Annotated in this window: 49 protein-coding genes (1 of these 49 running past the window's edge); 25 read left to right on the forward strand and 24 right to left on the reverse strand. The window is 66.7% G+C overall.

From position 1 onward, the window contains the following. Positions 1-170: 170 nt before the first annotated feature. On the forward strand, positions 171-1,034 hold the full coding sequence (locus tag A5784_RS35755; RefSeq protein ID WP_064949594.1) for a LysR family transcriptional regulator ArgP: 864 nt from the start codon (positions 171-173) through the stop codon (positions 1,032-1,034). Here the strand turns inward: A5784_RS35755 and A5784_RS35760 are convergent. Further along, positions 1,017-1,961: a bile acid:sodium symporter family protein gene (locus A5784_RS35760; protein WP_064949666.1), complete on the reverse strand. Its 945-nt coding sequence runs from the start codon at positions 1,959-1,961 to the stop codon at positions 1,017-1,019. The genes A5784_RS35755 and A5784_RS35760 overlap by 18 nt on opposite strands. Positions 1,962-2,083: 122 nt before the next feature. Between A5784_RS35760 and A5784_RS35765 the strand changes: the two genes are divergently transcribed. Next, positions 2,084-2,938, forward strand: a complete 855-nt coding sequence (locus A5784_RS35765; RefSeq protein ID WP_064949595.1) for a LysR substrate-binding domain-containing protein — start codon at positions 2,084-2,086, stop codon at positions 2,936-2,938. A 5-nt stretch (positions 2,939-2,943) separates the two neighbouring features. Here A5784_RS35765 and A5784_RS35770 read toward each other — a convergent pair whose 3' ends face one another. Together A5784_RS35770 and A5784_RS35775 are read right to left on the reverse strand one after the other, a co-directional pair. Then, positions 2,944-3,384 carry a TIGR03618 family F420-dependent PPOX class oxidoreductase gene (locus tag A5784_RS35770; RefSeq protein WP_064949596.1) on the reverse strand — a complete coding sequence of 147 codons (441 nt, stop codon included), beginning with the start codon at positions 3,382-3,384 and terminating at the stop codon, positions 2,944-2,946. Positions 3,385-3,401: 17 nt separating this feature from the next. Then, positions 3,402-4,460: an NAD(P)H-dependent amine dehydrogenase family protein gene (locus A5784_RS35775; protein WP_156750957.1), complete on the reverse strand. Its 1,059-nt coding sequence runs from the start codon at positions 4,458-4,460 to the stop codon at positions 3,402-3,404. 101 nt (positions 4,461-4,561) lie between these two features. Here A5784_RS35775 and A5784_RS35780 point away from each other — a divergent pair, with 101 nt between their 5' ends. After that, on the forward strand, positions 4,562-5,254 hold the full coding sequence (locus A5784_RS35780) for a TetR/AcrR family transcriptional regulator (RefSeq protein WP_064949598.1): 693 nt from the start codon (positions 4,562-4,564) through the stop codon (positions 5,252-5,254). Between the two features lie 6 nt (positions 5,255-5,260). Here the strand turns inward: A5784_RS35780 and crp are convergent, their stop codons facing one another. From crp to A5784_RS35810, 6 genes are all read right to left on the reverse strand, one after another. Beyond that, positions 5,261-5,935: a cAMP-activated global transcriptional regulator CRP gene (crp, locus tag A5784_RS35785; RefSeq protein ID WP_064949599.1), complete on the reverse strand. Its 675-nt coding sequence runs from the start codon at positions 5,933-5,935 to the stop codon at positions 5,261-5,263. Between the two features lie 118 nt (positions 5,936-6,053). Next, on the reverse strand, positions 6,054-6,716 hold the full coding sequence (locus tag A5784_RS35790) for a response regulator transcription factor (protein ID WP_064949600.1): 663 nt from the start codon (positions 6,714-6,716) through the stop codon (positions 6,054-6,056). Then, entirely contained in the window at positions 6,713-7,912 is a 1,200-nt protein-coding gene (locus A5784_RS35795; RefSeq protein ID WP_064949667.1) for a sensor histidine kinase, read from the reverse strand. Before A5784_RS35795 ends, A5784_RS35790 begins: the two co-directional genes overlap by 4 nt. A gap of 78 nt (positions 7,913-7,990) precedes the next feature. Continuing rightward, positions 7,991-8,245 carry a hypothetical protein gene (locus tag A5784_RS35800; protein WP_156750958.1) on the reverse strand — a complete coding sequence of 85 codons (255 nt, stop codon included), beginning with the start codon at positions 8,243-8,245 and terminating at the stop codon, positions 7,991-7,993. Between the two features lie 102 nt (positions 8,246-8,347). Continuing rightward, complete coding sequence (locus A5784_RS35805; RefSeq protein WP_064949602.1) at positions 8,348-9,307, reverse strand: DUF808 domain-containing protein; 960 nt, start codon at positions 9,305-9,307, stop codon at positions 8,348-8,350. Positions 9,308-9,369: 62 nt separating this feature from the next. Continuing rightward, positions 9,370-10,785, reverse strand: coding sequence for an NCS2 family permease (locus tag A5784_RS35810; protein WP_064949603.1), 1,416 nt, complete (start codon positions 10,783-10,785; stop codon positions 9,370-9,372). A 273-nt stretch (positions 10,786-11,058) separates the two neighbouring features. Between A5784_RS35810 and A5784_RS35815 the strand changes: the two genes are divergently transcribed. From A5784_RS35815 to A5784_RS35845, 7 genes are all read left to right on the forward strand, one after another. After that, positions 11,059-11,658 (forward strand): sigma-70 family RNA polymerase sigma factor, encoded by a 600-nt coding sequence (locus A5784_RS35815; RefSeq protein ID WP_082945285.1) that lies wholly within the window; start codon positions 11,059-11,061, stop codon positions 11,656-11,658. Positions 11,659-11,863: 205 nt separating this feature from the next. Continuing rightward, entirely contained in the window at positions 11,864-12,301 is a 438-nt protein-coding gene (locus A5784_RS35820; protein ID WP_082945289.1) for an MmpS family transport accessory protein, read from the forward strand. Then, positions 12,298-15,231 carry an MMPL family transporter gene (locus tag A5784_RS35825; protein ID WP_082945286.1) on the forward strand — a complete coding sequence of 978 codons (2,934 nt, stop codon included), beginning with the start codon at positions 12,298-12,300 and terminating at the stop codon, positions 15,229-15,231. Before A5784_RS35820 ends, A5784_RS35825 begins: the two co-directional genes overlap by 4 nt. An 89-nt stretch (positions 15,232-15,320) precedes the next feature. Then, positions 15,321-17,051 (forward strand): L-aspartate oxidase, encoded by a 1,731-nt coding sequence (locus tag A5784_RS35830; RefSeq protein ID WP_064949605.1) that lies wholly within the window; start codon positions 15,321-15,323, stop codon positions 17,049-17,051. Positions 17,052-17,207: 156 nt separating this feature from the next. Further along, positions 17,208-19,997, forward strand: coding sequence for a helix-turn-helix transcriptional regulator (locus A5784_RS35835; protein WP_064949670.1), 2,790 nt, complete (start codon positions 17,208-17,210; stop codon positions 19,995-19,997). 132 nt (positions 19,998-20,129) lie between these two features. Beyond that, entirely contained in the window at positions 20,130-22,913 is a 2,784-nt protein-coding gene (locus tag A5784_RS35840; RefSeq protein WP_064949606.1) for an aminotransferase class I/II-fold pyridoxal phosphate-dependent enzyme, read from the forward strand. A gap of 101 nt (positions 22,914-23,014) precedes the next feature. Continuing rightward, a complete protein-coding gene (locus A5784_RS35845; protein ID WP_064949607.1) occupies positions 23,015-23,287 on the forward strand; it encodes a hypothetical protein in 273 nt (90 codons plus the stop codon). Positions 23,288-23,299: 12 nt separating this feature from the next. Here A5784_RS35845 and A5784_RS35850 read toward each other — a convergent pair whose 3' ends face one another. Further along, positions 23,300-24,769: a PucR family transcriptional regulator gene (locus A5784_RS35850; protein WP_064949608.1), complete on the reverse strand. Its 1,470-nt coding sequence runs from the start codon at positions 24,767-24,769 to the stop codon at positions 23,300-23,302. Between the two features lie 116 nt (positions 24,770-24,885). On the opposite strand from A5784_RS35850, the gene gabT reads away from it, so the two are divergent. From gabT to A5784_RS35865, 3 genes are read left to right on the forward strand one after another with little or no spacing between them, the layout of a single operon-like run. Beyond that, on the forward strand, positions 24,886-26,226 hold the full coding sequence (gabT, locus tag A5784_RS35855; RefSeq protein ID WP_064949609.1) for a 4-aminobutyrate--2-oxoglutarate transaminase: 1,341 nt from the start codon (positions 24,886-24,888) through the stop codon (positions 26,224-26,226). Beyond that, positions 26,223-27,491, forward strand: coding sequence for a Glu/Leu/Phe/Val family dehydrogenase (locus tag A5784_RS35860; protein WP_064949610.1), 1,269 nt, complete (start codon positions 26,223-26,225; stop codon positions 27,489-27,491). The genes gabT and A5784_RS35860 overlap by 4 nt, the downstream gene beginning before the upstream one ends. Before the next feature lie 10 nt (positions 27,492-27,501). Continuing rightward, the gene (locus A5784_RS35865; protein WP_064949611.1) at positions 27,502-28,956 is read left to right on the forward strand and encodes an NAD-dependent succinate-semialdehyde dehydrogenase; all 1,455 of its coding nucleotides are present in this window, start codon (positions 27,502-27,504) and stop codon (positions 28,954-28,956) included. On the opposite strand, the gene A5784_RS35870 is transcribed toward A5784_RS35865, so the two are convergent. Then, positions 28,937-30,070 carry a zinc-dependent alcohol dehydrogenase gene (locus tag A5784_RS35870; RefSeq protein WP_064949612.1) on the reverse strand — a complete coding sequence of 378 codons (1,134 nt, stop codon included), beginning with the start codon at positions 30,068-30,070 and terminating at the stop codon, positions 28,937-28,939. The two genes, A5784_RS35865 and A5784_RS35870, sit on opposite strands and share 20 nt — an antisense overlap. Before the next feature lie 74 nt (positions 30,071-30,144). Here A5784_RS35870 and A5784_RS35875 point away from each other — a divergent pair, with 74 nt between their 5' ends. After that, positions 30,145-30,717 carry a TetR/AcrR family transcriptional regulator gene (locus A5784_RS35875; protein ID WP_064949613.1) on the forward strand — a complete coding sequence of 191 codons (573 nt, stop codon included), beginning with the start codon at positions 30,145-30,147 and terminating at the stop codon, positions 30,715-30,717. On the opposite strand, the gene A5784_RS35880 is transcribed toward A5784_RS35875, so the two are convergent. Next, a complete protein-coding gene (locus A5784_RS35880; protein WP_064949614.1) occupies positions 30,714-31,319 on the reverse strand; it encodes a TetR/AcrR family transcriptional regulator in 606 nt (201 codons plus the stop codon). The genes A5784_RS35875 and A5784_RS35880 overlap by 4 nt on opposite strands. A gap of 57 nt (positions 31,320-31,376) precedes the next feature. Between A5784_RS35880 and A5784_RS35885 the strand changes: the two genes are divergently transcribed. Then, positions 31,377-32,363 (forward strand): Rieske 2Fe-2S domain-containing protein, encoded by a 987-nt coding sequence (locus tag A5784_RS35885; RefSeq protein WP_064949615.1) that lies wholly within the window; start codon positions 31,377-31,379, stop codon positions 32,361-32,363. Between the two features lie 73 nt (positions 32,364-32,436). Continuing rightward, a complete protein-coding gene (locus A5784_RS35890; protein WP_064949616.1) occupies positions 32,437-33,507 on the forward strand; it encodes an NAD(P)H-dependent amine dehydrogenase family protein in 1,071 nt (356 codons plus the stop codon). Here A5784_RS35890 and A5784_RS35895 read toward each other — a convergent pair. The 3 genes from A5784_RS35895 to A5784_RS35905 form a co-directional block, all read right to left on the reverse strand. Continuing rightward, the gene (locus A5784_RS35895; protein WP_232006385.1) at positions 33,472-33,918 is read right to left on the reverse strand and encodes a hypothetical protein; all 447 of its coding nucleotides are present in this window, start codon (positions 33,916-33,918) and stop codon (positions 33,472-33,474) included. The two genes, A5784_RS35890 and A5784_RS35895, sit on opposite strands and share 36 nt — an antisense overlap. Positions 33,919-33,962: 44 nt before the next feature. Next, positions 33,963-35,855: an acyl-CoA dehydrogenase family protein gene (locus A5784_RS35900; protein ID WP_064949617.1), complete on the reverse strand. Its 1,893-nt coding sequence runs from the start codon at positions 35,853-35,855 to the stop codon at positions 33,963-33,965. 366 nt (positions 35,856-36,221) lie between these two features. Further along, positions 36,222-36,665 (reverse strand): STAS domain-containing protein, encoded by a 444-nt coding sequence (locus tag A5784_RS35905; protein ID WP_064949618.1) that lies wholly within the window; start codon positions 36,663-36,665, stop codon positions 36,222-36,224. Between the two features lie 262 nt (positions 36,666-36,927). On the opposite strand from A5784_RS35905, the gene A5784_RS35910 reads away from it, so the two are divergent. The 5 genes from A5784_RS35910 to A5784_RS35930 are packed head-to-tail and all read left to right on the forward strand — an operon-like array spanning position 36,928 to position 43,948. Then, positions 36,928-38,238 carry an MFS transporter gene (locus A5784_RS35910; protein WP_064949619.1) on the forward strand — a complete coding sequence of 437 codons (1,311 nt, stop codon included), beginning with the start codon at positions 36,928-36,930 and terminating at the stop codon, positions 38,236-38,238. Further along, a complete protein-coding gene (gene rhaI / locus A5784_RS35915) occupies positions 38,235-39,428 on the forward strand; it encodes an L-rhamnose isomerase (RefSeq protein ID WP_064949620.1) in 1,194 nt (397 codons plus the stop codon). The genes A5784_RS35910 and rhaI overlap by 4 nt, the downstream gene beginning before the upstream one ends. A 3-nt stretch (positions 39,429-39,431) precedes the next feature. Next, on the forward strand, positions 39,432-41,468 hold the full coding sequence (locus A5784_RS35920) for a bifunctional rhamnulose-1-phosphate aldolase/short-chain dehydrogenase (protein ID WP_064949621.1): 2,037 nt from the start codon (positions 39,432-39,434) through the stop codon (positions 41,466-41,468). A 28-nt stretch (positions 41,469-41,496) separates the two neighbouring features. Beyond that, a complete protein-coding gene (locus A5784_RS35925; RefSeq protein ID WP_064949672.1) occupies positions 41,497-42,939 on the forward strand; it encodes a rhamnulokinase in 1,443 nt (480 codons plus the stop codon). A gap of 16 nt (positions 42,940-42,955) precedes the next feature. Further along, positions 42,956-43,948: a LacI family DNA-binding transcriptional regulator gene (locus A5784_RS35930; protein ID WP_064949673.1), complete on the forward strand. Its 993-nt coding sequence runs from the start codon at positions 42,956-42,958 to the stop codon at positions 43,946-43,948. On the opposite strand, the gene A5784_RS35935 is transcribed toward A5784_RS35930, so the two are convergent. From A5784_RS35935 to ligD, 4 genes are all read right to left on the reverse strand, one after another. Further along, positions 43,945-44,562, reverse strand: a complete 618-nt coding sequence (locus tag A5784_RS35935; RefSeq protein WP_064949674.1) for a LutC/YkgG family protein — start codon at positions 44,560-44,562, stop codon at positions 43,945-43,947. The two genes, A5784_RS35930 and A5784_RS35935, sit on opposite strands and share 4 nt — an antisense overlap. Next, entirely contained in the window at positions 44,559-46,022 is a 1,464-nt protein-coding gene (locus tag A5784_RS35940; protein ID WP_064949622.1) for a LutB/LldF family L-lactate oxidation iron-sulfur protein, read from the reverse strand. The genes A5784_RS35935 and A5784_RS35940 overlap by 4 nt, the downstream gene beginning before the upstream one ends. Continuing rightward, positions 46,019-46,774, reverse strand: coding sequence for a (Fe-S)-binding protein (locus A5784_RS35945; protein ID WP_064949623.1), 756 nt, complete (start codon positions 46,772-46,774; stop codon positions 46,019-46,021). Before A5784_RS35945 ends, A5784_RS35940 begins: the two co-directional genes overlap by 4 nt. A 198-nt stretch (positions 46,775-46,972) precedes the next feature. Further along, complete coding sequence (gene ligD / locus A5784_RS35950) at positions 46,973-48,202, reverse strand: non-homologous end-joining DNA ligase (protein WP_064949624.1); 1,230 nt, start codon at positions 48,200-48,202, stop codon at positions 46,973-46,975. 56 nt (positions 48,203-48,258) lie between these two features. On the opposite strand from ligD, the gene fadD2 reads away from it, so the two are divergent. Further along, on the forward strand, positions 48,259-49,998 hold the full coding sequence (gene fadD2 / locus A5784_RS35955; protein ID WP_064949625.1) for a long-chain-fatty-acid--CoA ligase FadD2: 1,740 nt from the start codon (positions 48,259-48,261) through the stop codon (positions 49,996-49,998). A 29-nt stretch (positions 49,999-50,027) separates the two neighbouring features. After that, positions 50,028-50,810, forward strand: coding sequence for an SDR family NAD(P)-dependent oxidoreductase (locus tag A5784_RS35960; RefSeq protein WP_064949626.1), 783 nt, complete (start codon positions 50,028-50,030; stop codon positions 50,808-50,810). Positions 50,811-50,877: 67 nt separating this feature from the next. Here the strand turns inward: A5784_RS35960 and A5784_RS35965 are convergent, their stop codons facing one another. The 5 genes from A5784_RS35965 to A5784_RS35990 form a co-directional block, all read right to left on the reverse strand. Then, complete coding sequence (locus A5784_RS35965; RefSeq protein ID WP_064949675.1) at positions 50,878-51,189, reverse strand: hypothetical protein; 312 nt, start codon at positions 51,187-51,189, stop codon at positions 50,878-50,880. Positions 51,190-51,548: 359 nt separating this feature from the next. Next, positions 51,549-53,765: an acyl-CoA dehydrogenase family protein gene (locus A5784_RS35975; protein WP_064949628.1), complete on the reverse strand. Its 2,217-nt coding sequence runs from the start codon at positions 53,763-53,765 to the stop codon at positions 51,549-51,551. A gap of 86 nt (positions 53,766-53,851) precedes the next feature. Further along, positions 53,852-54,817 (reverse strand): 2-hydroxyacid dehydrogenase, encoded by a 966-nt coding sequence (locus A5784_RS35980; protein WP_064949629.1) that lies wholly within the window; start codon positions 54,815-54,817, stop codon positions 53,852-53,854. Beyond that, the gene (locus A5784_RS35985; RefSeq protein WP_064949630.1) at positions 54,808-55,950 is read right to left on the reverse strand and encodes an alpha/beta hydrolase; all 1,143 of its coding nucleotides are present in this window, start codon (positions 55,948-55,950) and stop codon (positions 54,808-54,810) included. The genes A5784_RS35980 and A5784_RS35985 overlap by 10 nt, the downstream gene beginning before the upstream one ends. Further along, positions 55,947-56,576, reverse strand: coding sequence for a TetR/AcrR family transcriptional regulator (locus A5784_RS35990; RefSeq protein ID WP_064949631.1), 630 nt, complete (start codon positions 56,574-56,576; stop codon positions 55,947-55,949). Before A5784_RS35990 ends, A5784_RS35985 begins: the two co-directional genes overlap by 4 nt. A gap of 101 nt (positions 56,577-56,677) precedes the next feature. Between A5784_RS35990 and A5784_RS35995 the strand changes: the two genes are divergently transcribed. Continuing rightward, complete coding sequence (locus tag A5784_RS35995; RefSeq protein WP_064949632.1) at positions 56,678-57,259, forward strand: VOC family protein; 582 nt, start codon at positions 56,678-56,680, stop codon at positions 57,257-57,259. 8 nt (positions 57,260-57,267) lie between these two features. Next, positions 57,268-57,671: the 5' portion of a hypothetical protein gene (locus A5784_RS36000; RefSeq protein WP_064949633.1), read on the forward strand. 145 nt of this gene lie beyond the right edge of the window; only the first 404 of its 549 coding nucleotides appear in the window; it begins with the start codon at positions 57,268-57,270; its stop codon lies off the right edge, out of view.

Genomic DNA, 57,671 nt, shown 5'->3' on the forward strand with positions numbered 1-57,671 from the left:
GAGGACGAGACCGCCCATGAGGTGTCGCGCTACCAGTTGGCCACCATGACCGATTACGTCGCCAAATACCGCTGAGTCTCCCCGGCGAGCAGTCACGGCGGTACCGCAAACCCGGCGTGTCGCGTACCGCAGCGTCTGCTCGCCAGGAGAACTGGTGGTTAGCTTCGAGCATGCGTATCGACGGCCAGCAGCTTGCCGCGCTGGCCGCCGTGATCGAGTCGGGCAGTTTCGACGCGGCCGCGGCGCGGCTGCACGTCACGCCGTCGGCGGTGAGTCAACGCATCAAGGCCCTGGAGCAACGGGTGGGCCAGGTCCTCGTCGTCCGCGAAAAGCCGTGTGTGGCAACCCCGGCCGGGGTTCCGCTGCTGAGACTTGCGGCGCAGACCGCACTGCTGGAGTCTGAAGCGCTGGCTGAGATGGGTGGCGATGCGGCCCCCTGGACCCGGATTGCACTGGCCGTCAACGCCGATTCGATGGCGACCTGGTTCACCACGGTGCTGACACGGCTGCCCGGTGTGCTGTTCGACATCCGCATCGAGGACCAGGACCACTCGGCGCAGCTGTTGCGCGAGGGCGTCGTGATGGGCGCGGTGACCACCGAGCGCAGGCCCGTGCCGGGCTGCCGCGTCTACCCCCTGGGCGCCATGCGGTACGTGCCCGTGGCCACCGTCGAGTTCGCCGAGCGATATTTGCCGCACGGGTTCACCGCGGCAGCCGCCACGCAGGCGCCGTCACTTGCGTGGAATCGCGCTGACGCGTTGCAGGACAGCTTGGTACGCAAGGTGTTCCGGAAGGACATCGCCCGCCCGACGCAATTCGTGCCGACCGCAGAGGGTTTCGCCGCAGCCCTGCGGGCCGGACTGGGCTGGGGCATGTTCCCCGAGGAGCTCGTCGAGGAGTCCTGGATCCCGATCGCCCCGCAGCATCTCGACGTCCCGTTGTACTGGCAGTGCTGGAAATTGGACAGCGAGATGGTCTCGACTGTCACCGATGTCATCCGCTCGGCCGCGGCGGGCCTACGCGCGCGCCGGTAGTGGCGGCGCCGTTGGGTGATCCGCTGCCGCCCGGCCCCACCGTCCGGCCAAGGCGGCGCAGGTGATGAGCTGAATTTGGTGAAAGATCATCAGCGGCAAGACGATCAGCCCGACGGGATGACCGGCGAACAGTACGGTGGCCATCGGCAGGCCGGTCGCCAGGCTCTTCTTCGAGCCGCAGAAGATCACCACGATCCGATCGGCACGGCCGAAGTGCAGCAGCCGTGCCACGCCCGCGGTGATGCCCAACACCACGGCCAGCAGCACCACGCTGACGGCGATGACGGCCAGGATGCTGGAGACTTTCATCCCGGTCCAGATGTGCTCGGCCATACCGGCACTGAACGCCGCGTACACCACCAGATACACCGAGCCGCGGTCGACGACCTTGGTGAGTGTTGTGTGCGACAGCAGCCGGTGCAATTTCGACCGGAGCACCTGCCCGGCGACGAACGGCACCAGCAGCTGCAACACGATCTCCAGGATGGAGGTTGCCGAGACGGTCGCCCCGCCGGTGGTTTGCATGAGCAGCGTCACCAGCAGCGGAGTGATGAAGATTCCCAGCATGTTCGACGTCGACGCGCTGACGACGGCCGCCGCGACATTGCCGCGGGCGATGGAGGTGAAGGCGATCGAGGACTGCACCGTGGACGGCAGCAGGCACAGGTAGAGCATGCCGATGTAGAGCTCATCGGTCAGTACTGACGGGACCAGCACGCGCATCGCCAGGCCCAACAGCGGGAACAGCACATAGGTCGCGGCCAGGACGGTGGTGTGCAGGCGCCAGTGCTTCAGCCCCTCGAGTGCCTCCCGGGGTTCCAGGCGGGTGCCATATAAGAAGAACAGCACGGCGATGGCCACCTTCGTCGCCGACTCCAGGAGGTTCGCGGCGTCGCCACGCGCAGGTACCAGCAGACCGATGGCCATCGAAGCGACCAGACCGAGCAGGAACCCATCGATGCGGAGGTTGGCGAGCACCGGTTCACCGTACGGCGACCGGCACTCATAGCAGAAGTCGATGGAGTCGATATATCTAAACGGGTATCGTGATGAAGGTGTTCGACCCGGAGTTGCTGCGGACGTTCCTCGCAGTCGAGCGGGCGGGCGGTTTCACGGCAGCCGGACGCGTGCTCGGACTACGGCAATCGACGGTCAGCGGCCACATCGCGCGATTGGAACAGGCCGTCGGCCGGGAATTGATCCGTCGGGACACCCGCAACCTGGCATTGACCGCCGACGGCGCCGCCATGGTCGGTTTCGCCCGTCACATCCTGGACGCGCAGGCTCAGGCCGACCGGTATTTCTCGGAATCCCGGCTCACCGGCTTCATCCGGCTCGGCGCGTCCGATGACCTGGTGGCGCGCGAATTGCCCGACGTGCTGGTCGAATTCCAGCGGTCGTATCCGGGCGTGGATCTCGAGCTGGTGGTGGGTCTGAGTGAGAACCTCAAAATGCGCATGGCCGCAGGTGAACTGGACATGATGGTGGCCAAGCGGCTGCCCGGTGACCGGCACGGCCACCTGTTGTGGCGCGACCGGTTGGTGTGGGCGGGACGGCCCGGCCTGAGCGATATCGCCGATCCGGTTCCCGTGGTGACCTATCCGACGCCGAGCCTGACGCGTCGGGTCGCACTGCGGGCGCTGGAACGTGAGCACCGCGCGTGGCGGATCGCCTGCGTCAGCGACAGTCAACTGGGCCTGCAGGCTGCGGCACTGGCCGGGCTCGGTATCGTGCCGCATGCCGAAACCCTGTTGCCGGCAGGACTTTTCCCGGTCGACGACGGTCGATTGCCGGATCTCGGTGAACTCGAATTCGTGTTGCTGCGTAGACGTACCGAGCCGTCGGAGCCGGAGCGGGCGCTGTACGACGCGATCGTCGACGGCGCGAACCGCATGCACCGGTGAGGACGTCAGCCATTGCTGTAGACCCTTGTGGGCGCGATGAGTACGGCGGCGCGACCCTGTTCGGCCATCACCCGGTCGTAGGTGTCCCAATCGTCGTGCGTGCCGCCGGCGGCGGTGAAGATCTCGCGCAGCAACACGCGGAGCCGTTCCCGGTCCAGCCAGGGCTGAGGATCGTCGGGACCTGCCAGCTCGGCGCGTCCCTCGACGGTGGCCCATTGCCACCCATTGCGGAACGTAACCGAAATCTGCGGCCTGGCACGTAGATTCGCGAGTTTGACCCGTCCGTACGTGACGAACCCGAGGACCGGCACCGACGTCGCGGGGTGCGCCAACACGCCGGCATTGACCAGCGTGGACTGGATGGTCGCGTCGGCGCGCAGCGTGGACACCACGGCCAGGCCGTGGTCGTCGTGGGCCAGAGCGGCGGCCTCTTCCAATGTCGGCATGCCGGCTCCTCCTCGTCTCAGCCCGCCGGCACCACACCTCGCGGCAAGATGAGCGGCAGGTCGTTGTACGTGACGATACCCGGCGCTGCCGACACGACAGCCGGGATCGCGTTGAGCGGTGGTGTGGCGGTCATGATGTGGCCGAGCACCATGAACTCCTCTAGCGTGGTGGCCTCGAAGTCGGGTGGTGGCAGGAAGCCGACCTTCATGGTGACCGTCGGACGTCCGGCCACCTCGATTACCCAGCCGTCTTGATCGATCTGCCAATCCGGTTGCAGCGTTTGGCCTTTGCGCCACCGTACGTTGATCTCGACGCGTGTCGCATCCCCAACGATCCCTTTCCAGCTGGCATATACCCCCGCCACACACCCCGCCGGAATGGTCCATGAGCCGAGATCGAGATCCTCGGTGGTCTGGGCGTACTCGGCATCGCATCGGACTTCGTCGAGCTCGATGCCGAGGGCGTCGGCGACCATGCGCACGGCCTCACCGAATACGCCGGTGCCGTGTGCGGTCATGGCCTGTAGGTCGGGTTGGTCGATGGGCCGGCCGAAACCGACCGGTTTCTCTGTGGCGGGGGAGTCGTAGAACGTCGTGTCGGCCGCTTCGTTGACGGTGATCTTGTCCACCCGGTCGCAGATGCCCGCGGCCACCACCGACAGCTGGTTGACGTAGCCCGGGCTGATGCCGGATCCGAACATCGTCGCGCCTCCGCGCCGGCAGGCGTCGGCAATGCGCTCCCGTCCGTCGCCCTGGTTGTGCCCGGTGATGAACGACGCGGTGGCGACGACGTTGATGCCGGACTCGAGGATGCGCACCAGCTCGTCGACGTCGATCCACATCGGGTTGTAGACCACCACATCGGGTTTCAGCGCGAGTAGGGCATCGATGTCGTTGGTCGCGCTGACACCGAGCGGCTCGATCCCGCAGAGTTCGCCGACGTCGCGGCCCGCCTTGTCGGGCGACCACGCGTAGCAGCCGACGAGTTCGAGCATGGGGTTCCGGGCGATGGCGGCCACCGAGCTCTTGCCGACATTGCCCGTCGTCCACTGGACCACCCGATAGCTACCTGACACCTCGTCGGCCCCTTCCGTCGGCTTCAGCGGAAGTTTTCCACGGCCGTGAGAAAAAGGGAAGAGCTGGGTACGCGGCGGTCGGAGCCGCTACTGTTGCCGCCATGACCGCCCGCGCAGGCGCCCGTACCGGCGGCGCCGACGACACCCGGCGGCGCCGCGGGCGGCCGCGTCGAATCGATCACGAGCAGATCGTCGCTGCGGCACGCGGTATCGCTCCCGAGGACCTCACCATGCAAGCCGTCGCCGATGCGCTCGGCGTGGACCGCACGGCTCTGCACTACTACGTAGGCGACCGTGACGGGCTGCTGGAACTCGTCGTCGCCGACCTGTTCGAGACCGAGATCCGGGCGATTGAACTACCCGATGATGTCGATTGGCGAGAGACGTTGCGCGCCTATGCCAACGCGATCCGGCAGGGCGTCCTCAAACTCGGCGCAACCGGAATGAGCTTCCGGCTCAGCGGTATTGGTGGGGCAGCGAGTCTCGGGCTCGCCGAGCGTGTGCTGCGGTCGCTGACCGGCGCCGGCTTCGGCGTCGACGATGCGGGACGAATCCTCACGCTGGTGTCCGGCATCGCCCTTTCGGCAGCCCACGACGTACTCGGATCCGCGGACTCGCGGCGTCATCACCAGAACCCGGAGGTCGCCAGGGTGCTCAAAGAGCTACCGGCCGAGGACTTTCCGCTTCTCGGCGCCGTGAACGCCCGACGGGCGGCAGCCGCAGCCGACGATGGCGACTTCGAATTCAACCTCGGGGTGATCATCGCGGGCCTCGAACATGCCCTCGACGACTGACGCGGACTACTTGGCGCGCAGTGCCAACCGCTCGGCGTTGTCGATCAGAATGCTCTTGCCCTGCACGCGAATCCAGCCCCGCTGAGCGAAATCGGCGAGCGCCTTGTTGACCGTCTCGCGCGACGAGCCGACCAGCTGGGCGATTTCCTCCTGCGTCAGCTCGTGATTGACCCGCAGCGCGTTGCCTTCGCGGCTGCCGAAGCGCTGCGCAAGGTAGAGCAGCTGCTTGGCGACCCGCCCCGGGACGTCGGTGAAGATCAGGTCGGACAGGTTGTCGTTGGTGCGACGCAACCGGCGGGCCAGCACGCGCAGCAGCTGTTCGGCGATCTCGGGCTCTTCGGCGATCCACGACTGGAGTGCCGCGCGGCTCATCGACACGGCCGACACGTCCGTAAGGGTGGTGACGGTGGAGGTCCGCGGGCCCGGATCGAAGATGGCGAGCTCGCCGAACATGTCCGACGGACCCATCAGCGTGATCAAGCTTTCCCGGCCGTCGGTGGTCCGGCGCCCGATCTTCACCTTGCCGGAGATGATGATGTAGAGCGTGTCGCCCGGTTCGCCTTCGACGAACACCGAGCGCCCGCGCGGGAAGGTCACCGGTTCGAGCTGACGTGCGAGTGTCTCGATGGCCTTGGGCTGCAGGCCCTGGAAGATACCGGCACGGGCCAGGACCTCGTCCATGCCGCCCCCCTTCAAATAATCGCCTCAGGCGTCACCGTCAATTTCTTACCCTACCGAGGGCGGGGATTTCCCAACGTGACGGATACCACTTTAGCTGACCGGTTTCCCGGCCCTTGGGTCACTGGGGGGCGACGATCCCGGTGTCGTACGCGTGGATGATCGCCGCGGCCCGGTCACGCAGGTTCAGCTTGACGAAGATTCGGCCAATGTGGCTCTTGACAGTGAGGCCGGAAATGCTTAGTTCATCGGCGATCTCGGAGTTCGATCGGCCCCTGGCGATGAGCGTCAGGACATCGAGTTCGCGTGCCGTGAGGTCATTGATCGCGGTGGCGCGCGGTGCGGTGGCGACTTTGCGGTAGGTGCTGAGAACCCTGGACGTGACGGCCGGGTCGAGGTAGCTGTGCCCCTGGGCGACCGCCCGGACGGCCCGAATCAGTTCTTCGGCGGAGGAGTCCTTGAGGACAAACCCTGCGGCGCCGGCCCGCAGCACGCCCGACAGCAGCTCGTCGTCGTTGAAGGTGGTCAGGGCCAGTACGGGCGGTCCGGACTGCGCAGTGAGCAGGCGGGTGGCTTCGATGCCGTCGACGCGTTTCATCCGGAGATCCATCACGACGACATCGGGGCGCTGCCTGCCGACGGCGGCGGGCACCTCGTCACCGTCAGCGCATTCGGCGACGATGGTGAACCCGTCCTTGCGGCGCAGGATCCGGCGGAGCCCGGAGCGGACCAGGTCCTGATCATCGACGAGCAGGACCGCGATCTCAGGTGCCGGATCGGTCATGATGGCGCCAACGGACAGGACGACTCGGTGGTGCCGAGCGGAATGTTGGTACGGACCGCCCAACCGTCGGATGTCGGGCCGACGCTGATGATGCCGCCGAGCTGCCCGACGCGCTGTCGCATCCCGCGCACACCACGACCTTCTGAACATCCGGCCGCCACCGCGACCGGCAGTTGGTTCAACACGTCAAGTGTTACCGAGGTGCGTGAGATTGCCAGCGTCACAGAAGATTTCGCCTCAGGAGCGTGCTTGGCGATATTGGCCAGCGACTCCTGCGTGATGCGGTACAGGGCCAGGCCGACAGCGGGGGAGACCTGCGTCGTGCGTCCGCGGGCAATGAACTGCACGGTGAGGCCTGCGCGGACGAAGTCATCGATCAGCCCGGCGATGTCGTCGATGCCCGGCTCGGGCGTGGTGCCCATCGGTGCGCCGTCGAGGAGCCCGACCGTCCGGCGGATGTCGGCCATCGCCTGGCGGCCCAGATGTTCGGCCTGCTCGAGCGCGTCGACGGCGTCATCGATGTCGCGGTCCTGCTGCAACCCGCGGCGCGCACCTGTGATGTGCAGCAGCGTCACACTCAGCGAGTGGGCGATGACGTCATGCACTTCGCGGGCGATCCGGCGCCGCTCGTCGGCTGCGGCATGGGCGGCCAACGCCGCTTGGGCGTGCTGCTGCTGCTCCATCAACACGGTCTGCACGCGCATGAGATAGCCCACCAGCCAACCCATTCCGAGGATGCCGAGATAGAGCGGAAGATTGTCGAGCCGGTGCAGCGCCGCCGCGGTCAACAGCACGGCGGCGGCGGACAACGAGGAAAGACACCCGCCCGCAATCCCGGTCAATGACGTCACTTCGCCCACCATCAACACCACCAGCAGGGGGGCGAAATCGTTGGCGACCGGAGTGGACGTCGCAAAGAGCAGCAACGCGGTGGCGGCCGTCCAGCCCACCCACACCATCGGCGCCTTGAACTTGGCACCGGTCGCGTAGACCTGCATAAACGGGGCGACTGCCAGGACGAGTGCGAGCATGGACACCGCAAGGTCGGCCGTGGGCCGCTGCACGGCGGCGATCACTGCGGCGCCCACCACGGTGGCGTCGACCGCTATGACCGACGCCCAGTTGTGGCCGACCGGGATCGACTCGCCCTGCCTGCGCATCTGCTCGCGCACGGAGCGCGCCATCGCACTCAGCATGTTCCGATCGTAGAAGCCCCGGTCGCCGGTTCGCATCATGCCGCGGGGGTATGGATGTGTCCTACCACGGTCGTAGATCTACAGCCGCAACATCTCGCGGCCCATCGCGGCGTCCTCGATGAAGTCCAGTCGGTGCGGTCGGTGGTAGTCGTGCTGCGGCCTCGGTTTCACCGCGGGGGCGAGCAACCAGGCGCGCACGGCCGCCATGATCCGGCGCGATCTGTCGGTGATCGGGCGGGGTTGGGTGGCGGGTATGGCGATGGGGACGGCGCGCGGCAATGCACGTGCGACGAGCGCCATCTGGTGGGCTGGTGAACGTTGTGCTTGCGTCATGGTTTGACGCTAGGGAGCCGAGGGGGTCTTCCACATCGCGCTGCCGTCCGATCTTGATGTGCTACCGCAGTAGGAGATCGGCAACCGACCGCAGCACCAGGCTCAGGAGTGCTTGTCCTTCTTGCCGAATGGCAGCACGTGCATGATCGCGACGACGACGGCGCCGACCACCAAACCGATGACGGCCGATGCGGCGGTGTTGACCAGCCATGCCGCGACGCCACCCAGCCCCGCCGCATTCGCCAGTGCGTGACGCACGTATTCCTCGGCGTGGTGCACCAAGCCGTACGGGCCATGCCAGCCAAGGGTATTGGTCCCTGCGAGCAGGATGTGACCGCCGACCCACAGCATCGCGACCGTGCCGATGGCCGACAGGGCGCTGAGCAGCTTGGGCATCCCGGCGACAAGGCCGCGGCCGATCCACTTGGCGAACCGCGAATTGCGTTGTGTCAGCGCCAGTCCGATGTCGTCCATCTTCACGATGCCTGCCACCACGCCGTACACCGCGGCGGTGATCACCAGGGCGACGATGACCAAGATGATCAACCGGGGGAAGAACGGTTGGTGGGCAACCTCATTGAGGGCGATGACCATGATCTCGGCCGACAGGATGAAGTCGGTGCGGATCGCGCCGGTCACCATGTAGCGCTCGGCGTCCCCGCCGACCGCGCCGGCCGGCGCGTCGTGATGACCACCGGCCCCGTGCTTGGCGACGTAGCCCCAGACCTTTTCGGCCCCTTCGAAGCAGAGGTACGTCGCGCCCAGCATCAGGATCGGGGTCAGCAACCACGGCGCGAACTGGCTGAGCAGCAAGGCCACCGGCAGGATGAACACGATCTTGTTGCGCAGCGACCCGATCGCGATGCGCTTGATGACCGGAAGCTCACGATCGGCGGTGATGCCGTGGACGTACTGAGGCGTCACTGCGGTGTCGTCGATCACCACCCCGGCGGCCTTCGCGGTGGCTTTCCCCGTGGCAGCGCCGATGTCGTCAATCGAGGCCGCGGCGAGACGTGCCAACGCCGCGACGTCGTCGAGCAAACCGAACAGGCCGGCGCTCATGGTTCCTTCTCTTCGCGCAAGCGGCTCATCGGCAAATTCTCCATGACCCTGAACGTTACCTGTCAGTGCATGCCGATGAGCGACTCGATCCAGCCGCGAGCGAAGTACAGGATGAAGCCGGCTGCGACGATCCACAGCAGCGGGCTGATCTCCCGGGCCTTGCCTGCGGCCGACCGCAATACGGCCCACGCGACGAAGCCGACGCCGATGCCGTTGGCGATCGAGTAGCTGAACGCCATGGTTGCCACCGTGAGCACGACCGGCAGCGCGATCGAGAACTCGGAGATGTCGATGTGACGCAGGTGCGACACCATCATCGCGCCGACGATCACCAGCGCGGCGGCGGCGACCTCCGTGGGCACGATCGAGGCCAGCGGCGAGACGAACATGGCCGCGAGGAACAGGGCGCCGGTAACGAGGTTCGCCAGCCCGGTGCGGGCTCCCTCCTCGATACCCGCGCCCGATTCGATGAACACGGTGTTCGACGAGGCGGACGTTGCACCGCCGACGACGGCGCCTGCGCCCTCGACGATCAGCGCGGACCGCAACCGCGGAAAGGTGCCCTGGGCATCGGCCAGCCCGGCCTCTCGGGACAGCCCGGTCATGGTGCCCATGGCGTCGAAGAAGTTGGCGAACACCAGCGTGAACACCAGCATGATGGCGGCCAGCGCGCCGATCCGGCTGAAGCTGCCGAGGCTGAAGGCGCCGACCAGCGACATGTCGGGCAGCGCGAACGGAGAGCCGGACAGCGACGGCACCGACAGTCCCCACCCGCCGGGATGCTCGGTCGCCGACCCGAGGTGCCAGATCGCCTCGACGATGATCGCGATCACGGTGCCCGCAGCCAGCCCGATCAGGATGCCGCCGCGTACCCGCCGGGCCACCAGAACACCGGTGATCAGCAGGGTGACCACAAACACCACGGTGGGCACGGTGTTGATCGAGCCGGTGCCGCCGCTACCCAGACCCACCGGGGGTGACGGGTGCCCGGTGGAACCCACGAATCCGGCGTCGACGAGGCCGATGAACAGGATGAACAACCCGATGCCCGCGGTGATGGCGAGCTTCAGCTGGATCGGCACGGCGTCGAACACCAGCCGCCGCAATCCGCTGGCCGCCAACAGCACGATCACCAGGCCGTTGATGACGACCAGCCCCATCGCCTCCGGCCAGGTCACCGACCCGACGACGGTGGTAGCGAGAAACGAGTTGATACCGAGACCTGCCGCGAACGCGAAGGGCATCCGCGCGATGACACCGAAGAGGATCGTCATCACGCCGGCGGCCAGTGACGTCGTCGCCGACACTTGCGCGAACGCCAGCTTGTTGCCTGCCACGTCTGGAGCGCTCGACAGGATGACGGGGTTCAGCACGATGATGTAGGCCATCGCGATGAACGTGACGACGCCACCGCGTATCTCGGCGGAGACACTGGAGCCACGCGCCGAGATTTCGAAGAAGCGATCGAGGCGGTTCATAGCTGATGACCCTAAAGTCCGCGGCGGCCGCTCGCTCAGCATCACTCCGACTACCCTGCCCGTGCCGCGCCACGAACGCCTTGACCTCAAGTCGACTTCAGGTGCCATGCTGCGGTTATGACAGTCGGACGGCCGCCCGTAACACTCGCGGCCGCGTCGGAAAACCAGCATGAACCCGGGGGTAAACCCCCTGGGAGCGGGCTCCGGCGCGGGATAGCTTCGGGTTACGAAGTGGCCAGGACCGGATCGACGACAAACGGCAGGAGCGGGGCCATGCCAGTCACCAAGCCAGTCCCTATGAGTGCGCGATTCGAGCGCGATGCGTTACCCCTGTTGGACCAGCTCTACGGGGTCGCGCGCAAGTACGCGCGCAGCGCCGCGGATGCCGAGGACCTGGTGCAGGAGACAATGCTCAAGGCCTACGCCAGTTTTCACACGTTCGAAGACGGCACCAACATCAGGGCGTGGCTGTTCCGGATCCTCACCAACACCTGGATCAACTCGTATCGCGCTGCCCAGCGCAGGCCGGACGAGGTGCTGGCCGACACCGTCACTGACGCGCAGTTGGCTGCGGTGGCAGCACGTTCGACGGTCGAGTTGGCCTCGGCGGAACTCGCCGCGCTCGAGGCTCTCGGCGACGACGAAGTCTGCCACGCCGTGCAGTCGCTGCCCGAGTTTCAGCGGATAATCCTCTACTACGCCGACGTTGTGGGCTTCCGGTACAAGGAGATCGCCGAGATCCTGCAGATTCCGGTGGGCACCGTGATGTCCAGGCTGCACCGTGGCAGGCGTGAGTTGCGCGGCCTGCTCGCCGAGATCGCCGTTGCCCGTGGCTATGTCGGCCGCGATGGGTCCTCAGGGGCGGCAGCCTAACTGCCTCGCCGTCCGGTCGCGGCGAAGATTGCCCCGGTGAATCGGGAAGCCTGACGCGCCTGGCCGTGTTGTCAGCTGATTGAGGCACGGCGTGGTGGAGCGGAGAGGCCCGCTTGGGTGTAAGGTTCCTTCCCGCTGTACATAGTTATTCGAACTAATTCGCTGAGCGTTCGCACAGTTCGGATGATGTCGGGAGGTATGGGTGGTGGCGAGTCGCATCGGGCGAGCGTTCAAAGTGCTGTGGATACCACTGGTCTTGATCGTCGTGTTGGCGATCTCGGGTCTGGCGGTGTCCCGATTGCACCGGATGTTCGGCTCCGAAGATCTCAATGCGAATGCAGGTGCCGGCATCGAGATCGTGCAGTTCAATCCGAAAGTGCTGGTGTACGACGTGTATGGCCCGCCGGGGGCCACCGCGCAGATCAGCTATTTCGACCCGGACGCCAACATCCATGAGGTGAACACGACGCTGCCGTGGTCGGTCACGCTGTCGACGACGCTTCCGACGGTCAGCGCCAACCTCATGGCCCGCAGTGACAGCGATCAAATCGGCTGTCGCGTCACGGTGAACGGGACCGTTCGCGAAGAGCAAGCCGCCGATGGCGTCAATGCCCAGACCTACTGCTTGGTGAAATCCGCATGACACATACCGTGCCCGATCAGCCCGCCGAGCCCGACCAACCGGCGCCCGTCAAGAACGGCCGCGGCCACCGGCCCTATTTCGCGCACGCCATGCGCATCCTGGCCCTGCCCATCATTCTGTTCTGGATCGCGTTCGCGGTCGTGGTCAATGTAATCGCACCGCAGCTGGAGGTCGTCGGCGAGGAGCACTCGGCGCCGATGGCGCCGGCCGATGCGCCGTCGATGATCGCGATGAAGCGCATGGGCGCGAACTTCCAGGAGTTCAACTCCAACAGCACGGTGATGGTGGTCGTGGAGGGCGACAAGCCGCTCGGGCCTGACGCACACCGGTACTACGACGAGATCATCCGTAAGCTGCGCGAGGATCCCGAACACATCCAGCACATCCAGGACTTCTGGGGCGACACACTGACGGCCGCGGGCGCGCAGAGTGCCGACGGCAAAGCCTCTTACGTGATGCTGAACCTCGCCGGTGAGCAGGGCCAGACTCTGGCCAACGAGGGCGTCAACAAGGTTCGCGAGGTCATCAAGAACACCCAGGCCCCGCCGGGCGTGCAGGCCTACGTGGCAGGGCCGGCGGCCCTGACCGACGATCTGCACGTCATCGGCAATGCCAGCCTCGCCCAGATCACCCTGTTCACGCTGGTGGCCATCGCGGTGATGCTGCTCATCGTCTACCGGTCGATCCGCACCACGTTGGTGCAGTTGCTGTTGACCGCGATCGGCTTGCTGAGTTCGCGCGGCGTGGTGTCGGTCCTTGCCACGCACGATGTGTTCGGCCTGACGACGTTCGCCGGAAACATCCTCACGATGCTCGCGATCGCGGCGGCGACCGACTATGGCATCTTCCTGTTCGGCCGCTACCGCGAGGCGCGCGGCTCGGGCGAGGAGCGCGAAGACGCGTACTACACCACGTTCAAGTCCGTCGCGCCGGTCATCATCGGCTCCGGCCTGACGATCGCCGGTGCGACGTACTGCCTGAGCTTCGCCCGGCTGCCCTACTTCTCCACCATGGGTGAGCCCGTCGCGATCGGCATGGTCGTGGTGGTCGCATCGGCGGTGACCATGGGGCCTGCGGTGCTGTTCCTGGGCACCCTGGTCGGGCTGTACGAAGCCAAGAAGCCCGACAAGGGCCGGTTCTGGCGCAAGGTCGGCACTGCGGTAGTCCGTTGGCCGGCACCGATTCTGGTGGCCAGCGCGTTTGTGGTGATGATCGGTCTGGTCGCCGTACCCGGCTACAAACCTGCCTACAACGACCGCTGGTACCTGCCCACCGATGCTCCCGTGAACGTCGGATTCGCCGCAGCGGACCGGCATTTCACGCAGGCCCGCATGAATCCCGACATCCTGATGGTCGAGGCCAACCACGATATGCGCAACCCGGCCGACATGCTGGTGCTCGACCGGGTGGCCAAGAACGTGCTGCGCACGCAGGGCATCGCGATGGTCCAGAGCATCACCCGGCCGCTGGGAATTCCGATCCAGCACAGCTCGATTCCATTCCAGACCAGTATTCAGGGGCAGACGAGCAACCTGAACCTGCCGTTCCAGCGGGCACAGTTGGACGACCAGCTCAAGATGATCGATGCAACCAATGTCTCGATCTCCATCCTTGAGAAGCAGTACCAGCTGTCCCTCGAGCAGACCAAGCTCACGCAGGACTCGGCGGCCAAATCGCAAGAACTGCTCGCCGTCACCGAGAAGATGCGCGACAACATCGCCAATTTCGACGATCAGTTCCGCCCGCTGCGCAACTACTTCTACTGGGAACCGCACTGCTTCGACATCCCGATGTGCGCCGCGACGAGGTCGATATTCGATTCTCTCGACTCGATCGACGAACTGACGGACAAGACGGCCTCGGTGCAGGTCAACACCGACCAATTGGCGGACCTGGCACCGAAATTGACCGCACTGCTGCCCCAGACGATCGCCTCGATGAAGACCAGCAGGGATCTGTCGCTGGCGTCGTACAACTCGCAGAAAGCCTTGCTCGATCAAATGGAGGCGATGAACAACACCGCCCTGGCGATGGGGCAGAGCTTCGACGACGCCAAGAACGACGATCTGTTCTACCTGCCGCCCGAGGCGTTCACCAACCCCGACTTCGAGCGCGGTCTGAAGATGTTCCTGTCGCCGGACGGCAAGTCCGCCCGGATGTTCATCACCCACCAGACCGACCCGGCGACCACGGAAGGCATCGCGCGCGTCGACGCGGAGCGGACCGCCGCGCAGGAGGGCCTGAAGATGTCCTCGCTGTCCGACGCCAAGATCTACCTGGGCGGGGTGGCGGCGACGTACAAGGACATGAGCGACGGCGCGCGGTACGACCTGATGATCGCGGTGGTGTCGGCGCTGACGCTGATTTTCATGATCATGCTGATCCTGACGCGAAGCGTGGTGGCCGCACTGACCATCGTCGGCACCGCGGCCAGCTCGATCGCGGCGTCGTTCGGTATCTCAGTGTTGTTGTGGCAGGACCTTTTCGGTATCCAGGTGCAGTGGTTGGTCATGCTGATGTCGGTGATCATCCTGCTGGCCGTCGGATCGGACTACAACCTGCTGTTGGTGTCGCGGTTCAGAGATGAGATCCACGCGGGCCTCAAGACCGGCATCATCCGGTCCATGGGCGGGACCGGTGGTGTGGTGACGTCGGCGGGTCTGGTGTTCGCCGCGACCATGGCCGCGATGATGGGCAGCCAGCTGATCGTGCTGGCCCAGATGGGGTCGACCATCGCGATCGGCCTGCTGATGGACACCCTCGTGGTGCGGTCCCTGCTGATGCCGTCGATCGCGACGCTGCTGGGCCGGTGGTTCTGGTGGCCACAGGTCGTCTATCCCCGTGGGGACTACCACTTCCGCAAGTACCGGCCGCGTCGCCAGGAACCCGGTAAGGACGACGACACGGTGTCGCTGCCCGCCCAGGTGTAGTCCCGGCGAGGATGACCGCGGCGCACTGCAGGCGTTCTGGCTGACGAGACGTCGCGCGACCTCGTGACGACAGCCACAGGGAGCGGCAGATGGACTGCGTCGAGCAGCAGGTTGCCACGTCGGTGCTGGTGATCGGTGCCGGCGGCGCCGCGCTGCGCGCAGCCATCGAACTGGCCGAGCGCGGCATCGACGCGCTCGTCGTGGGCAAGAGACCGATGGCCGACGCGCATACCACGCTGGCGCGCGGCGGGGTCGCCGCGGCGCTGGCCACCATGGATCCTGACGACAGCTGGCAGCGACACGCGGCCGACACCCTCACCGAGAGCTGCCTGCTGGCAGACCCGGTCACAGTAGGCATCGTCACCGAAGGGGCGACCGAGGCGATCCGGGACCTCGAGCGTTACGGCATGGCGTTCGCGCGGGAACGCGACGGCCGGATCTCCCAGCGCTTCTTCGGGGCACACCGTCACCGCCGGACGGCGTTCGCGGGCGACCACACCGGCCTGGAGTTACACCGCACCCTGGTGCGCCGGTCGCTGGAACTTGCTGTCCCGGTGATGGATTCGGTCTACATAACCAATCTGCTGGTGCGGGATGGGGTGATCTTCGGGGCCTACGGATTCGATGTGTGCGACGGTACCCGCTACACCATCCATTCGGATTCGGTCATTCTTGCAACCGGCGGGCACGCCCGGATCTGGTGCCGTACATCGTCGCGGCACGGTGAGAACACCGGCGACTCTTTGCGTTTGGCGCATGAAGCGGGTGCCCGTATCCGAGATGCCGAACTGGTCCAGTTCCATCCGACGGGGTTGATCGAACCCGAGGAACGTTCGGGAACGGTGGTTCCGGACATCGCGAGAGCCGAGGGCGGGATCCTGCGCAACGCCCTGGGCGAGCGGTTCATGCGGCGGTACGACGCCGAGCGCATGGAACTTTCGCCGTCCAATCGCGTGGCCGTGGCGGCCGACACCGAGATCAGGGCCGGCCGTGGGACGCCGCGCGGCGGCGTGTGGCTGGACCTGACCCATCTGCCGCGAACCCACATCCTTGACCGGCTACCGCGGCTCTACCAGAGTCTGCTGGACGCGCAGTTGCTCGACATCACCACCGATCCGATCGAAGTCGCTCCGGCCGCCCATTATTCGATGGGCGGGGCCTGGGTGCGTGCCGACGACCACAGCACCGACGTGGCCGGGCTGTACGTGATCGGCGAGGCGTCCTCCGGCATGCACGGTGCAGACATGCTGGGTGGAAATCCGCTCATCGAACTGCTGGTGTACGGCAAGATCGCCGCCCGCGCGGCCGCACGCTACTCCATTGCCCTTGGCGCACAGCAACGTTCCCGGTCCGCGGTGTCCAACGCACGCGACGCCATCGCCCGGATGTTGTCGTCGCCAGGCTCGGAGAACGCGCATTACCTTCATCGTGCTCTGCGCACCACCATGTCACAGCACGCCGGCGTGGTGCGCGACGAGGCGGGACTGCGCGCCGGGCTCGAGGAGATCGACGACATCGAAAGCCTCACGCCGCGGCTTGCCGTCCATCCCGATATCGCGGGATTCTCCGAATTGGCAGGAGCTTTCGATCTGCGCTCGGCGTTGCTGGCCGCACGGGCGACTTTGGAGACCGCGTTGCAACGGCGCGAGACCCGCGGCTGCCACAACCGTTCGGATTACCCACACACCGACGAATCGTTGCGCGCCAACCTCGTCTGGTCCGGACCGGGCAGGGTCGCGGCCGAAGCTGTGCCGGACATTCCCGAGGACATCTCCGCTCTGATGCGCCCGGTGGGCGCGCTCGGCAAACTGCTCGAATAGCCGGTTCAGGTCGAATGATCTGTCGAGCAAGGCTTCCCGGGGCGGCTTACGGTCCGGGTCTCCATCGGCGGGAGGATCTCACTAGTATTTCGTGATCGGACCCCAACCGCCGCTGGCCAGGCAGCTGGGCGCCACGAGAAACGGACGATGGTGCGGATGACGAGTGTGGGCGGAGGACAACCGCTGCGGGGGCGCGCCGCGGAATGCGAAACGCTTCGCGGTGTGGTCGCCGACGCCCGCTCCGGCATCAGTCGGACACTGGTGCTGCGCGGTGAGGCCGGGGTCGGCAAGACGGCATTGCTGGAGTACGCCATACATCAGGCGTCGAGTTTCCAGGTCACCCAGGTGTCCGGCGTGGAATCGGAGATGGAGCTGGCCTTCGCCGGCTTGCAGCAGTTGTGCGCACCGCTGCTCGGCCACATCGACGAGCTGGCCGAACCACAGCGCAACGCCCTGTCGGTGGCTTTCGGCCTCGGCGTCGGGCCGACCCCCGACCGCTTCCTGGTCGGGTTGGCCGTGCTGAGCCTCATGGCCGCAGCATCCGACGACCGGCCGCTGTTGTGTGTCGTCGACGATGCGCAGTGGCTCGATCAGGTATCGGTGCAGACGTTGGGGTTCGTGGCGCGCCGAATGTTGGCCGAACCGGCAGCCATGATCTTCGGAGTGCGCGACGGCGTCGGAGACTTCCTGACCGGCCTGCCGGAGTTGCGGGTCACCGGCTTGCCCGACAGTGACGCGCGGGTGCTGTTGGAGTCGGTCATGTTCGGTGGGATCGATCCTCGGGTGCGCGACCGTATCGTCGCCGAAACCAGGGGAAACCCGTTGGCGCTCTTGGAGGTACCGCGCACCATATCGGCGGCGGAGATGGCAGGCGGCTTCCGGCCCGCCGCCGTGCGGCTGCCGGCCGACCGGGTCGAGAACGGCTTCGTCGAGCGGATCAAGGCCTTGCCGCCGGACACCCGGCGGTTGGTATTGGCTGCGGCCGCCGAGCCGGTCGGTGACGCCGCGTTGTTTCTTCGTGCTGCAGAACACCTGGGTATCTCGGCCGATGCGCTGATCCCCGCCGAGGAGGCCGGGATCGTCGAATTCGGGCCGCGCATCCGCTTTCACCATCCGCTCGTACGTTCAGCCGCCTACCGCGCTGCGGACATCGGCGAGCGCCGCGACGTCCACCGCGCCTTGGCGCAGGCCACCGACTCGGCCGTCGACCCCGACCGCCGGGCCTGGCACGCCGCGAATGCCACCGCGGGGCCCGACGATGCCGTCGCAAAGGAACTGGAAGCCTCGGCCTGGCGGGCTCAGACCCGCGGTGGTATCGCCGCGGCCGCGACCTTCCTGGAACGTGCGGCCATTCTCACCGCCGACGCTGAGTTGCGCGGCTCGCGTGCCATCGCGGCCGCCCAGGCCAAGCGTGATGTCGCGGAGCTCGAAACCGCTTATGAACTACTCGGTTTGGCTGAGCTGAGCCCACTGACCGCGCTGCAGCAAGCCGAGGTCGGGCGATTGCGGGCACAGATGGAGTTCACGCGCAGCCGCAGCGGTGCCGGTGACGCGCCGCAACTCGACCAGGCCGCGGCAGCGCTGCTCGACGCCGCCAACCGCCTGGAGAGCCTGCACAGTGAACTCGCCAGGGAGGCCTACGTCGAAGCCTTCGCTGCGGCGATGTATGCCTCACGCAATCGGCCCGAGGCGCTGACCCAGGTAGCGACGGCAGCACGCGTCGCCGTCGACCGGGTTGCGGATCTGCGGCATCCCATCGACCTACTGCTCAGTGGCATGGCCCATCGCGTCACGGGCGGGCTTGCCGACGGTGCCCGCCAGCTGCGTTCCGCGCTCGAAACATGGTGCAGTCCAACCGGGCCCGGCGACGTGCAGGCGCTGCGCTGGATGGCGCTGGCGTACCCCATCGTCCACGAATCCGCGGCGGGCGAGTTGTGGGACGACGATCTGCTCGACCGGATGTCCGGCGCGATGGTTCAGCGTGCGCGTGCTGCCGGCGCGTTGGCCCTGTTGCCCCCGGCCATCGCATTCCGGGCCGGCGTGCACGTCATGGAAGGTGAATTCACCGCGGCCACAGCACTCATGGAAGAGGCCGACGCGATCTCGCTGGCGATCGGGCACCAGCCGATGAGATACCACAAGGTGGAGCTGGCCGCCTGGCAGGGCGACCTGGCGGTGGCGAGCAGCTTGATCGAAGCGGGCACCGCCGAGGCGGCAGCCAAGGGCGAGGGCCGCCTGGCCGGCGTGATCGGCTACACGGCGGCGGTCCTCTACAACGGGCTGGGCCGGTACGAGGAAGCGCTCGCCGCCGCCACCGAGGCGTGCGGGTTCGATGACCTGGGCTTCTACGGCTGGTGCCTGCTCGAGCTCGCCGAAGCCGCTGCGCACACGGGCGATCGCGCCGCCCTCGCGATGGCGGTGCGACGTCTGGAGGACGGCGCAGGCGTCAGCGGAACAGATTGGGGGCTGGGTGTTTTGGCGAGTGCCCGCGCCATGCTCGCAGAAGATGCCGAGGCCGATGCGCTGTACACCGAGGCGCTCGAGCGGCTCGCGCGCACCCGGGTCCGGTTACAGCTGGCCCGTGTTCACCTGCGCTACGGGGAATGGCTGCGGCGCAAGAAGCGTCGCGGCAGTGCCCGCGAACATCTCGGCACCGCTCATGAGATGTTCACCGAGTTTGGGGCGCGTGCGTTCGCCGAACGTGCTCGCCGCGAACTCATCGGCACCGGGGAGAAGGTGCGCAAGCAGGCCATCAGTTCCGGCGATGAGATGACGTCGCAGGAAGCGCAGATCGCGCGGCTGGCCCGCGACGGCCTGACCAATCAGGAGATCGGTGCGCAGCTGTTCATCAGCACTCACACCGTGGAGTGGCACCTGCGCAAGGTCTTCGTCAAGCTCGGTATCAGTTCGCGCAGGCAGCTGCGCACGGTGTCCTGGCCGCACTGAGTTCTCGCCATTGCAATTGACCGCGACATTGTCACGGTACGTCCGCTCGGCCCGACGGCGCTGCCACTGTTAGATAGCGCTCGTTTTCCGCGAAACGGTGGCAACAATCGGTCGCTGGACGAGGATCGCACCATGGACCGAGATAGCGGACGTACCAGAAGGCTGCGGGTCTCCTCGCTGGCGGCGGTGGCCAACCCGTCGTACTCGCGGATCGACACCTGGAACCTGCTCGACGATGCCTGCCGGCAGTTGCTTGCGGTGCACCGCGCGGGTCTGGACACCAAGCACGAGACGGTTCGGGTGAAACGGTTGCTGGACCGGCTCAGCGCCTACGAACGGTACTGGCTGTATCCCGGTGCGACAAAGGTCGACGAGTTTCGCGGCTACCTCGGTGATCTGGCAACCGAGCTGCTCAGTGACGAGGTGTCGCTCGCGGTGCGGTTGCTCTCGGATTACGGTGACCGCGCGGCGTTGTTCGACACGTCCTCGTCGTTGGCCGAGCAGGAGCTCGAAGCGAGGGTAAAGCGGCAGCAGTACTACACGGTCTTGCTCGCCGACGACTCGACATCGACAGGCCCGGAAGGCTTGGCCGAGAGCCTGCGTGCGCTGCGCAATCCGGATGACGATGTGCAGTTCGAACTGCTGGTCGTGCCCAGCGTCGAGGATGCGATCACCGCCGTCGCGCTCAACGGCGAAATCCAGGCAGCGATCATCCGCCACGATCTGCCGCTGCGCTCGCGGGACCGGTTGCCGGTGATGGCGCGGCTGCTCGGCGCCAACGACGTGGCGGTGGCGACCGACCGCACGCACGACTGGGTGGAGTGCGGAGAGTGGATCCGGGAGCTGCGCCCGCACATCGACCGGTATCTCGTCACCGACGAGTCGATTGCGTCGCCCGGCGAGTACGAGCCCGACATCTATCACCGCACGTTCTACCGGCTCAACGACGCCACCGACCTGTACAGCACGGTGATGGCCGGCATGCGCACCCGGTTCGCGACGCCGTTCTTCGACGCACTGCGCGAGTTCGCGCAGTCTCCGGTCGGCCAGTTCCACGCGCTTCCGGTGGCCCGGGGCGCGAGCATCTTCAACTCGAAATCACTGCAGGACATGGGCGAGTTCTACGGCCGCAACATCTTCATGGCCGAGACCTCGTCGACCTCGGGTGGCCTCGACTCGCTGCTGGACCCGCACGGCAATCTCAAGAAGGCGATGGACAAGGCCGCCAAGACCTGGAACTCCAACCACACCTACTTCGTCACCAACGGCACGTCGACCGCCAACAAGATCGTCGTGCAATCGCTGGTCCGGCCCGGCGACATCGTGCTCATCGACCGCAACTGCCACAAGTCGCACCACTACGGCCTGGTGCTGGCGGGGGCGTCCCCGCTGTATCTCGATGCCTATCCGCTGGAGTCGTTCGCGGTCTACGGTGCGGTGCCGTTGCGCACCATCAAGCAGACCCTGCTGGATCTGGAGGCGGCCGGGCAGCTGCACCGGGTGCGCATGCTGTTGTTGACCAACTGCACCTTCGACGGCGTCGTCTACAACCCGCAGCGGGTGATGGAAGAGGTGCTGGCGATCAAGCCCGACATCTGCTTCCTGTGGGACGAGGCGTGGTACGCGTTCGCCACCGCGGTGCCGTGGTCACGTGGCCGCACCGCGATGATCAGCGCCGAACGGCTGGAGACCATGCTGGAATCGTGTGAGTACGCCGAGCGGTACCGGGCCTGGTGTGCGGAGATGAAGGGCGTCGAGCGCAGCGAGTGGGTCAACCGCCAGCTGCTGCCCGATCCGAAGAAGGCCAGGGTGCGGGTGTATTCGACGCATTCGACCCACAAGTCGCTCTCGGCGCTGCGACAGGCGTCGATGATCCACATCCGGGATCAGGACTTCAACACCCAGAGCCGGGATGCGTTCGGCGAAGCGTTCTTGACGCACACTTCGACCTCGCCGAACCAACAGCTGCTGGCGTCGCTGGACCTCGCTCGGCGCCAGGTCGATCTGGAGGGCTTCCAGCTGGTCCGGTATGCCTACAACATGTCGCTGGTGTTCCGGCACCGCGTCCGGATCGACCCGTTGGTGAAGAAGTGGTTCCGGATCCTCGACGAGTCCGATCTGGTTCCCGAGCAGTACCGGCCCTCGGAGGTGCGGTCGTACCGCCAGGTCAGCCAGGGCGCGTTGGAGGGCTGGAACGAGGCGTGGCGGTCCGACGAGTTCGTGCTCGACCCCACCCGGCTCACGTTGTTCATCGGCAAGACCGGGATGACGGGCTATGACTTCCGGGAAAAGGTGCTGATGGAACGGTTCGGCATCCAGATCAACAAGACCTCGATCAACAGTGTGCTGCTGATCTTCACCATCGGTGTCACATGGTCGAGCGTGCACTATCTGCTCGATGCGCTGCGCCGGGTCGCGACGGATCTGGACCGGCAGTTCAACACGGCGAGCAAGGCCGATCGGGCCCTGCTGGCACGCCGGGTGGAGGAGATCACCGAGGATCTGCCGCCGCTGCCGGACTTCAGCGAGTTCGACATCGCGTTCCGGCCCGATGCGGTCAGCTCGTTCGGTGACATGCGCTCGGCGTTCTACGCCGGATACGAGGAATCAGACCGGGAGTACGTGCCGCTCGGCGCTGCGGGCCGGCGCATCGCGGAGGGAAAGACGTTGGTGTCCACCACATTCGTGGTGCCCTATCCGCCGGGGTTCCCGGTGTTGGTGCCGGGACAGGTGGTCTCCAAAGAGATCCTGTACTTCCTCGCCCAACTCGACGTCAAGGAGATCCACGGCTACAACCCCGATCTCGGGCTCTCGGTGTTCACCGAGGAGGCGGTCGCGCGGCTCACCGCGGCCCGGCTCGGCAGCGGCACACGTGCGGTAGACCACCTGCCCGAGTCGGCGTTCGACGTCACGTGAGTGCCCGCGTCGACAGGATTTGCGAAGACCCGACGGGGTCGTCAAATACCTGTCACCATGACTGCAATCGGGGTGACCTGTAGGACAAGTAGGAGCATCACATGGCCAAGCGCACCACCGCGTTGTTGTCCGCCGGCTTATTTGCGGCTGCAACGGCATTCGTACCCCTGATCAGCGCACCGTCGGCAGGAGCCGACGTGTGTGCGGGCGCCGACGGGCGGCACTTCGCCGCGGGCGGCTGCACCAATGTCGCCGGTGACGTCGCCGCCGGTGCCGCCATCGCGGCGGCTCACGTGCCGTATGTGCCCGGCGAGATCCCGTGCTACACAGTCGAAGGCGTGCCGTACTACACGCCGCCGGGCGACCCCTGCTGACTACGGGTTCGGCTACTTCAAGGGCTGAACCTGCAACGCGATCCAAGCGCTGACCCGGGTCTGCGGATCGTCGAGCTTTCCCGGCAGCACCGCCTCGATGGCCTCGAGCCGGTTGCGTACGGTGTTGCGGTGCAGGCCGAGTTCCTCGGCGACCTTGAGCCGGGATCCGTGGTGGCGCAGGAAGCAGCGCAGTGTCTCCAGTTGCTCGGAATCCAGGTCGCTCAACCATGATTCGGCGAATGCCGCGGCCCGCTGCGGGTCGATCAAACCCAGCGGGCCATCGCCGATGACGCGGTCCCAGTTCACCACGCGCGCGGTCGGGGTGGCCTGGGCCAGCGCCAGACCGGCGGTGCGGTAGCCGGCGGCGGCCTCGGCCAGCGGCACCGCGTGGCCGATGCCGATCAGCAGACCGGTTTGGTCCAGCCGGTCTGCGGCCTGCTGCGTCTGCTCCGGGGTCAGGACCGCGCACAGTTCGCCGGCCACCATGCCTGCCAGCATCCCGCGTCGTTCCAGCGCCGACATCGCGTCATCGGTGTCATGCTCGGGACCCGTCGCCCGGAGAATCCGAACCCGCTCCGGCAACACCGGCAGCGGCCAATCCACTTCGAGCACCAATTGCGCTGTCCTGGCATCGTTTCCGACCACCAGCTCGACGGCCCGTCCACGCAGATGCCGCCGGGTCCTCGCGCGGCTGCGGTCCTGCTCGTCGACGAGGCCGAGTACGGCCACCGCCGTGGTGACCGCGTGCCGTTGTCCGTCGGACAGTCGCATCGGGCCCATCGCGGCCAGATATGTCGATGGTCTGCCGCGCAATCCGATGGGATAGACCGACACCGACTGACCCGGGCGGGACTGGACCGCGGCCGAATGCCTGCCGTGTGCGTGGAGTCGACGGACATCTTCCTCGACCTCGTCGAGCGGGAAGTCCGCGCGCCGCGGTCCGATCGGGCCGGTCAGTACCCGTCCGTCCGGGGCCATCAGGCACACCGCGCCGTTGACGGCCTGGGCCAGGGCCGTGACGACCGCTGTGGTCGGGTCGGGTTTGGCCGCCGCGGAGATCAGCTGACGCTGGGTCGTGAGGGCTTCGCGGGCGGCGGTGGACTCCTGTTCCTCGAGTAGCTGCGCGATGTGCCGGCTGATCGCGACGAACGGGGTCTGCCGTGGCACTTCGAACAGATTCACCTCGTGTATCCGGCACGCCGTGATCAGGCCCGTCGGCGTCTTGGCGTGGGTCAGCCCGGCCGCCATCCCGATGCCGGCCACCCGGGCCTGCGCCAGCCGTTGCACATACCCGTCCCATTCGGTGCGCCAGCGCCCGGTCTCCAGGCCCGTGGTCAGCAGGATCTCGCCACCCTCCAGGAAGGGGGCCGGATCGACCAATTCGCTGGTGGCCACCCAGCGGACATCGGCATCGGGCCGCGGGATATGGATCCCGTGCAGCCCGAGCGCTTCGGATCGCAGGATGTCGCCGACGGTCAGCATATTGCCATTTTTGCACAGTTCGAAGATATGGAATTGTGCGTCTCTGACATGCCGGAGTGACTCCGGTCTCCCTAACGTGGTCGGCAATACCGCTCAGTAGTTTTTAGGAGGAGCACGTGACCACCACGGAGCTTTCGGCCATCGCTCAGGAACGCCGGCTCGTCACAGCCATTCCCGGACCCGTCTCGCAGGAGATGCACGCCCGCAAGGAGTCCGCAGTGGCCCGCGGCGTCGGAGCCACCCTGCCGGTCTACGTCGTCGCCGCAGGCGGCGGCATCCTGGTCGACGCCGACGGCAATCAGCTCATCGACTTCGGTTCCGGCATCGCCGTAACCACCGTCGGCAACAGCGCCCCGGCCGTCGTCGACGCCGTCAGTCAGCAGGTCGCGGCGTTCACTCACACCTGCTTCATGGTCACGCCCTACGAGGGCTACGTGCGGGTCGCCGAAGAGCTCAACCGGCTCACCCCGGGTGATCACGCCAAGCGCACCGTGCTGTTCAACTCCGGTGCCGAGGCTGTCGAGAACGCGGTCAAGATCGCCCGCGCCCACACCCGCCGCCAGGCCGTCGTGGTGTTCGACCACGCCTACCACGGCCGCACCAACCTGACGATGGCGATGACCGCCAAGAACCAGCCGTACAAGAACGGCTTCGGCCCGTTCGCCGGTGAGGTGTACCGCGTGCCGACGTCCTTCCCGCTGCGCGACGGCGAGATCGACGGCGCCGCCGCGGCCGCCCGGGCCATCGACCTCATCGAGAAGCAGGTCGGCGCGGAGAACGTCGCCGCCGTGGTCATCGAGCCGATCCACGGTGAGGGTGGCTTCATCGTCCCCGCTCCCGGATTCCTTGGCGCGCTGCAGAACTGGTGCACGACCGCAGGCGCGGTGTTCGTCGCCGACGAGGTGCAGACCGGATTCGCCCGCACCGGCGCGATGTTCGCCTGCGAGCACGAGGGCCTGGTGCCCGATCTCATCGTCACCGCCAAGGGCATCGCAGGCGGCCTGCCGCTGTCCGCGGTCACCGGCCGCGCCGAGATCATGGACGCCCCCCACGCGGGCGGGCTCGGCGGCACCTACGGCGGTAACCCGCTCGCGTGCGCGGCGGCCCTGGCAGTCGTCGACACCATCGAGCGTGAGCAGCTCGTCGCGCGCGCCGCGGCCATGGGCGAGACCATGATCAGCAGGCTCACCGCGATGGCCGCCGCTGATCCGCGGATCGGCGATGTGCGCGGCCGCGGTGCCATGATCGCCGTCGAGCTGGTCAAGCCTGGCACCATCGAGCCCGATGCCGACCTGACCAAGCGCATCGCGGCCGCCGCGCATGCCCAGGGTCTGGTCGTCCTGACCTGCGGCACCTACGGCAACGTGCTGCGCTTCCTGCCGCCGCTGTCGATGCCCGACCACCTGCTGAACGAAGGCCTGGACATCCTGGCCGCAGCCTTCGCGGAGATCGCATGACCATCGCGACCGAAACCGCCGCCGCACTGAGTCCGCTCGACGACGCCCGCTCCCAGCTGCGTGAGGCGACGACGATCCTCGGCTACGACGACGGCGTCTACAACGTGCTGGCCACCCCGCGCCGTGAGGTCACCGTCAGCATCCCGCTGCGCCGGGACAACGGCGACATCGAGCTGCTCATCGGACATCGCGTGCAGCACAACGTATCCCGCGGCCCGGCCAAGGGTGGTCTGCGCTACTCGCCGGACGTCACCCTCGACGAGGTGCGGGCACTGGCGATGTGGATGACGTGGAAGTGCGCCCTGCTCGACGTGCCGTACGGCGGCGCCAAGGGCGGGGTCCGCATCGACCCGCGGCAGTACAGCACTGCCGAACTCGAGCGCGTCACGCGGCGCTACACCAGCGAGATCAGCCCGCTGATCGGCCCGGCCCACGACATCCCGGCACCCGACGTGGGCACCGACGAGAACACCATGGCCTGGCTGATGGACACCTACTCGGTGCAGAAGGGCCACACCGTCCTCGGCGTCACCACCGGCAAGCCGGTGAGCCTCGGCGGATCCCTCGGCCGGGCCACCGCGACCTCCCGCGGTGTGGTGCACGTGGCGCTGGCCGCGATGCGCTCGCGTGGCATCACCGTCGACGGATCAACCGCTGCCGTACAGGGTTTCGGCAAGGTCGGCAGCCACGCCGCCCGATTCCTCTTCGACGAGGGGGTCCGGGTGGTCGCGGTGTCCGACCAGTACGGTGCCGTGGCCAACGCCACCGGACTCGACGTGCCGGCCCTCGAAGACCACGTCGCCGCGACCGGCTCGGTGGTCGGCTTCCCCGGCGCGAGTGAGATCTCCGGCGCCGACCTGCTGGAGAGTGACGTCGACCTGCTGGTACCCGCCGCCATCGAAGGCGTGATCACCGCCGCCAACGCGCACCGGATCCGGGCGCAGGTCGTGGTGGAGGGCGCCAACGGCCCCACCACGCCCGAGGCTGACCTGGTGCTCAACGATGCCGGTCGTCTTGTGGTGCCCGACATCCTGGCCAACGCCGGCGGTGTGATCGTCTCGTACTTCGAATGGGTGCAGGCCAACCAGGCGTACTGGTGGCGGGCCGACGAAGTCGAGTCACGGCTGGCCGAGCGCATGCTCACCGCGTGGGACGAGGTCTCCTCGCACGCCACCAAATTGAACCTTCCCCTGCGTACGGCGGCCACCTGCCTGGCCGTTGAACGCGTCGCCCAGGCCGCGCAGCTGCGTGGGCTCTACCCCTAGGAAGCCGACCGTGAACTACCAGAAAGCCATCGCCGAACTCGACGCCAAACACGGCATCCTGATCGACGGCCGGGCGCACGGCACCGCAACCACTTTCGAGGTGTACGACCCGGCGAACGGGTCCGTCATCGCCGATGTGTCCGACGGTACGGTGGCCGACGCCACGGCCGCAGTCGACGCCGCACACCGGGCCTTCCGGTCCTGGGCGGCCATGGCGCCGCGCAACCGCAGCGAAATCCTGCGCTGCGCATACGATCTCATGATCGCCGACGCCGACCGCCTGGTCACGCTGATTTGCGCCGAGAACGGCAAGCCGCAGGCCGATGCCCGTGCCGAGGTCATGTACGCCGCCGAGTTCTTCCGCTGGTTCAGCGAGGAAGCGGTGCGTACCGACGGCGGCTACGGAATGAGCCCCGCCGGCGCGGCCCGTACCTTGGTGACGCACAAGCCGGTTGGGGTGGCCGCATTGGTGACGCCGTGGAACTTCCCGGCTGCCATGGCAACTCGCAAGATCGCTCCCGCGCTGGCCGCGGGCTGCACGGTGGTGCTCAAGCCTGCTGCCGAAACCCCGTTGACCGCCTTGGCGATCGCGCGGATCCTGTCCGACGCAGGCGTGCCCGAGGGTGTCGTCAACGTGGTGCCCACCACCGACGCCGGGGCCGTGGTGTCGGCCTGGCTCGAGGACGAGCGGGTCCGCAAGATCTCGTTCACCGGGTCCACCGGCATCGGCCGGGTGCTGCTCAAGCAGGCTGCCGATCGAATCGTCAACGCCAGCATGGAACTCGGCGGCAATGCGCCGTTCGTGGTGACCGCTGACGCCGACATCGAGGCCGCCGTGCGGGGCGCGATGATCGCCAAGTTCCGCGGTGGCGGACAGGCCTGCACCGCGGCCAACCGGTTCTATGTGCACGCCGCGGTGGTCGACGAGTTCGTCGCCCGCTTCGGCGCCGAGGTCGCCGCGTTGCGGGTCGGCCCGGCCGCTGATCCGGCGTCACAGGTCGGACCGCTGGTCAGCCCCAAGGCTGCCGAGCGGGTGCGTGGCGCTATCGAGGCCGCGGTCGCCGACGGCGCCACGATCGCCGCACAGGCCAAGGCGCCCACCGATGGTTGGTACGTCGCGCCGACGCTGCTCACCGGGGTCGCTCCCGACGCGCGGATCCTCGCCGACGAGATCTTCGGACCCGTCGCGCCGGTGGTCGTCTGGGAGGATCAGGACGAGCTGCTTCGCTTGGTCAACGACACCGAATATGGTTTGGCCGCATACGTTTACGCGGGTCGCCTGCAGGATGCCCTGCGGCTGGCCGAGTCCATCGATGCCGGCATGGTCGGCATCAACCGGGGTATCGTCTCGGATCCCTCGGCACCGTTCGGTGGCATGAAGCAGAGCGGTCTCGGGCGCGAGGGCGCTCGCGAAGGCCTGCACGAGTTCCAGGAGACGCAGTACTTCAGCGTGGCGTTCGACTGATCCGCGGCCGCTGCAGCACGAGCTTGGTGGTGTGGGCCCGGTAGGCCTCTGGGGCGTCGTCCCAGTCGGCAGTCAACGTCGTGATCTCTTCTGCCGGGAACTCGTGCTGCACAACGAAATCGAGGAGATCCGGCAACACCGGCCGGACATGTGATACGCCGATCTGCAGCGTGGCGTCGTTGGCGTACATGTGCATGAGCGGGACCTTGGTGCCCGGGGGTAGGTAGTAGCCCACCGGACGGCAGATGCCTCCAGGTGCCAAGGCCCGTAGCGCAAGGTCGACTCCGGCTGCGCTGGAGGTGCCTTCGACGACGACGTCGTAGTCGCGGCGGGGAAGGTCGGCGGCGGTGCGCTTGCCCTTACCGACGGCGTGCACTCTGGCGCCCAACTTGTCGGCGATCGTCAGTCGTTCGGTGCGGTCGTCGACGTAATCGACCTCGCCTCCGAGGCGTACCGCCAGACCCGCGGCGTACAGCGCAATGCTCTGAGCCGCACCGCCGAGGATGAGCACCCGGCCTCCCGGCCGGATTTGCAGCGGCGGGGCGACGCATCGCCACGCGTCGGCGAGGTTGTCGCTTGCCGCGGCGACGCGCAGCGGGTCCACGCCGTCGGGCACCCGCACAAGCATGTGGTCAGCGAACGGAATGCGCAGGGTATCGGCGACCATGCCGCCCCATGGACCGCTTGCCGGACCAAACCCGAACGCGGCCAACGTCGTCGATCTCGTCGTCGAGCATTTGGCGGTGAGCCCGCGCAGACATTCGAGGCAACTGCCGCACGACACGGCCCACGGCACGATGCCCACGTCGCCCCGCTGCAGACCGCTGACCTCCGGCCCCACGTCGAGGATCTCGGCGACACACTCGTGCCCGATGCCGAATGGTCCGCGGAACGGCACCGCCCCGCAGATGCTTGCCACGATGGGGTCGACAAGGCCTACCCGCATCCCGACCTGCATGGCTCTCGACACATGCCGGTGGATCGGCATGGTGTCGCCGTCGCAGCGGCCGGCGACGAATGGTCGCACCAGCGCGTCACCTGGTTCGGACAATGCCGGTTCGGGACGCTCGCGCCAGGCGAGGCGGCCGGTCCGAATGAACTGCAACTCGCGCATCAGACTCCTATGACGATCGTTATAACACCAGGCACGCTAGACTATGACGGTCGTTATAGACAAGGAGGTCGGGGATGTCGGAAGCTGCGGGGGACGCGCGGGCCCGCCTGGTCGCGGGTACCGCCGACATGCTCAGGCGGCGGGGGCTCAATGCTGCGAGTGTGCGTGAGCTGGCCAAGCATGCCGACGCCCCGCTGGGCTCGACCTACCACTACTTTCCCGGCGGCAAGTACCAGCTTGCGGCCGAAGCGGTGCGGTGGGCCGATGAGCGCACCGCCCGGGCGCTCGCCCAGGCGATGGCTGCGGGGCCGCGCGAGGGGCTGGCGACATTTCTTGCCATGTGGCGCAAGATCCTGGTCGACAGCGAGTTCCGGGCCGGATGCCCCGTGCTTGCCGTGTGCATCGACGACGTGCCGGATGAGGACAGCGCGCCGCGCGAAGCGGCGGTCTTCGCGTTCAGCAACTGGGTGTCCATCCTCACCTCAGCCCTGCGGGAAAACGGCTGGGAGCGTGAAGATGCGACGGGGACGGCAACGTTGATCGTCGCCGCGGTCGAGGGAGCGGTCGCGATGTGCCGTGCGGAGCGCAGCACCGACCCGCTGGACCGGGTGGGGGAGCGACTGCTTCGGGTGCTGACCCGCGATTAGCGGTTCTCCAGGTACGCGACGATCGCGTTGGACAGGCCGCGCCGTGCCTCGTCGAGGTCGATGTAGGTGCCCAGTTGCCGTTCTGAGGTGATGCCGCGCATGGCGCCCGGGATGAACAGTGCCACCTCCCGCACCCGGGCCGGGTCGACGTCGAGGTCGGCAAATGCCTTCTGGCAGTCCTCGATCCACGTCCGCTGCCACGACGCGAGCTCGGCGGCGGTCTCGGGGTAGAGGCGTTCCAACTCGGTCCTGTCCCGAGGTAGTGCGGCGCGTAGGTTCTCGATCGCGCGGGAGTCGGTGGCGGTCAACCCGTCGTACATGACGTCGAGAATGCCTGCGACGCGTTGCCGCAACGTTCCGTGCGGGACGGCGTGCGACGGCATCTTCCCCCGGCGTTCTGCGGTGTACCGCAACACCGCCGCCCACAGGCCGTCGATGTCGCCGAACTGGTACTTGACCGTGCCCCACGTGGCGCCCGCATCCTTGGCGATGCGGTTGCCCGACACCGAGCCGGGGGCGCCCGAGGCCAGCGCGTGGACTGCGGCGTCCAGCATGCTCTCTCGGCCGGCCTGGCCACGCCGGTTGGTGCGCCGCTCGGTCATCCCCGGGATGTTACGCGAGTATTGACTTTTGATAGAACCCTCTGTGATTCTTGGTCTATGGCAAAACCGCCGTTGTCGATGAAACCGACAGGCTGGTTCCAGGTGGCGTGGTCGGACGAGATCGGTGCGGGCGAGGTGCACCCGATGAAGTACTTCGATCGCGAAATGGTCGCTTGGCGAACGCAATCCGGACAGTTGACGGTGATGGACGCCTATTGTGAACACCTCGGCGCGCACCTGGGCTACGGCGGGCATGTCGAGGGCGAGGCCATCCAATGCCCGTTCCACGGCTGGCAGTGGAACCACGAAGGCCGCAACGTCTGTATCCCGTACCAGGACCGCCCCAACCGCGGCCGCCGCATACGCACCTACCCGGTGGCCGAACGCAATGCATCGGTCTACATCTGGCATGACGTCGAAGGGCGCGAGCCGTACTTCGAGGTGCCCGACATCTTCGCCGACTTCGTCGAGCCGGACCCCAAGACCTCAGCCGACTACTACCCGCAGCAGCGGTTGTTCCGTCGGGGTCTGGAACTTCATCCCCAGTATGTGCTCGAAAACGGCGTCGACTTCGCGCATTTCAAGTTTGTGCACCAGACGCCGATCGTGCCTGTGTTCACCCGCCACGACTTCGCTGAACCCTGGTCCCATGTCGATTTCACCATCACCTTCGAAGGCGACGACGCGCAGAAGATCGAGGATGTCAACAGCGGCGTCGAGGCCATCAACGGCGGGCTGGGCATCGCGGTGACCAAGAGCTGGGGCATGATCGACAACCGCACGATCTCAGCGGTCACCCCGGTCGACGACCGCACCTGCGACGTGCGCTTCATGGTCTACATCGGCCGGACTCCCGGCCGCGACGACGAGAAGACCGCCGCGCGGGCTCAGCTGTTCGGCGACGAAGTGATCCGGCAGTTCACCCAGGACATCCACATCTGGTCGCACCAACGGTATTCGGACCCGCCGGCCTTGGCCTCTGCCGAGTACGAGGGCTTCACGGCGATCCGGAAGTGGGCCGCGCAGTTCTATCCCCCCGAGTGATTTGTGGAGTTTTACCCGTCACCAGCACGGCTGCAACTCCACAAATCGCCGGAAAAATAGAGAGAGGACTCCCATGACAGTCCGCGTCTTCCAGGTGGCCACCGGCAACGTGGGCACCGAGATGATCAAGCGCATCGCCGCCCACCCCGATCTGACGCTGGTCGGATTACATTGCTACACAAAGGAAAAGATCGGCCGGGACGCCGGTGAGATCGCCGGGCTTGCCCCGAACGGCGTGATCGCCACCGGATCGGTCGACGAAATCATCGCCGCCAGACCGGATGTGGTCACGTTCCACGGCGTCTTCCCCGATGAGGACCTCTACGTCAAAGTTCTCGAGGCGGGCATCAACATCGTCACCACGGCCGACTGGATCACCGGCTGGCATCGCGATACCAACCATCCGCATCCCTCTGGCAGGAAGGTTTCGGAGCTCCTGGCGCAAGCCTGTGCCAAAGGTGGTGCGACGTTCTACGGCACCGGCATGAACCCCGGCCTGAATCAAATCCTCGGTGTGGTGTGCTCTGCCGACGTCGCCGAGATCACCAACGTCACCACCATCGAATCCGTCGACGTCTCATGCCACCACTCGGCGGACACCTGGAAAGAGGTCGGATACGGTCTGTCCGTTGATGATCCACGACTGCCCGGCATGCTGGAGAAATACACCCGGGTGTTCGCCGACAGTGTGCTGTTGATGGCCGACTGCTTCGACGTGCAACTGGACGAAGTCACGTTCAGCTACGAGCTCGGCGCCTGCACCAAGGATGTCGACCTCGGCTGGTACCAGCTGCCCAAGGGCGCACTCGGCGGCAGCTACATCAAATACCAGGGGCTGGTCGACGGTGAGCCGAAGATCGAAACGCACCTCGAATGGCAGATGACCCCGCACACCGATCCCAGCTGGGACATCAAGGGCTGCTACATCACTCAGATCATGGGTGACCCGTGCGTCTACAACAAGCACATGATCTTCCCGAAACCGGGCGTGGATCTGTCCGATCCGAGCAGCTTCGCATCGATCGGGATGACGGTCACCGGGCTGCCCGCGCTCAATGCCATCGCATCGGTCGTCGCCGCGCCGCCCGGCTTGCTCACGAGCGCGGATCTACCACTGCGGGGTTTCGCCGGCCGGTTCAAATAGGGAGGGGATGACCGGCTGCCACATCTGACCGTTGTTGAACGGTGTGGTGTGCAACGTCGCGCTCAACACGCACACGGCCGCGGACAGCAGGAACGCCAGCATGACGAGAGCCATGACGATGACGACGAGTCCTTTGAGGCACTCCCGCTTGGCCCGCTCGAACTTGGCCAGAAATTCGTCATGCTTGAACTCGCTTGCCCAGACGGCGAACTCGACGTCGGTCAACTCCGCTTCGGAGGCGGGGGCGCCGGTGGCGATCTCGCGAAGACGGGCTGCGGCGATCCCGACACCGACGTCCGCGAACCGGCGGCTCATCTGCCGTGCCTGTCGGCGACTCAGGCAGTGATCACGCATGTGCACCGGATGAGGCCAGTATCCCCATTCGCCGCCGTGCGCATTCGCCGACGCCATAGTTTGCCCAGTTTACGTCTGAGGTGGTGCCTTCGACAGGTCGTTCATCGGATGTGTCGGTGGACGTCTTCACGGACAGCGCCGCCCTCCTGGGCGATCCACGGTCCGTCGATCGACGGGTCGACGATCCCGTGCTCGAGCCAGGTGTAGCGGCCGGCGAGCACGTCTTTCACCAGCGATCGGTCCGAGTCGTCGGTGTTGTCCCACAATCGCTCGAACAGCTGGTCGGCCCGGACCCGTGCCTGGCGGCTGAACGCGTCGGCCAGATCGCCGGCGCCGTCGTTCGTCTCGTCGCTCTGCGCCCGGACACAGGCCGCGGTGATCGCGAACAGTTCGGCGCCGATGTCGACGATGCGGCCCAGGAACCGTTGCCGGTGCTCGAGCCCGCCCTGCCACCGCGACATCGCGTAGAAGGTGCTGCGCGCAAGTCTGCGACTGGCGCGTTCGACGTAACGCAGATGTTCGGCCAGCGGTCCGAACTCGGAGTACGACGTGCGCAGTTGACCTTTACCGGTCACCAGCGTGGGCAGCCAGCGCGCGTAGAACTTGCCTGCCTGCGCGGCAGCCTTCGCTTTCTGGCGTAGGTCGGCATCGGGGTCGATGATGTCGCCGGCCACGGAAAGGTGGGCGTCCACCGCCTCGCGGGCGAGCATCAGATGCATGATTTCCGTGGAGCCTTCGAAGATCCGGTTGATCCGCATGTCGCGCAGGATCTGCTCGGCGGGCACGCCACGCTCACCGCGGGCGGCCAGCGACTCGGCGGTTTCGAAACCGCGTCCACCCCGGATCTGCACCAGCTCATCGGCGATCAACCAGGCCATCTCCGAGCCGTAGAGTTTGGCCAGCGCGGCCTCGATCCGGATGTCGGTGCGGCCTGCGTCGGCCAATTCGCCTGCCAGCTCGACCATGGCTTCGACCCCGTAGGCGGTGGCCGCGATGAATGCCAGCTTGCCGGCCACCGCGTCGTGCTCACCGACCGGACGACCCCACTGCACACGTTCCTTCGACCATTCGCGGGCGATCTTCAAGCACCACTTCGCGGTTCCCGTGCACACCGCAGGCAGCGACAGGCGTCCCACATTGAGCGTGGACAACGCGATGCGCAACCCTTCGCCTTCGCGGCCGATGCGGTTGGCGGCGGGCACCCGGACATCGGTCAGCCGGGTCAGGCCGTTCTCGATGCCGCGCAAACCCATGAACCGGTTGCGGTTGGCCACGACGATGCCTGGGGTGTCGGCTTCGACGACGAACGCGGTGATGCCGCCGCGATGTCCTTCACTCGGGGGCACCTGGGCCATCACGACGAGCAGATCGGCGATGACACCGTTGGTGGTCCACAGTTTGACGCCGTTGAGCACATAGTCGTCGCCGTCTGGAGTCGCCGTCGCGTGCAGCCGCGCCGGATCGCTGCCGACGTCGGGTTCGGTCAGCAGGAACGCGCTGATCTCGCGGGTGCACCGGGGCAGCCAGGTGCGCTTCTGCTCCTCGGTTCCGAACATCGCGACGGGTTGCGGTACGCCAATCGACTGGTGCGCCGAAAGCAGCGCGCCCAGCGAGGGGTGCACGGAGCCGAGCAGGGCGAGCGCCTTGTTGTAGTACACTTGGGACAGGCCCAGCCCGTCGTACTCGGTGCCGATCTTCATGCCGAACGCGCCGAGTTCCTTCAGACCCCGGATCACCGCGTCCGGGATCTGCGCCTCCCTTTCGATCACCGCGGCGTCGATGTGGCTCTCGCAGAACTCCCGGAGCCGGGCCAGGAATGCCTCGCCGCGCTGCATCTTCTCGGCTGAACCCCGCGGATGCGGGTGGACCAGATCCAACCGCAACCTGCCGAGGAACAGTTCTTTGCCAAAACTGGGCTGGTGCCACTGCGCTTCGCGGGCCTGCTCGGCAACCTGCCTGGCCTGTCGTTCGTTGACTTCCTCGCTGACGGTCATCGCGGACCTCCATCAGTTCACGCCCGACTGGACAGCGACGCCGTCCGGAGTGCGGGATACCCGCAATCCGCGCGGTTCACGCGCAGCGTTCTCGCTGGGGGCTTACCGAAAATGCAACGGGTTGAAGGGCGTGATGACCAGGTGATGGAGGCTCCACTGCCGAATACGAACGCCTCAAAAGCGAAACCGACGGCGTGCATGCAGATGATCTCTGCAGCACGCCGTCGGTTTCGCGGTGGCGAGGAGCCGGGTCTTCACCCGGCGGGGCTCAGTGGGCGAGCAGGTGGCGATGGGCGGCGCGGCGCCGCCGACCTAGCAGGCTTGTCAGCCATCGAACGTCGATCAGCATGGTGGTAGCCCTTTCTCTCAGGCGCTCTTGGTAAGCAGGGGCAGCAGCCGGCGGCGAGCCAAGTTGCCTTCGGCGAAGTGGTGCAGGGCTTCGGCCACCGACGCGGTGACCGGCACGCCGATGTCGTCGAGCTCGGCGATGACCGCGTCGCTCGCGACCACTGCCCAGTCCACACCGAGAGCGCCGCAGCGTTCGTCAACGTCGTAGAACAACGAAATCGACTGCGAGGCAAAGCCGGTCACGCCGCTCATGTCGACGACGAGTGGCTTCTCGGGAAGTGTGGACCGGCGTACGTATGCAGTGATGGTGTCGACGTTGAAAGTGTTGACGTCACCCTTGATCGTCACCACCGTGGCCAGCTGTCGGCACTGTGATCGGATCGAGGCACCGTCGCAGACGAGCGCCTGGTTCACGTACCGGAGATTGCCGTCCGAAGCCGGGGTGTTGGTCGTGATAGTCATGATCAGCCTCCCTTCGGTGGTTCTGTGCTTGCTGGGTTGTGCGTCGTCGCTTCAACCTGTCCACAACGCTAAGCGGGCAATCTAAGGCTGCTGGGTGCTGCCGTTAATACTTTGCTAAGAACCTGAATTCGTACTGGTCAGTAGCGGAATCGGGCCGAGCGGGGCCGCCGTGGCCTTGACGGGGTCGCATTCGATCCTCTAACGTGACCGCCATCACGAATTGAAACGTTTCAATTCGCCAGCCCTGCGGAAGAGGCGGTCCATGAAGATCGGAGCACGCTCCACAACCGGGTGGCGGGCCACCATCGCAGTCGCCATGTCGAACTACATCGAGGCGGGGTCGATCATTGCGATCGCCACGAGTCTGGGGTTCTGGCAGGCCGCCTTCGGCATCGGCAACTTCGCCGTCGGATTGCTGGCAGCGTTGAGCGCCAACGCTTTTGGCGCAGCGATCGGCGCGATCCTGGGTGGTCCGCTGTGTGATCGCTTCGGGCGCAAGGCGATTTACACATACGATCTGCTGGTCTACATGGCCGGCGTGCTGCTTGCGGCGTTCGCGGTGAATTACGCCATGCTGCTTGCCGCATTCGTCATCACCGGTATCGCGGTCGGTGCGGGTGTTCCTGCGTCGTGGACCTACATCGCCGAGCAAGCGCCGTCGACCGCGCGCGCCAAGCATGTCGGCACCGCGCAGCTGGCATGGTCGATCGGCCCGCTCATCGGGTTCGCGTTGGCCGCCGCCCTGGCTCCGCTCGGTCTGATCGGTTCTCGTCTGGTGTTCGGCCACCTCTTCGTCGTCGCAGCCGTGGTCTGGTGGGTGCGGCAGGGCCTGGCCGAATCGCAGATCTGGGCCGACGAGGGCCGCCACGAGTCGACATCGCTGGCATCGGCGGTCGGCTCGCGGGGTCTGCGTGGACTGTTCTCCCGCCGGGTCAACATCACCGCCCTGTTGTTCCTCGGCGGCATCTACCTGTTCTGGAACACCGTCGCCGGGCAGGCCGGCATCTTCATGCCGCGCGTGTACGACACGGCCGGCCTGCACAGCCCGGTAGCCCAGAACCTGCTGCAGGTCCTGGTGTGGGGCTGCACGGTGCTCGCGACCTACTTCGGCTTCATGCGCTACGCCGACCGGATGAGTCAGCGCCTGCTCTACGTGATCGGTGCCGCGCTCGGGATCATCGCCTGGATTGTGCTGGTGACGTTCACCGACGACGGCGTACCGACCATGCTGGTTTTCGCGGTGCTGTGGGGAATCTCCAGCGGCATCGGCGCGCAGGCCTTCTACAGCCTGTGGGCCAGCGAGCTGTTCGCCACGCCGTACCGGGCCAGCGCCCAGGGCGTGATGTTCTTCGTCGTCCGCACCGCGACCGGGCTGCTGAGCTACTTCTTCCCGACGCTGCTCGCGGCCACCGGCCTCACCGCCGTCGGCATCCTGCTCGTCGTCCTGCTCACCGTGGCCCTGCTGATCGGTGCCATCGGCGCGCCGCGCACCCGCGGCAAGACGCTGCAGCAGATCGAGGTCGAGCGTTACGGTGCGCCCGTCGTCACCACCATGGAAAGGACTGCAGCATGAGCACCATCGTCCTGCCCGCCCAACTGGACAGCCTGGCGATCGAACTTCCGTCGTGGGCGTTCGGCAACTCCGGCACCCGCTTCAAGGTCTTCGGCACGCCCGGTACCCCGCGCACGGTCCGGGAGAAGATCGCCGATGCGGCCACGGTGCACCGGCTGACCGGGCTGGCGCCGAGCGTGGCCCTGCACATTCCGTGGGACACCGTCGACGACTACGCGGCGCTGGGCAGCTACGCCGCCGAGCACGGCGTGCGGCTGGGCACCATCAACTCCAACACCTTCCAGGACGACGACTACAAGTTCGGCAGTCTCACGCACACCGACAAGACCGTGCGGCAGAAGGCCATCGACCATCACCTGGCCTGCATCGAGATCATGAACGCCACCGGATCGCGCGATCTCAAGATCTGGCTCGCCGACGGCACCAACTATCCCGGCCAGGGTGACATCCGAGGCAGGCAGGACCGGCTCGCCGAGTCGCTGGCCTCCATCTACCAGCACATCGGCCCGGACCAGCGAATGGTGCTGGAGTACAAGTTCTTCGAACCGGCGATGTACATGACCGACGTGCCGGACTGGGGCAGCGCCTACGCCCAAGTCAGTGCGCTGGGGGAGCGGGCGGTGGTGTGCCTGGACACCGGGCACCACGCGCCGGGCACCAACATCGAGTTCATCGTCGCCCAACTGCTGAGGCTGGGAAAGCTCGGGTCGTTCGACTTCAACTCCCGCTTCTACGCCGACGACGATCTCATTGTGGGGGCCGCCGACCCCTTCCAGTTGTTCCGCATCATGTACGAGGTGGTGCGCGGCGGTGGGCTGGATGGTCCGGGCGAGCGAAGCGACGGGGAAAAGCACGGGTCCGGTGTCGCGCTGATGCTCGACCAGTGCCACAACGTCGAGGCGAAGATTCCCGGCCAGATCCGGTCGGTGCTCAATGTCCAGGAGATGACGGCCCGCGTGCTGCTGATCGACGCTGACGCGCTGGCGGTCGCACAGAGCAGCGGAGACGTGCTGGGCGCCAACGGGATCTTCATGGACGCGTTCTATACCGACGTGCGGCCCGCACTGGCACAGTGGCGCGCCGACCGAGGGCTTCCGACCGATCCGATGGCGGCGTTCGCGGCATCGGGATATCAGGACACCATCAACGCCGAGCGGATCGGCGGTACGCAATCATCATGGGGAGCATGACGCATGACCAATCCTACTGTCGCTGAACTGATCGCACGGTCCAACCGGTTGGGATCCGACCCGAAGAACACCAACTACGCCGGCGGGAACACGTCAGCGAAAGGCACCGCCATCGACCCGGTCACCGGTCAGCCGGTAAACCTGTTGTGGGTCAAGGGGTCCGGTGGCGACCTCGGTACCCTGACCGAGGACGGGCTGGCCGTGCTGCGGCTAGACCGCATGCGCGCCCTGGTCGATGTGTACCCCGGCGTCGAACGCGAGGACGAAATGGTGGCCGCGTTCGATTACTGCCTGCACGGACGTGGCGGGGCAGCCCCGTCGATCGACACCGCCATGCACGGGCTGGTCGATGCCGACCATGTCGATCACCTGCACCCCGATTCGGGCATCGCGCTGGCGACCGCCGTCGACGGCGAGGCGCTGACCGCCAAGATTTTCGGTGACCGGGTGGTGTGGGTACCGTGGCGGCGCCCCGGTTTCCAGCTCGGCCTGGACATCGCGGCCATCAAGGAGCGCAACCCGCAGGCCATCGGAACCATCCTCGGCGGCCACGGCATCACCGCGTGGGGCGCGACATCGGCTGAGGCCGAGGCCAATTCGCTGGAGATCATCGAAACCGCCGAGCGTTACATCGCCGAGCACGGCCGGCCTGAGCCGTTCGGCACGCCACTGCCCGGGTTCGGGCCGCTGCCCGACGAGCAGCGCCGCACCAAGGCAGCCGAACTCGCACCGTTCATCCGCGGCCTGGCCTCCACCGACAAGCCGCAGGTCGGTCATTTCACCGACGACCCTCGGGTACTCGAATTCCTTTCCCGCAGCGAGCATCCCCGACTGGCGGAGCTCGGCACCAGCTGCCCCGACCACTTCCTGCGCACCAAGGTCAAACCGATGGTGCTCGATCTGCCGGCCGACGCGTCGATCGAGGACGCCAAGACCCGGCTGGCCGAACTGCACGACGCCTACCGTGCCGACTACCAGGCCTACTACGACCGGCACGCGGATCCAGCGACGCCGCCCATCAGAGGTGCGGACCCGGCGATCGTGCTCATCCCGGGCGTCGGGATGTTCAGCTACGGCAAGGACAAGCAGACCGCCAGGGTGGCGGGCGAGTTCTACCTCAACGCCATCAACGTCATGCGGGGCGCTGAGGCGATCTCGGTCTACGCCCCTATCGACGAGTCGGAGAAGTTCCGCATCGAATACTGGGCGTTGGAGGAAGCCAAGCTGGCCCGGATGCCGAAACCCAAACCGCTGGCCACCCGTATCGCGTTGGTCACCGGGGCGGCATCGGGTATCGGCAAGGCGATCGCCAAGCGACTGGCCGCCGAGGGTGCGTGCGTGGTGATCGCCGACCTGAACGCCGAGAAGGCGGCGGAGGCCGCCAAAGAGATCGGCAATACCGATATAGCCATCGGGATCACAGCCGACGTCACCGACGAGTGCGCCGTGCAGGCCGCCGTCGACGCCACCGTCCTGGCGTTCGGCGGGATCGACATCGTGATCAACAACGCAGGGCTGTCACTGTCGAAGTCGTTGCTGGACACCACGGTTGAAGACTGGGACCTGCAGCACAACGTCATGGCCCGCGGCTCGTTCCTGGTGTCGAAGGCCTCGGCCCGAGCGCTGATCGACCAGAAGCTCGGTGGCGACATCATCTATATCTCGTCGAAGAACTCGGTGTTCGCCGGCCCCAACAACATCGCGTACTCCGCAACCAAAGCCGATCAGGCCCACCAGGTTCGGCTGCTCGCCGCCGAACTGGGCGAGCACGGTGTCAAGGTGAACGGCATCAACCCCGACGGTGTGGTCCGCGGTTCGGGAATCTTCGCCGGGGGTTGGGGCGCCAAGCGCGCCGCGGTGTACGGCGTGGCCGAGGAGGATCTGGGCAAGTACTACGCGCAGCGCACGCTGCTCAAACGCGAAGTGCTGCCGGAGAATATCGCGAACGCCGCATTCGCCCTGTGCACGTCCGATTTCTCCCACACCACCGGGTTGCATGTTCCGGTGGATGCGGGGGTGGCCGCGGCCTTTCTCCGATGAGCGCTTGCGCGAAGAGCAGAGTGATCCGATGAGGGGTCAGGTCGCCGCCGTCGACTTGGGCGCGACCAGCGGCCGCGTCATGGTCGCCGACGTCGGCGGTGACCGGTTCGACCTGCGGACCGTCGCGCGGTTCGCCAACGACCCGGTGCGGCTGTGGAACGGCGCGCGCGAAGCGTTGCACTGGAATGTGCCCGGCCTGTACGCGCACGTCATGGACGGCTTGGTGACCGCAGCCCGGGACTGCGACAACCTGATCGGCATCGGCGTCGATTCGTGGGCCGTCGATTACGGCCTGCTCCGCGACGGCCGGTTGTTGTCGTTGCCGCACCACTACCGCGACATCCGGACCGAGCATGGCGTCGATCTCGTCCACGCAGTGATCGGTCCGGAAGAGCTGTACCGCCGCAATGGGTTACAGTTCCTGCCGTTCAACACCGTGTATCAGCTCGCCGATGAGCGGGCACACGGGCTGCTCGAGTTGGCCGACACCGTGCTGCTCATCCCGGATCTGGTGACGTACTGGCTGAGCGGTGTCGTCGGCGCAGAACGGACCAACGCGTCAACCACCGGTCTGCTGGGCCTCGACGGTACCTGGGACGGTGAGTTGATGGCTCGGTTGGGGCTGCCGCGTCAGCTGTTCCCCGGCATCGTGGAGGCCGGCAGCGGCCGCGGGCCGGTGCTGCCCAGCGTGGCCGAGCAACTGGGATGCGCTGCCGAGGTCGTTTCGGTGGCGTCGCACGATACCGCTTCGGCCGTCGCCGCCATCCCGATGGATCCCGATCACGCCGCGTACATCTCGTGCGGCACATGGGGTCTGGTGGGTGTCGAGCTGTCCGGACCCGTCGCGACGGGCGACGCGCGAGCGGCCAATTTCACCAATGAGGTGGGGGTCGGTGGCCGGATCCGCTTCCTGCACAACGTGATGGGGATGTGGTTGCTCAGTGAGACGGTGCGCCAGTACCAGCGGCAAGGACACCATGTCGAGCTCGTAGACCTGCTGGCACAAGCCGCGCAGGCGCCGGCGCCGGACGACGTGTTCGACACCAACGACCCCCGCTTCCTGACACCCGGCGACATTCCCGCCCGAATCTGCCAGTGGTACACCGAGCGGGGCAGGCCTGCCCCGGCCGGGCGGGCGCAGATGGTCCGGGCGATCCTGGAAAGCCTGGCAGCGGCCTTCGCGGCGGCAGTGGCCACAGCCGCCGAGCTATCCGGCGTCGATGTGCAGACGGTGCACATCGTCGGCGGAGGCTCGCAGAATGAACTGCTGTGCCAGCTCACCGCGGACCGCCTCGGGGTGCCGCTGCTGGCCGGGCCGGCCGAGGCCACCGCCCTGGGCAACCTGCTGCTCACCGCGCGTGCCCAAGGTCTGATCGACGGGGGTCTTGAGGAGTTGCGGGAGCGGGTGGCGCGGCGGTTTCCGCCGCGCCGGTACGTTCCGCGCACGAAGCGGGCTGCCGCAATGGTGTGATGGTGCCGTGGTGAGCATGCGTGAGGTCGCCGCCGCGGCGTCGGTATCGGTGGGCACGGTCTCCAACGTGCTCAATGCGCCCGACAAGGTCGCGCCGACAACTGTGGCGCGGGTGCAGGCCGCCATCGACCAGCTGGGCTTCGTCCGCAATGACGCCGCCCGCCAGCTCAAAGCGGGCCGCTCCCGCAGCGTGGGTCTGGTGGTGCTCGACATCGGCAACCCGTTCTTCACCGACATCGCCCGCGCCGCCGAACGCCGCGCGGGTGAACACAACCTCACGGTTCTTCTGGGCACCTCCGATGACGACAGCGCACGGGAACGGGCCTACATCGACGCATTCGACGAGCAGCGGGTGTTCGGCTTGTTGGTATCGCCGGTCGGCGAGGATCTCGCGCGCCTGAATGCGTTGCGGGACCGCGACACTCCCGTGGTGCTCGTGGACCGCGACGGCAGCGGTACGGCCTTCGATTCGGTGGCGGTCGACGACGTGGCCGGCGCACGGTTGGCCGTGCAGCACCTCTGTGCGATCGGACGACGCCGTATCGCGTTCGTCGGCGGCCCTGCGACGCTCCGGCAGATCCGCGACCGGCGCCGGGGTGCCGCCGACGCTGTTGCGGAAACGCCTGGTGCGCAACTGGAAATCATCGACACAAGCGCGCCCAGCGTGCTCGACGGACGCGCGGCAGGCGAGCGGCTGCGAGACCGCCGTCCCGAGGATCGCCCCGACGCGGTGTTCTGCGCCAACGACCTACTGGCCATGGGAGTGCTGCAGGCGCTGACCCTGATGGGTGAGGTGCGGGTGCCTCAGGACATCGCGTTGGTCGGCTACGACGACATCGACTTCGCCCGGTCGGCCGTCGTGCCGTTGACCTCCGTGCGCCAGCCCACCGCCGAGATCGGGGCTACGGCGGTGGACCTGCTCGTCGAAGCCGCCGAAGGCCGGCCGGCCGAGCCCAAACACGTGGTGTTCCAACCGGAATTGATCGTGCGGGACTCGACAGCGGGCTAGACGATCAGCACATCGAGCGTACGAGGACCGTGCACGCCTTCCACGCGTTCCAGTTCGATGTCACTGGTGGCGCTGGGCCCTGAGATGAAGGTCAGCGGCCGGGTCGCCGTCAGCGCGGCGAATCCTTGAGGCACGGTGTCGACGATTTGATCGACGCGGACCACACAGATGTGGTGGTCGGGTACCAGGGTGAGGGCACGACGGCCCTGGATGGCGCCGGCGTCCAGCACGATGGTGCCGGTCGCGGCAATGCCGACAGCACACCCGGTCAGGACCGCGTCGGCCCCGTCGAGGGCATCGATGCTCAGTACCGGATCGTCGACGAGGGTTCGCACCCCCGTGACCCATTCGTCGGGCACATCCGCGGGGATCACCACGGTGGCCTCGGCGCCAACCAGCTCGCGGACCGTGGCGGCGATGTCGGCGACGGCGATGCGGTGCACACGGGCTCGGTACTCGGCCACCGTTTCGGCGAACCGGTCCACATCGCCGGGGCCGGTGAGCGGCTGGTGGTCGTAATCCCGCGGTACCACAACGGGTTGCGGTGGGGCGCCCGCAAGGGCCGTGCGGATACGGCCGAGAATTTCCGAGCGTGCGTCACTCGCTGGACTCATGGTGTGCTCCCGTGCGTACGGATCCACCACTGCCGGAACGTCTCTTTCGGCGGCTCGGGCAGATCGCGGCTGGTGGTCCATTTCGATGCCGGCCACGGCAACGCGGAGATGCGGTGATCGCGGCCTGCGACCAATCGCCCTGCAGCCAAGGCCTTTTCGGCCAGTGCGAAGCGGCCTGCAGAAGTCATCGCCCAACCGGCGGCGCGCATGGCCAGGTCCTGACCAGACGGTAGGCCGCCTCTCTCGGAATCCACCTGCTCGGCTCGTAGGTGGACGAGGATCGACGGGATGTCGATACGCACCGGACAGGCCTCGAAACATGCTCCGCACAGCGACGATGCGTAGGGCAGGCTGGCGTTGGGGTCGTCGTGGCCGGTGGTCCCGGTGAGTTGCGGGCTGAGGATCGCACCGATGGGTCCTGGGTACACCGATCCGTAGGCGTGGCCGCCGGTGCGCTCGTAGACCGGACACACGTTGAGGCACGCGCTGCACCGAATGCAGTGCAGCGCAGCGCGTCCCACTTCATCGGCGAGCACCCGGGTGCGGCCGTTGTCGAGCAGGACCAGGTGGAACTGCTGCGGCCCGTCGCCGGGATGCACCCCGGTCCACATCGACGTGTAGGGGTTCATGCGTTCGGCGGTCGACGAGCGGGGCAGCAGCTGCATGAAGACCTCGAGGTCGGAGAACCTCGGCACGATCTTCTCGATGCCCATCACGGTGATGAGGGTCTGCGGCAGCGTCAGGCACATCCGGCCGTTGCCCTCGGATTCCACCACAGCCAGCGTTCCCGTCTCCGCGACACCGAAATTCGCGCCGCTGATCGCGACCTTGGCGGTGAGGAACTTGCGGCGCAGATGCGCCCGGGCGGCCATCGCCAGCACCCGTGGATCGTCGGTGAGCTCACCGGCGTCGGGCATCTCGCGGGTGAAGATCTCGCGGATCTCCGCGCGGTTGCGGTGGATCGCGGGGACCAGGATATGGCTGGGTTTGTCGTGACCGAGTTGGACGATCAGTTCGGCCAGGTCGGTCTCGAACGCCGCGATCCCCTCAGCTTCCAGGTATTCGTTGAGCCCGATCTCCTGAGTGGCCATGGACTTGACCTTCACGACTTCGTCGGCCCCGGCGTCGCGCACCAATCCGGCGACGATGCGGTTGGCCTCGTCGGCGTCGCGGGCCCAGTGCACCACGCCGCCGCGCGCGGTGACATTGCGTTCGAGTTCGTCGAGCAGTTCCGGTAGCCGGGCCAGCACGTCTTGTTTGACTGCGCCGCCCGCGGCACGCAGTTCTTCCCAGTCGGCGCATTCGCGGATGGCGTTGAGCCGCTTGGCCCGAATGGTGTGGGTGGCGTGGCCGATGTTGCGGCGCAGCTGAGAATCGGCGAGGGCGGTGCGGGCGGCCTTCGGGAAGGATTCGTCGCCGCGCAGGTTGCCCATCCCCGGGGTGCCCAGGAACGTGGTCATGAGCCCGTCCTCTTCCCGTCGCCTCGGCCCGCCAGGATCTCCGCCAGGTGCACGGTGCGCACGCCGCTGCGTAGCCGGCTGAGCCCGCCGCCGATGTGCATCAGGCACGACGAGTCCCCGGCGCTGCACACCTCGGCGCCGGTGTCGAGGATGTTGGTCATCTTGTCGGTCAGCATGGCCGTGGAGGTGTCGGAGTTCTTCAGGGCGAAGGTTCCGCCGAAACCGCAACAGGATTCGGCGGCGGGCAGCTCGAGCAGCGTCAGTCCGCGGACATGGCGCAGTAGCCGCAGCGGCTTGTCGCCGACGCCCAGCATGCGCAGCGAGTGGCAGGTCGGGTGATAGGTGACCCGGTGCGGGTAGTAGGCGCCGACATCCTCGACGCCGAGCACGTCGACGAGGAACTCCGAGAGCTCATAGGTACGGCCCGCGACCGCCTCGGCGCGCGCGGCCAGACCCTCGTCGCCCGCACGACGTGCGACCATGGCGTGCTGATGGCGCACCGATCCGACACACGAACCCGACGGGGCGACGACGGCGTCGCAGTCCGCGGCTTCGAACACCTGCACATGGTTGCGTACCACGGCCACGGCTTCTCTGAGGTATCCCGTGTTGACATGCATTTGGCCGCAACAGGTTTGACCGGGAGGAAACACGACCTGGTGCCCGAGCCGCTCCAGCAGCTCTACGGTGGCGATGGCGGCAGGCGGGAAGAGGGCGTCAGCAAGGCAGGTCGCGAACAGGGCGATTCGCATGACGCCTCACGCTACCGGCGGCGCCGCGGCCGCGGCTGCGAACTCGTGGGTCCACAGGGTCATGGTGGGTCTCCGACGCATGTTGAAACGTTTCAATCACCTGCGACGAACGTAGTGTGACGACCGTCATGTGTCAACGTAAGCCCGCTCGGAAGCGCGCAATTCGTTGCTGTTGTGGGCAATTGGCTGGGTCCCATCTCAGCCCTGCCGCCACTGCTTCCCGGAGTAGTTCTCCCACGGGCTGTAATCGGCGATCAGATCCTCTTGTGGTGGGCGCTCGGCCTCCGGTACATGCTGCAGATTGATCCGGATGCGGTACCAGATGGAGCTCGGGCCGCGCATGCCGTCGACAAGAACGTCCACGGGCTCAAGCCGTGCGGCGACCGCCGGATACCGCACGCGCCACACGTCCAGCGCAGCCATGGCCTCGTCACGGGTCTTGGCGCGGGCGATCTCGATGAGCGGCATCGTAGAAGCCCGCCGACCGTCTCGGGACGCACCCTTGGGTGCCTTTTCGGCTGGCCCGAGTTTCTCGGCCAACTCCAACAGCGCATCCAGGCCGCCGGGCGCGTCGTTCATGCCTTCCCACGGATCGCCGATCTCGGCGAACCGCGCGGGCACCGTGGAGATGGTGAATCGCTCGGGACGGCAGTCCGGTACCTCGTCCCAGCGCAACGGCGTGGACACCCGAGCATCGGGCGTCGCCCGCACTGAGTACGCCGAGGCGACCGTGCGGTCCTTGGCGTTCTGGTTGAAATCGACGAACACGCCTTCGCGCTCCTCTTTCCACCAGTGCGCCGTCGCGAGCTCGGGAGCGCGCCGCTCCACCTCGCGGGCGACGGTCTGGGCGGCCAGCCGGACCTTCGCGAACGGCCAGCGGGGGTGGATGCGGGCGTAGATGTGAAAGCCCCGCGAGCCCGACGTCTTGGGCCACGCGGTCAGGCCGTGATCCTCCAGCACGTCGCGCGCTATGAGCGCCACTTCGACGATCTGGCGCCAGTCGACCCCGGGCATGGGGTCCAGGTCGACACGCAGTTCGTCGGGGTGGTCGAGGTTGGTCGCCAGCACGGGATGCGGGTTGAGGTCGACGCAGCCGAGGTTCACCGCCCACACCAGCCCGGCGGCGTTGTCGATGACCGCTTCCTTGGCCGACGTGCCGGAGCGGTACTTGAGCTCGGCGACGTCGATGTAGTCCGGGCGCTTCTCGGGCGCGCGCTTCTGGAAAATCGCTTCGGCGGTGATGCCCTTGACGAACCTTTTGAGAATCATCGGACGCCCGGAAACCCCGCGCAGCGCACCGTCGGCAACCGCGAGGTAGTAGTCGATCAGGTCCCGTTTGGTGACGTCGGCGTCAGGGAAAATCACCTTGTCCGGGTTGCTGACCGAGACCTGCAGACCGTCCACATCCAGTGTCACACCACCGGCCATCAGCTCATGGTAGCTATCCCACCCGACTGCGACCCGCGTCACATATTGTGGGCCCCATGCCAAGTCTTTCTGACCTGCCTGCGCAGGTCGCGGGGAAAGCCCAGCGGTACCTCGACCGCGGCGCCGCGGAGTTGCACTACGCACGCAAGATGTTCGAAGCGGGCGCATTACGCCTGGAACCGCCGCAGAACATGGCCGCAATGCTGGCCGACATCGTGCGTTGGGGCGAGTTCGGCATGATTCCCGCGCTCAACGCGCGTCGTCACCCCAACCGCACCGCAGTCATCGACGACGACGGCGAGCTGACGTTCGGCGAGCTCGACGAGGCCGCCCACGCGGTGGCCAACGGACTGCTGACCATGGGAATCACGGGCGGCGACGGCGTCGCGATCCTGGCGCGCAACCATCGGTGGTTCCTCATCGCGGTGTACGGCGCCGCCCGCGCGGGCGCCCGGATCATCCTGCTCAACAGCGAGTTCTCCGGGCCCCAGATCAAAGAGGTCGCCGCGCGCGAAGGCGCCAAGGTGATCATCTACGACGACGAGTACACCGCAGCGGTCGCGCAGGCCGAACCGGAACTCGGCAAGCTGCGGGCCCTCGGCAAGAACCCCGATAAGGAGGAACCGTCGGGCAGCACCGACGAGACACTGGCCGACCTCATCGCGCGCAGCAGCGGAAACCCCGCCCCCAAGGTCACCAAGCATTCGTCGATCATCATCCTGACCAGCGGGACCACCGGCACGCCGAAGGGGGCCAACCGCAGCACCCCGCCGTCGCTCGCCCCGATCGGCGGTGTGCTGTCGCATGTTCCGTTCAAGGCGGGCGAGGTGACCTCTCTGCCCGCGCCGATGTTCCACGCGTTGGGCTTCCTGCACGGCTCCATCGCGATGATGCTCGGCACCACGCTGGTGCTGCGTCGCCGCTTCAAACCGGCCACCGTGCTCGCCGACATCGAGAAGCACAAGGTGACGGCCATGGTCGTGGTGCCGGTCATGCTGTCGCGGATCCTCGATCAGCTCGATCAGACGTCGCCCAAGCCGAACCTGTCGTCGTTGCGCATTGTGTTCGTCTCGGGTTCACAGCTGGGTGCCGAGCTGGCCACCCGCGCGCTCAAGGATCTCGGGCCGGTCGTCTACAACCTGTACGGCTCCACCGAGATCGCGTTCGCGACCATCGCGCGGCCCAAGGATCTCTCGATCAACCCCGCGACGGTCGGGCCGGTGGTCAAGGGCGTGCGGGTGAAGATCTTCGACGACAACGGCAACGAGGTGCCGCAGGGTGAGGTCGGGCGGATCTTCGTCGGCAATACCTTCCCGTTCGAGGGCTACACCGGCGGCGGCGGCAAGCAGATCATCGACGGCATGCTCTCCTCGGGCGATGTCGGCTACTTCGACGAGCACGGCCTGCTCTACGTCAGCGGCCGTGACGACGAGATGATCGTCTCGGGCGGCGAGAATGTGTTCCCGGCCGAGGTCGAGGATCTGATCAGCGGGCATCCCGAGGTCATCGAGGCCACGGCGCTCGGTGTCGAGGACAAAGACTGGGGTGCGCGGCTGCGTGCATTTGTGGTCAAGGCCGAGGGCGCCACCATCGATGAGGACGCCATCAAGGCCTACGTCAAAGACCACCTAGCCCGGTACAAGGTGCCCCGCGAGGTGGTGTTCCTCGACGAACTGCCCCGCAACCCGACCGGCAAGATCCTCAAGCGCGAGCTGCGGGACATTGCCGTCGGCGGAGCCGACGAATCAGCCGGGGTGAAAGACGAATCAGCCGAGGTGGAAACAGACGGGGAATAGCCGGGCCCGGCGAGCGGTCGTATTGCGACGTGAATATCGACCTGACCGGAAAGACCGCACTCGTCACCGGCTCGACGCAGGGTATCGGGCTGGCCATCGCTGAAAACCTCGCCCGCAGCGGTGCGCGCGTCGCCGTCAACGGCCGCACCGCCGAACGAGTCGACGAGGCCGTTGCCAAGCTGGCGGGCCTCGACGTGATCGGCGTGGCCGCCGACGTCGCGACCGAGGAGGGCACGGCCGATCTGCTGCGGCAGCTGCCCGCCGTCGACATCCTGGTGAACAACCTCGGCATTTTCGGCGCGGTGCCGCCCCTGGAGATCACCGACGAGCAGTGGCGCACCTATTTCGACGTGAATGTCCTTGTCTCCGTACGACTCATCCGCAGCTATCTGCCCGGGATGACCGAGCGGGGCTGGGGCCGGGCGATCCAGATCGCCAGTGACTCGGCGATCGTGACGCCCGCGGAGATGATCCATTACGGCGTCTCGAAGACGGCATTGCTGGCGGTGTCGCGTGGTTTCGCGAAGGAGGCCGCCGGTACCGGGGTGACGGTCAACTCGGTGATCGCCGGGCCGACCCACACCGCGGGCGTCGAGGACTTCGTCTATCAGCTTGTCGACAAATCGCTTCCGTGGGATGAGGCGCAGCGGGAGTTCATGATCAAGCACCGGCCCCAGTCGCTGTTGCAGCGGTTGATCGAGCCGGAGGAGATCGCGAACATGGTGGGTTACCTGGCCTCGCCGCTGGCTTCGGCGACCACGGGTGGCGCGTTGCGCGTCGACGGGGGTTACGTCGACGCGATCCTGCCCTAGGCCGAATGGCCAGTTGTTGCACGGATTTTCGTGATTCGCGTGCAACAACTGGCCACTGGGCACAGTCTTACGGGGTCAGTATTGCCGAACCGGGCACGGCCAGGCAGACCAGCGACAGGGCAAGCAGGAACCAACCGGCGCCGTGCCAGATGGGCCACGTCCCGCCGGCCTTCCAGACCTGATACGTGCGCACGAATGCACCTACCCCGCCGACGAACAGGACGGTGGGAACCAGGATGGCCGACAGCAACGAATGGTCGCCGATCAACGCGTACGACGCGAGAGCCACGCCCGCCACCGCCACGACGCACACCACGTAGGTGACGGCCGACCTGAACATCTGTGGATCGTGCCAACGTTTTTCGACGTCGTTTGTCATCATTCTCATGGCCCGTTCACGTACCACGACAGGCATCCCGGCTTCCCGCGGCACGCGATGATGGCTCCGGCGTCAGGAGCTGCGCCGCGCACCCGCGGCATTCTGGGCTGTAGGTTGCAGTTCACAATGTAGGGATTCCACGGAATGACGCCGTCTACACACGGGTCGGCGCGAGTTTCGGTGGGCCCTGGCGAGATCTGCTGGATGACCGCCGTCGGTGCGACGACAACTGACAGCGCCGCAGCGCTCAGCAGTACCGGGCGCAGTACACGTTGCCTGAACATCTTCATCACTAATGCCAACCGTCTGTGACGTTCGCCTATTTCGACGGTAGCACCGGAAGGCTCGCGCAAGGAAAGTTACGGATCGCGCGGGAGTCCCAGCAGCCGTTCGGCGATGATGTTGAGCTGCACCTCCGAGGTGCCGCCGTAGATCGTGGTGGCCCGGCTGGCCAGCAGGTAGTCCGCCCACCGGCCCGGGGCCTGCGTGTTGTCCCCGATCGCCGCGTCAGTGCCGAACGAGGCCACGGCGAATTCGGCATAGCCCTGACCGGTTTTCATCGACAGCAGCTTGGAGATGGCGGCAGCGGGCATGGCGTCGCCGCCGGCCAACGTGAGGAGGGTCGATCGCAGGTTGAGCACCTTGGCCGCGTGCCCCTCCGCGATCAACTGGCCGGCCCGGTTCTGCTCGATCTGGTCGAAGTGGCCGTCGCGCAGAAACTCCACGAACTGGTCCAGGTTGGCCAAGAACGGCGGCTCGCTGCTGCCGATCGACACCCGCTCGTTGGTCAGCGTGTTGCGGCTGACCTCCCAGCCACGGTTCACCTCGCCCAGCACCAAGCTGTCGGGCACGAACACGTCGTCGATGAAGACGGTGTTGAACATCGCGTTGCCGGTCAGTTCGCGCAGCGGCTTGACCTCGATGCCCGGTGACTTCATGTCGAGCAGGAAGTACGTGATGCCGTTGTGCTTCGGCGCGCTCGGATCGGTGCGGGCCAGCAGCGCGCCCCACGCCGAGTATTGCGCACCGGTGGTCCAGATCTTCTGTCCGGTGATGCGCCAGCCGCCGTCGACCTTGGTGGCCTTGGTGGTCAGGCTCGCCAGGTCCGACCCCGCGCCGGGCTCGGAAAACAGCTGGCACCAGATCACTTCGCCGCGGAACGTGGGCGGCAGGAAACGCTGCTTCTGCTCATCGGTGCCGAACGCCACGATGGACGGGATGATCCACGCGGCGATGCCCATCTGCGGACGCCTCACCCGGCCCGCGGAGAATTCCTGGGCGATGATGATCTGCTCGATCGGTTCCGATGCACGGCCCCACGGTTTGGGCAGATGTGGCTGCACCCAGCCGCCCTCGGCGATGGCGACGGTGCGTTCCTCACGTGGAATCGCTTTGAGGGCATCGACTTCCGCGCGGATCTCCGCCCGCAGCTTCTCGGTGTCGGGGTCGAGGTCGATGTCGACGGGCCGCATCCCGGTGGTGGTCGCGGTATCGACCACCCGCTGCGGATATTCGGCGGCCCGTCCGAACGACGCTGCCAGCACCAGTGCGCGACGGTAATAGACGTTGGCGTCGTGCTCCCAGGTGAAGCCGATGCCGCCGTGCACCTGAATGCAGTCTTGCGTGCAGTGTTGTGCCGCGGCCGGTGCAAGCGTGGCCGCCACGGCTGCGGCGAACTCGAAATGGACTTCCGCTGAATCGTTCTCGCGGAGGTCGTCGATGGCGCGTGCGGCATCCCAGACCGCCGCGGTAGCCCGCTCGGTTTCGGCGATCATCCCGGCACATTTGTGTTTGATGGCCTGGAACTGACCGATCGGCCTGCCGAACTGCTCGCGGATCTTGGCGTACGCCGCGGCGGTATCGGTGGCCCAGCGCGCCACGCCGACGGCCTCGGCGGAGAGCAGGGTGGATATCAGCGCGTGAGCCAGTGGCCGGCTGAGGTTGGTGAGCACCCGGGCTGTTGCATCGTCGGCGCTCAGTTCGACCGCGTTGGCTCGCACGTCGGCCAGTGGGCGCAGTGGGTCGACGCTCTTGACTGGTTCGATCTCCAGCGCGTCGGCGTCGAGCACCACCCACTCCTCGCCGGAGTCGATCGCCACCGGAAGCACCAGGACCGACGCTTGTGCGGCGGCGGGCACGGCCCGCACTTCACCGCGGATCACGAGCCCGTCGCCGTGTCGCGTGGCGGTCAGCCCGGAATCGATGGCATAGGCCGCGATCCCCTCGCCGGAGGCGAGACCGGCCAGCACGTTGGCCACCGGATCGTGTGCGGCGATGAGCGCACTGGCTATCGCCGACGAGACGAACGGCCCGGGTACCGCGCCGTAGCCGAACTCGGCCAGTACGATGGCCAGCTCGAGGATTCCGAACCCTTGTCCGCCAACGAATTCCGACAAGTGCACGCCCTGCAGGCCTTGCTCGGCCGCGGCCTTCCAGAACGGTGGGGGATTGGGGATGGGGCTTTCCCAATCGGCGTCCAACGCCTCGTGCAGCACCTCGGACGGTGCGACGCGGGCCACGAACGATCGGACCGAATCGGCGAGGTCGGTGTGCTCAGACGTGATGGCAATGGGCATGCGGTTCCTCCGTTGGCGGCATTTCCCTATTAACCGGTGGGTCGGGTTCGAGGGTACGCCGGGGTGATCGGCGCCACCGCCGGGGCCTAGGTCACCTCATTTACCACGTTCACCAATGGCCTGCCGTCGTGAATACGACGGCAGTTGTCCACTGCCGCCTGCAGATAACGCCGCATGGTGTCGACGGTGTACCAGGCCACGTGCGGCGTGAGTACCACGTTCTCCAACCCCAGCAGCGGATGCCCGGCGGGAATCGGCTCGACCTCGAACACATCGAGGCCGGCTGCGGCGATCTGACCGGTGCCAAGGGCTTCGAGCAGTGCGGTCTCATCGATGATCGGGCCGCGCGCGGTGTTGACGATAACCGAGCCAGGCTTCATCGACGCCAGCGCTTCCCGGTCGAGCAGGCCCCGGGTGGAGTCGGTCAGCGGCAGGTGCAATGACACGATGTCGCTGGTGGACAACAGCTCTGGAAGGTTGCGCCAGCGTGGGTGGCCCGTGTTGCGGGTGCTGGTGTGCAGTACGTCGGCGCCCATGGCCGTGACGATCCGCTCGACCCGATGCGCGACATTGCCGTAGCCGATCAGCCCGACCGTGCAACCGCCGATGTCGCGGACCGTCTCACCCAGGGTCGGATCTGTCGGCCAGCCGTCGCCCTCGCGGGTGTACTGGTCGAGTTCGATCAGGCGCCGCAACGCAGCCAGCATCAGCAGCACGGTGCCCTCGGCGACCGAGGCCGCGTTGGCCCCGGGCATGTTGGCCACCAGGATCCCCAGTTGTGTTGCGGTGTCCACGTCGATGGTGTTCACGCCGGCGCCCATCTTGTGGACGAGTCGCAGCCGCAGGGCACGATGCAGATCGTCGCCGGTGATCGGCCGCAACACGTGCCAGAGCACCTCGGCCTCGGGCAGCTCCCGGTAGAACGTGGTGTCGTCGTCCTCGGCGCAGAACCGGACGTCGAGCCAATCTAGAAGGGGCGCAAGGAAATCCAGTACCTTATCGCCCGGCTCGAAATGCGCGAGGACCCGGATGGGGCCGGGGCTCACCGCCATCTCTTGCCGATCCAGCGTGCGATGGTGTCGGCCTGCTCACTGCGGGCGCCGGGCGTGGTGAAGTAGTGGTCGGTGTTGATCGAGCACTGGGTTTTGTCGCTACTCGCGAGCGCACCGTAGATGCGCTGCGCGTCCGACGGATACACGCCGGTGTCCTGGTCGGCGTTGATCACCAACGCCGGGCAGTGGATGCGGGCCAGGTGCGGCTCGGCCCTGGTCTGGGCGTGGCGCAGGCTCCACATCCCGAGCCAGTTGCGCAGTGTGGTGGCCGCGGCGATGCCTCGCGCCGAGCGATTGGCCTTGACCGGGACTCCGGCGTAGCAGAGGTTGGCCTGCCGCGCGGTCGGCTCGATGGTCGGGTCGACCATGCGGGGGTCGGCCCAGGTGCGCAGCACGGTGAACGGGCGATCCGAGAATCCGGCGGCCTGGACGTGTTTGAGTTCCTGCTCGACCCAGTCGGTGATGGCGTCGTTGCGGGTGATCTGGGCGGTCCGGTAGCGGGCGACGAATTCCGGTGCGAACGGCGGGCCGTTGCGTTCGTCGAACAGGTCCAGTGCGGGGTCACTGGCCACCGCGTCGTTCTCGTCGATCACCGAGGCGTCCATCCACGCCGTGAGTACGTCGGGACGGCCCGGGTGGGCGGCGCTGGCGATGTACCCGTCGGCCGGTGGCAGATCGCCGACGCCTGCCGCCGGTCGCATGCCCTCGCGTGGCGTGATGTGTCGGTCGACGGCCTGTGCCTGGTAGGCGGCCATCAGTGAACCGCCGCCCGAATTGCCGAGCAGCACCACGGTTTCGATGCCCTGGACCTCGCGCAACCAGCGCACCCCCACGCCGATGTCCACCAGTGCGTGGTCGAGTACGAAACTGCTCTCGAAACCGCGGAACCGGGTGTTCCAGCCGAGGAAGCCGATACCGCGGGTGGCCATGTAGTCGGCGAGATAGTGCTCCGAGAAGTCGATCTGGTAATGGGTGGCGATCATCGCCACCTTGGGTTTGCGGCCGACGCCGCGGTAGTAGATGCCCTGACACGGGTGCCCGCCTGCGCCGGCGCGGCGCGCGGTGGGGGATTCCAGCCCGACGAACTCACGGACCACACCCGCGGCCGCCGCTGACCCGGAGGTTCTGCTCATGGACGCGTGCTCTCCTTGTAGTAGATGGTCCGGTAGAAGATGTTGGCCAGGGTCGTCACGCAGGCCTGGTCGTCGACGTCGGCTGCGTTGCCTCCCGATAGCTGCGTGTAGCAGAACTGGTTGAGTGTCGACACCAGCGCGACGGCGGTCAGGTGCGGATCGTCGTCCGGGCAGAAGCCCTGTCGCTGAGCATGTTTGACCATATCGGTGATCAACCCTATGGGCAGTTCGCAGATCTCGGCCCAGTACCGCGCGAAATCCTCGTTGACCATGGCGAGTTGGTACACGCTGATGATCTCGGCGAGCCGATGTCGGTAGGTCTGCCAGTGGGCGGCCGCGGCTTCGTACGAGCGTTCCCAGCCGGACAGCCCCGGCTGGGCGCCGGCACGCGCGCGGTCGCGGGCCTCGTCGCGGAAGCGCAGCGCCCATTCGCGGACCATCGCTTCCTTGGAGTCGTAGTAGTTGTAGAACGAGGCCGTGGACCGGCCCGCCTCCGAGGCGATGTCGGCGATGGTCGTGGCCAGGATGCCCTTGCGGGCGATCACTTGCCGAGCAGCCGCATCGATGGCGGCCTGGGTCTGCCGGCCACGTGCGGTCGGCAGTTGCTCGCGGGGGCTGACGGTCACAGGACTCCTTGTTCGAGCGTTGATCAGACCTGAATCTGATGTTAGATTCAGATTGGCAGCCACGCCAGTTCTCGGCGGGTTCGCAGTGGAGGAGTCGCGACGTGATCAAGCCCAACAATCCCAATTCCGAGTTCGAGCTCGGCGGCATCAACCATGTGGCACTGGTGTGTTCGGACATGGAACGGACCGTCGACTTTTACACCAACGTGCTGGGCATGCCCCTGGTGAAATCACTGGATCTGCCCGGCGGCATGGGGCAGCACTTCTTCTTCGACGCAGGCAACGGCGATTGCGTGGCGTTCTTCTGGTTCCGTGACGCGCCCGACGGCGTCCCCGGGGTGTCGGCGCCCGCCGCGATCCCGGGTATCGGCGAGATCGTCAGTGCCACCGGCTCGATGAACCACCTCGCGCTGCATGTGCCCGCCGAAAAGTTCGACGAGTACCGGCAGAAGCTCAAGGACAAGGGTGTGCGGGTGGGGCCCGTGCTCAACCATGACACCAGCGCCATGCAGGTCTCGCCCACCGTGCATCCCGGCGTGTACGTCCGATCGTTCTACTTCTTCGACCCCGACGGCATCACGCTTGAATTCGCCTGCTGGACGAAGGAATTCAGTGACGAGGACACCCACGTGCCGCCGAAGACGGCGGCCGACCGCCGACCGGCGGTGACCGCCGGGCACTAGGCTGCACGATGGATGCGCCCGGGCTCTCCGATGCGCAGATCGCCGCGATGTCGGATGTCGACCGCCGTGACCTGATCCGGCGACTGGAGCGGCCGGTGGGTGAGGTGCTGGAGCCTTCGGCGCTGCGGCGACTACGGCGGGTTCGGTTGGTGCTCTTGGTGGGGGCGTCGATCGGGCTGGTGCCCTGGACCGGCTATCTGGCGATGACGCTGCCGGACAAGTATGTCGCCCACAACTGGCCCGCGACCTGGGTGGGTTTCGATGCGATTCTGCTGGCATTCCTGGTGGCTACCGCGGTGCTGGGGTTGCTGCGCCGGCAGTTGCTCATCCTCACCGCCTTCACCACCGGTGTGCTACTGGTCTGCGACGCCTGGTTCGACGTCATGACGGCAGCGCCCGCCGACCGTCAGCT

Source organism: Mycobacterium sp. 852013-50091_SCH5140682, from assembly GCF_001665685.1.
Lineage (GTDB): Bacteria > Actinomycetota > Actinomycetes > Mycobacteriales > Mycobacteriaceae > Mycobacterium.

Coding starts and splice junctions, on each gene's coding strand:
- A5784_RS35755 (WP_064949594.1), top strand. CDS start 171: ATGCGTATCGACGGCCAGCAGCTTGCCGCGCTGGCCGCCGTGATCGAG.
- A5784_RS35760 (WP_064949666.1), bottom strand. CDS start 1,961: ATGGCCATCGGTCTGCTGGTACCTGCGCGTGGCGACGCCGCGAACCTC.
- A5784_RS35765 (WP_064949595.1), top strand. CDS start 2,084: ATGAAGGTGTTCGACCCGGAGTTGCTGCGGACGTTCCTCGCAGTCGAG.
- A5784_RS35770 (WP_064949596.1), bottom strand. CDS start 3,384: ATGCCGACATTGGAAGAGGCCGCCGCTCTGGCCCACGACGACCACGGC.
- A5784_RS35780 (WP_064949598.1), top strand. CDS start 4,562: ATGACCGCCCGCGCAGGCGCCCGTACCGGCGGCGCCGACGACACCCGG.
- crp (WP_064949599.1), bottom strand. CDS start 5,935: ATGGACGAGGTCCTGGCCCGTGCCGGTATCTTCCAGGGCCTGCAGCCC.
- A5784_RS35790 (WP_064949600.1), bottom strand. CDS start 6,716: ATGACCGATCCGGCACCTGAGATCGCGGTCCTGCTCGTCGATGATCAG.
- A5784_RS35795 (WP_064949667.1), bottom strand. CDS start 7,912: ATGCTGAGTGCGATGGCGCGCTCCGTGCGCGAGCAGATGCGCAGGCAG.
- A5784_RS35800 (WP_156750958.1), bottom strand. CDS start 8,245: ATGACGCAAGCACAACGTTCACCAGCCCACCAGATGGCGCTCGTCGCA.
- A5784_RS35805 (WP_064949602.1), bottom strand. CDS start 9,307: ATGAGCGCCGGCCTGTTCGGTTTGCTCGACGACGTCGCGGCGTTGGCA.
- A5784_RS35810 (WP_064949603.1), bottom strand. CDS start 10,785: ATGAACCGCCTCGATCGCTTCTTCGAAATCTCGGCGCGTGGCTCCAGT.
- A5784_RS35815 (WP_082945285.1), top strand. CDS start 11,059: ATGCCAGTCACCAAGCCAGTCCCTATGAGTGCGCGATTCGAGCGCGAT.
- A5784_RS35825 (WP_082945286.1), top strand. CDS start 12,298: ATGACACATACCGTGCCCGATCAGCCCGCCGAGCCCGACCAACCGGCG.
- A5784_RS35830 (WP_064949605.1), top strand. CDS start 15,321: ATGGACTGCGTCGAGCAGCAGGTTGCCACGTCGGTGCTGGTGATCGGT.
- A5784_RS35835 (WP_064949670.1), top strand. CDS start 17,208: ATGACGAGTGTGGGCGGAGGACAACCGCTGCGGGGGCGCGCCGCGGAA.
- A5784_RS35840 (WP_064949606.1), top strand. CDS start 20,130: ATGGACCGAGATAGCGGACGTACCAGAAGGCTGCGGGTCTCCTCGCTG.
- A5784_RS35845 (WP_064949607.1), top strand. CDS start 23,015: ATGGCCAAGCGCACCACCGCGTTGTTGTCCGCCGGCTTATTTGCGGCT.
- A5784_RS35850 (WP_064949608.1), bottom strand. CDS start 24,769: ATGCTGACCGTCGGCGACATCCTGCGATCCGAAGCGCTCGGGCTGCAC.
- A5784_RS35860 (WP_064949610.1), top strand. CDS start 26,223: ATGACCATCGCGACCGAAACCGCCGCCGCACTGAGTCCGCTCGACGAC.
- A5784_RS35870 (WP_064949612.1), bottom strand. CDS start 30,070: ATGCGCGAGTTGCAGTTCATTCGGACCGGCCGCCTCGCCTGGCGCGAG.
- A5784_RS35875 (WP_064949613.1), top strand. CDS start 30,145: ATGTCGGAAGCTGCGGGGGACGCGCGGGCCCGCCTGGTCGCGGGTACC.
- A5784_RS35880 (WP_064949614.1), bottom strand. CDS start 31,319: ATGACCGAGCGGCGCACCAACCGGCGTGGCCAGGCCGGCCGAGAGAGC.
- A5784_RS35885 (WP_064949615.1), top strand. CDS start 31,377: ATGGCAAAACCGCCGTTGTCGATGAAACCGACAGGCTGGTTCCAGGTG.
- A5784_RS35890 (WP_064949616.1), top strand. CDS start 32,437: ATGACAGTCCGCGTCTTCCAGGTGGCCACCGGCAACGTGGGCACCGAG.
- A5784_RS35895 (WP_232006385.1), bottom strand. CDS start 33,918: ATGGCGTCGGCGAATGCGCACGGCGGCGAATGGGGATACTGGCCTCAT.
- A5784_RS35900 (WP_064949617.1), bottom strand. CDS start 35,855: ATGACCGTCAGCGAGGAAGTCAACGAACGACAGGCCAGGCAGGTTGCC.
- A5784_RS35905 (WP_064949618.1), bottom strand. CDS start 36,665: ATGACTATCACGACCAACACCCCGGCTTCGGACGGCAATCTCCGGTAC.
- A5784_RS35910 (WP_064949619.1), top strand. CDS start 36,928: ATGAAGATCGGAGCACGCTCCACAACCGGGTGGCGGGCCACCATCGCA.
- rhaI (WP_064949620.1), top strand. CDS start 38,235: ATGAGCACCATCGTCCTGCCCGCCCAACTGGACAGCCTGGCGATCGAA.
- A5784_RS35920 (WP_064949621.1), top strand. CDS start 39,432: ATGACCAATCCTACTGTCGCTGAACTGATCGCACGGTCCAACCGGTTG.
- A5784_RS35925 (WP_064949672.1), top strand. CDS start 41,497: ATGAGGGGTCAGGTCGCCGCCGTCGACTTGGGCGCGACCAGCGGCCGC.
- A5784_RS35930 (WP_064949673.1), top strand. CDS start 42,956: ATGCGTGAGGTCGCCGCCGCGGCGTCGGTATCGGTGGGCACGGTCTCC.
- A5784_RS35935 (WP_064949674.1), bottom strand. CDS start 44,562: ATGAGTCCAGCGAGTGACGCACGCTCGGAAATTCTCGGCCGTATCCGC.
- A5784_RS35940 (WP_064949622.1), bottom strand. CDS start 46,022: ATGACCACGTTCCTGGGCACCCCGGGGATGGGCAACCTGCGCGGCGAC.
- A5784_RS35945 (WP_064949623.1), bottom strand. CDS start 46,774: ATGCGAATCGCCCTGTTCGCGACCTGCCTTGCTGACGCCCTCTTCCCG.
- ligD (WP_064949624.1), bottom strand. CDS start 48,202: ATGGCCGGTGGTGTGACACTGGATGTGGACGGTCTGCAGGTCTCGGTC.
- fadD2 (WP_064949625.1), top strand. CDS start 48,259: ATGCCAAGTCTTTCTGACCTGCCTGCGCAGGTCGCGGGGAAAGCCCAG.
- A5784_RS35965 (WP_064949675.1), bottom strand. CDS start 51,189: ATGACAAACGACGTCGAAAAACGTTGGCACGATCCACAGATGTTCAGG.
- A5784_RS35975 (WP_064949628.1), bottom strand. CDS start 53,765: ATGCCCATTGCCATCACGTCTGAGCACACCGACCTCGCCGATTCGGTC.
- A5784_RS35980 (WP_064949629.1), bottom strand. CDS start 54,817: ATGGCGGTGAGCCCCGGCCCCATCCGGGTCCTCGCGCATTTCGAGCCG.
- A5784_RS35985 (WP_064949630.1), bottom strand. CDS start 55,950: ATGAGCAGAACCTCCGGGTCAGCGGCGGCCGCGGGTGTGGTCCGTGAG.